Source organism: Streptomyces sp. NPDC047072, assembly GCF_040643855.1.
In the GTDB taxonomy this organism is placed as follows: domain Bacteria; phylum Actinomycetota; class Actinomycetes; order Streptomycetales; family Streptomycetaceae; genus Streptomyces.
Genome location: NZ_JBEYVC010000065.1, coordinates 1 through 53,402, shown reverse-complemented (window position 1 = coordinate 53,402; position 53,402 = coordinate 1). Strand labels below are relative to the sequence as shown.

Genomic DNA, 53,402 nt, shown 5'->3' with positions numbered 1-53,402 from the left:
CGGGCGGGGGTTGGGTCCCGCCCCGGGGGGGGGTGCGCGGGCCCGGGGGGGCGCGCCGCGGCCCGGCGGGACGCCCGTCATCACCGGGGGCCCTTCATGCGCCCTTGACCAGGGCCCGCGCGATGACGTTCCGCTGGATCTCGTTGGTGCCCTCGCCGATCTCCAGGATCTTGGCGTCGGCGTAGAAGCGGGAGATCTCCGACTCCCGCACATACCCGTAGCCGCCGTGGATCTGCACCGCCTCGGACGCGGCCCGGTTGGCGACCTCCGAGGCGTACAGCTTCGCCATGGCGGCCTCCGTGCTGTGCGGGCGCCCCCGGTCGGCGAGCCAGGCCGCGCGGTAGACCATCCAGCGGGCGGCCTCCACCTCGGTGCCGATGTCGGCGAGCTTGTGCGCGACCGCCTGGAACTCCGAGAGCGGGCGCCCGAACTGCTGCCGTTCCGTTGCGTGCTTCAGGGCCAGCGCGAGCGCCGCCTTGGCCAGCGACAAACCGAGCGCGGCCACGCTGATGCGGCCCTTGTCGAGCACCGACAGGAACTGGCGCAGCCCGCCGCCCTCCTCGCCGACCAGGTGGTCCTCGGGGATCCAGCAGTCGTCGAAGACCAGTTCCCGGGTGTCCATGGCGTGCCAGCCGAGCTTCTTCAGCTTGGGCCCGCAGGTGTAGCCGGGGGTGCCGGTCGGGACGTAGAAGGTCGCGTACTGCTTACGGCCGTCCGCGTCCCGGCCCGTGACGGCGAGCAGGGTGACGCCCTGGCTGATCTCGGTGCCGGCGTTGGTGATGAACATCTTGGTGCCGTTCAGCAGCCACCCGCCGTCCGCGCGGCGGGCGGTCGTGGCGATGCCGGCGGCGTCGGACCCGGCGTCCGGCTCGGTCAGTCCGAAGGCGCCGATCGCCTCACCGCGCGCCAGAGGGGCGAGCCAGCGCTGCTTCTGCGCCTCGGTGCCGTAGGCGAGCAGCGGGAGGGTCGCGATGGTCGAGTGGGCGTTCCACGAGGAGGCGACGGACTGGTCGGCGGCGCCGAGTTCCTCCATGACCGCGACGTAGGAGACCGTGTCGGAGCCCGCGCCGCCGTACTCCTCGGGCACGAGCATGCCCATCAGGCCGAGGTCACCGAGCTTGGTGAAGACGTGGGCCGGGAAGTGCTCCTTCTCCGACCACTCGGCCGCGTGCGGGGAGATCTCCTTGGCCGCGAACTCGCGGACCATGTCCTGGAGGTCCCGGGTCTCCTCCGGCAGGTCGAAATCCATGTCACAGTCCCTTCGGGGTCAGCAGAACCTTCAGATGGCGGGCCCGGTCGGCGGCCAGGTCCGCGAAGACCGCGGGTCCCTCCGAGAGCGGGAAACTTCCGGTGATCAGGGGTGAGGCATCCAGGCGTCCGGTGCTCATGAGGTCGATCACGCGCGGGATGTCGTGGTGGTAGCCCAGGGTGCCGACGACCGAGCGCTCGTAGAAGACGAGTTGGCCCATGTCGAACTCGACGCTTCCGTGGCCGACGCCGGCGAGGACGATCTTGCCGCCGCGGCGGACGGTGGCGATCGCCTGGGCGGCCAGCGCGGGTACGCCGGTCGCGTCGATGACGACGTCCGGTCCGATGCGGTTGGTCTTGACGAAGACCTCTCGGCGTACGTCGGTCTCGCGCGGGTCGAACGCCTCGGTGACGCCCAGGTCGAGCAGGCGGTCCCGGCGTTCCTTCAGGGGTTCGCTGATATAGAGGCCCGCGGCGCCGGCCAGTTTCGCCGCGATCACCACGGCGAAGCCGATGGGGCCGCCGCCGACTACGAGGACGTTGTCGCCGGGGCGCACGCCTCCTCGGGTCACGGCGTGCAGGCCCACGGCGAGGGGTTCGGCGACCGCGGCGATCTCGTCGGTGACGTTGTCGGGCAGCTTGGTCAGGCCCGCGATCGGGACGGTGACGCGGTCGGCGAAGGCGCCGGGGGACGCGAGTCCGACCGAGCCGCTCTTCGGGCAGATGTGGTACTCGCCCCGGACGCACCAGTAGCAGGCGCCGCAGCGCCAGACGGGGTCGGCGGTGACGCGGTCTCCGACGGTGATGCCGGGGGCGTCCGCACCGAGGGCGACGACCGTGCCGCTTAGTTCGTGGCCGAGGGCCAGGGGTGGGCTGGCGCCGGTGAGTGGGTGCGGGGTCGTACGGATCATGTGGGGGCCCTCTAGGTACTCGTGCAGGTCTGTGCCGCAGACTCCGCACCAGCTCACCGCTATGACCGCCTCGTGGGGGCGGGGTGGGGGTGGGTCCGGGAGCTCCTCGAGTCGTAGATCTTGTGCGCCGTGCCAGCGCAATGCCTTCATGTCTCCACCCCTTTGCTATCGAGTGCGGCGCCGTCGTGGCTGGTCGCGCAGTTCCCCGCGCCCCTAAAACCCCTCATCGGTGCCCTGGAAGCGAGCCTTGCCCGGTCCCTGTTCCAGGAAGGAGCGGATGCCCCGTGCTGCGTCCGCCGTGCCGAACACCCCGGTGAACAAAGAGCGTTCGAGGGCCAGGCCTGCCGAGAGAGCCGCATCCCCGCCGTGGTCCACCGCTTCCTTGATCGCCTCCAGGGCGGCGGGAGGTCCCTCCGCGAGCCTGTGCGCGTACGTCAGGGCCGTTTCCAGGACCTTCTCCGGGGCTACGACCTCGTCGACCAGGCCGAGCCTCAGCGACTCCTCCGCGCTCACCCGGCGGCCGGTCATCAGCAGGTTCTTCGCGCGCGCGGGGCCCACCAGCCGGACCAACCGCTGGGTGCCGCCCGAGCCCGGCATGATGCCGAGTTGGACCTCGGGCTGGCCGAGGGTCGCGTCGGTGGCCGCCACGCGGTAGTCCGCCGCGAGGGCCAGCTCCATGCCGCCGCCCAGGGCGTAGCCGGTGATCGCCGCGACCACCGGCATGGGCAGGCGGGCGATGTCGTCGAAGGTCCGCTGGAGGGCGCGGTTCCAGCCGCGCACCTCCTCGGGGTCCATCGCGGCGAGCGCCTTGATGTCGGCGCCGGCCGCGAAGAGCCGGTCCCCGCCGTGGATCACCACGGCCCGCACACCGCGCGCGTCCGCCAGCTCACGCGCGCACGCGGACAACTCGTCCCGCTGTACGTCGTCGAAGGCGTTCATGGGCGGGTTGTCGAGGCGGACCGTGACGACAGGTCCGTCCTTGTCGACACGGATACGTGGCACGAGCCCCTCCTCGTCCGCGGTGGCCACAGCGCCGTCCGCCGGACGGGTTGTCGCCTGCCGCGTGTCGTCGTAGAGTGCGATCAGGTTTTATAGACCAAGAGGTACACTAAATCTTGGGAGCGAGCAACCGACCGGTCGGGACATTCCTGACCGCTGAGCCGAGAGAGTTGCCGTGCACAATTTCGCGAGCATCCTCGATTACCACCTGTCCCAGCGTCCGGACGCGGTGGCGGTCGTACAGGAAGACCGCCGGCTGACCGTGCGGGAGCTGCACGAGAGGGTGAACCGGCTGGCCGCCGGACTGGCCGAGCTGGGGGTCCGGCGCGGTGACGTGATCGGGCTGCTGCTCTACAACCAGCCGGAATTCCTGGAACTGGTGTACGCGGCGGGCCGGCTCGGCGCGGTTTTCCTGCCGCTGAACTACCGGCTCTCCGAGGAGGAATGGCAGTACATCCTCGGCCATGCCGAGACAAAGGTCCTCGTGACGGAACCGGAGTTCGTGCGCGCCGCGGACCGGATGGCCGAGCGGCTGCCGGGACTGAGCCACCGGATCCAGGTCGGCGGGGAGACCGCATCCGAGCCGTGGCTCGGCTACGAGGAGCTGCTCGCCCGGCATCCGGGCGCCCGGGTCGAGCCCGTCGAGGTCGAGGCGTCCGAGCTGCAGCGGCTGATGTACACCTCCGGGACCACCGCGCGGCCGAAGGGGGTGTGCATCACCCACGGCAACGTGCAGGCGAAGAACCTGGCCCACATCGTGCACTTCGGGCTGTCGGCGGCGGACACCACGCTGGTGTGCGGCCCGCTCTACCACGTCGGCGGGCTGGACATGCCCGCGCTCGGCGTCCTGTACGCGGGCGGACGGGTGGTGCTGCAACGGAAGTTCGACGCGGCCGGGGCGCTGCGGGCGATCGAGGAGCACGGTGTCACCAACGTGTGGCTGGGGCCCGCGCTGGTGAACGCGGTGCTGGAGGTGCCGGACCGCGAGAAGTACGACACCTCGTCGGTGCGGTTCATCCTGGGCGGCGGGGAGAAGACGCCCGAGCCGATGCTGCGGCGGATCATGGAGGCGTTCCCCAACGCCTGGTTCGCCGACGCGTACGGGCTCACCGAGACGGTGTCGGGCGACACCTTCCTCGACCGGGCGCACGCGCTCACCAAGCTGGGCTCGGTCGGGCGGCCCGTGCCGCACACGCGCGTGCGGATCGTCGACGACGCCGGCAAGGAGGTCCCGGCGGGCGAGCTGGGCGAGATCGCGCTGCGCGGGCCGAAGGTCTTCGCGGGCTACTGGCGGGACGAGAAGGCGACCGCCGCCGCGCTGCGGGACGGCTGGTTCCACACCGGGGACATCGGGCACGTCGACGAGGAGGGTTTCCTCTACATCGACGACCGCAAGAAGGACATGATCGTCTCCGGTGGCGAGAACATCGCGACCCCGGAGGTCGAGCGGGTGCTGTACGAGCACCCGGCGGTGCTGGAGGCGGCGGTGGTGGGGCTCACCCATCCGCGGTGGGGTGAAGTGCCGCGCGCGTTCGTCGTGTTGCGGCGGGACGCGGAGGCGGGGGCGGAGGACCTGCGGGAGTTCTGCCGGGCCCGGCTCGCCAAGTTCAAGGTGCCGGCCCGCTTCGACTTCGTCGACGAGCTGCCCCGTACGCCCTCGGGGAAGGTCCTCAAGCGGACCCTGCGCGACGTGCCGACGCAGGAGACGGAGGAGGGGAAGTGAACGATCTGCGGCTGGACCGCAGGACCGCGTGGGTGACCGGCGCCGGAAAGGGCCTGGGCCGGGCGATCGCCGTCGCGCTGGCGCAGGCCGGCGCGACCGTGGCGGTGACCTCGCGCACCGCGACGGACCTGGAGCGGCTGGAGTCCGAACTCGCCGCGGACGGCGGCAAGGTGCTGGTGGTGCCCGGGGCGGTGGACGACTCCGACGCCGTACGGGACATGGTCGAGCGGATCACGCAGTGGACGGGCCGGCTGGACGTGGTCGTCAACTGCGCCGGGATCAGCCCGCACTTCACCCGCAGCGAGAGGGTCACCGACCGGGACTGGCGGCAGGTGGTCGACGTCAACCTGAACGGCACCTTCTACTGCTGCCGGGAGGCGGGCCGGGTGATGCTGGAGCAGCGCTCCGGCTCGATCGTCAACGTCTCCTCCGTGCACGCCCGTACCGGCTTCGAGCGGATCGCCGCCTATGCGGCCAGCAAGGGCGGGGTCGAGGCGCTCACCCGGGCGCTGGCCGTGGAGTGGGCGGACCGCGGGGTGCGGGTCAACACGCTCGCCCCCGGCTACTTCCACACCGACCTCAGCTCCGGGCTGCTGGACAGCCGCTGGGGCGAGCGGATCGTGGCGAACACGCCGATGGGGCGGGTGGGCGACACCGACGAGCTGGGCGGGGCGGCGGTCTTCCTGGCGTCGGACGCGTCCCGGTTCGTCACGGGGACGACGCTCACCGTGGACGGGGGCTGGACGGCCCGCTGAGGACATCTCCGGTGTGCCGGAGGTAGAGGTCGCGCAGCAGGGAGATCTCGCCGCCGTGATGGATCAGTTCCCTGTTGACGTGCAGGATCCTGTTCTCCATGGGAAACCGCTCGGGGCCCGCCCCGGGCGGTTTCTCCAGGTCGGCGTCCGAGAGTTCGCGGACCCCCGCGTTCCATCTGCCGTACATCTCGTCGAGCTGTTTCAGCGCCTCGTCGGCGGTCCCCGCGTAGGGGAACGTCTCGGAGTCGACCTCCCGGCCGCCGAAGTACCAGCCGACCCGGTAGCCCAGGCACGAGACGATGATGTGCGCGAGGCGCCAGGCGATCGTGGTCACCGGCGCCGGCACCGGTTCGGGGGACGCGAAGTCCATCGTCCACTCCCTCGGGCCCGCCGACGTGTCCCGTCGCCGGATGCTCCAGCAGTCGCGCACCGGCTCCCAGAAGTACTCCTCGTCGGTGAGACCCTCCAGCCGCGGCCGCAGGTTCTTGCACCAGTACCAGTCCAACTGCTCCGCGAGCCGCTCGCTTCTCGTCATTTCCGCAGACTACCTACGGGGATGGCGAGCCCTCTCAGCTCCAGGACCCGGGGTGTAGCGGACTACACCCTGGGTTCGGGTGTGCGCTCCCTCGTTGCGGCCCGGCGTTTCCGGAAGAGTCGGTCCCGTAAGCACCCGCCCGGTCTCTGAGTGAGGAATCCCCGTGAAGAAGCTGCTCTCCGCCCCGCCCGTCCTGTGGTTCCTGTTCCTGTTCAACCTGGTCGTCGCCGTGGCCGCGCCCTTCGTCGTCGAGGGCGCGCAGGGCGTCGTGACCTCCGCGGGCATGGCCGTCGTCTCGCTCGGCGCCGCGGTCAATCTCCTGAAGCTCAACGGCAGGGCCGTACGGTCCGAGGCCTGAGCACCCGATGGGCGTGCTCAGCGCAGCCCGCCGACCACCATCGCCTGGCCGTGTCGGGGCGCCCTGCGCACCGCCTCCGCCACCTCGCGGTCGCACTCCTGCGCACCGCCGAACAGCTCCTCCGAGACGGACCGTACGGCGTTCACGACGAGCGGCGCGATCCGCTCCACCGCCGAACCGCCCTCCCCCACCGCCGAGATGGCGGCGACGGGCCCGTCCGGGCCGCGTACCGCGAGGCCGACGCAGGCGATGTCCGGGAAGCACTCCCCCCGGTCGATGGCGAGCCCGTTGCGCCGGCGCACGGCGCCCAACTCCCGGTGCAGCGCGTCGAGTCGGCAGATGCTGTGCGCGGTACGGCGCTCCATGACCTGCTCGTACCGCGCGTCGATCTCCTCGGGGCTCAGCCAGGCCAGCATCGCCTTGCCGAGCCCCGTACAGTGCGCGACCTCCCGCCCGCCGACCCGCGAGGGGATGTCGACGGCGGCCCGGCCGCCCACCTTGTCGAGGTAGTAGACCTCGGGCCCGTCGAGCACCGCGAGATGCACCACCATCCGGGTGCGGACTGCCAGTTCGAGCAGTTGGGGCGCGGCGGCGGCACGCAGCGTGCTGTGCCCGATCTCGCGGCCGCCGAGTCCCAGGGCGCGAGGGCCCAGCAGATAACCGGTCAGGGTGTGGTGGAGCCAGTCCAGCCGCACCAGTTGGTCGAGGATCCGGTGGGTCGTCGACCGGGGCAGCCCGGTACGACGGGAGACCGTCTCGAGCGTGAGACGGGTCTGCGGCCGCTCGAAGAGATCCATGATCAACGTCACACGCTCCATCATCGACGGGGGGAGCGCGGGGGATTCGGCCTCGGGCCGCGGGTCAAGACGAAGGGCAGACGTCATCGTCGTCGCCTCTCTGTTAAAACTGAAATACATTTCAGTTCGGCGCCGACGCCAAGGTACCAACGCCCCGCCCGCGGACCAAGAGGCGTGCACGGATCAGTCGGTGGAACCCCCCGCGGTGTCCTCGGCCGAACCCCCCACGATGTCGAGGACGGCGAGATAGCCGAAGGCGAGGCTGGACCCGATCGGGGTGCCCGCACCGGGGTAGACCCTCCCGGACATGGCGGCCGCGGTGTTGCCGGTCGCATACAGTCCGGCGATCGGCCGCCCGTCGGGGCGCAGCACGCGCGCGTGCTCGTCGATCCGCAGGCCCCCCTTGGTGCCGATGTCGGACGGCACGATGGTCGCCGCGTAGTACGGCGGGGTGTCGATCGGCACGAGCAGCTGGTTGGGGAAGCCGGCGACGGGCTCGCCGGGGAAGTTCTGGCGGGGGTCGGCCGGGAAGCCGACGATGTGCTGGAACATCTGGTCCCAGGGCTTCTCCCCGCGGTGGAACCGCTCGTCCACGCCGGTGGGCGCGTAGCCGTTGAACTCCTTGACCGTGCGGTCAAGGGCCTCGAAGGGCACGTCGATCAACCGGGCCAGTTCTTCCAGGGTGTCGGCCTTCTTCAGCGCCCCCGACGCCAGCCACTCCTCGACCGGCGGCTCGGCGGGCGGGAAGCCGATGCCGTCCCGGTCGAGCTGGCGCTGGTCGAAGACCCAGTGGCAGGGGATGTGCCGGACGCCCGTACTCGCGTGCCGGCGGACGATCTCATGACCCACCTGGTCGTACGGGGCCGTCTCGTTGACGAAGCGTTCGCCCTCGCCGTTGACCCAGATCCCGCCGCGGGTGCCGGAGTGGAAGACGGGCAGTCCGTCCGGCCTGACCAGTCCGGGCACGAACCACGCCTCGTCGAGCAGGTCGGTGTCCGCGCCGACCGCGATACCGGCCCGCAGCGCGTCACCGGTGTTGGCGGGGGCGCCGTTGGACCACTCGCCGGTCAACTGCTGGTGTTCCTCACGCAGTTCACGGTCGCGTTCGAAGCCGCCGGCCGCGAGCAGCACCCCGCGTTCCGCGCGCAGCCGCACGGGCTCGCCGTCGCTGACGACGTCCACGCCGACCACCCTGCCGTCCTCGACGACCAGGCCCTCAAGGGCGGTGTTGAGCCGCAGCATGCCGTTGCCCGTCTCCAGGAACGCGGCGAGCGCCCGGCCGATCAGGGCGCGGCCACCGCTGACCACAGGGCCCTCGTCGAAGCCCCAGCGCTCGGCGGGCAGGGAGCGGCGGACGAGGTCGAACCGCTCCCCCAGCGCGGAGACTTCGAGCGGCGGCGGGAAGACGGTCCGGCCCGTGGGCGTCGCGCCGGGACGCGAGGAGAAGTAGTCCGGGACGGGCGCGTGGACGAAGGACTGGAACCAGGCGTTCTGTTCCAGCTCGTCGATCAGCTGCGCCCCGGCCCGCAGATAGGCGTCCTGGAGCCGTTCCCGGCCCTCGTCGGCGACCACGTCCCGCAGATAGGTGCGGGCCCGCTCGACGTCGTCGTCCAGGCCCGCCCGGCGCAGCGGCGCGGACCCCGGGAACCACAGTCCGGCCCCGGAGTAGGCGACGGTCCCGCCGACCGCGCCGGTCTTCTCGACGACGAGTGTGCGCAGCCCGCGCGAGGCCGCCACATAGGCCCCGACCAGGCCCCCGCCCGATCCGACGACGATGACGTCATAGGTGTCCTCATTGCTGGTCATCATTGACCTCCTCGTGGTCCCCCGACGGTCCCAGCAGGGCGTACGGCACCTTCCGGCCAAGTCCCGCTCACCGGAACGGCACATGGCTGTGATCCAGGTGGGACGCCCACGCTGGTCCCATCACGAGGTGAGGATGCGGATGACAGACGTTTCGAAACCGGCGGCCGTCGCGGACCGTGGGAGCGCGGTGGCCGGCGCGGCCGGCAGACTCTCCCGGGCCCTGCGCGACCGGCGGCCCTGTTCTCCCGTGCGGGACCTGCTCGGCGCCACCGACATCGGCCTCGCCTACGCCGTCCAGCGACGGCTGATCGACGACCGCATCGCCCTCGGGGCGCGGGTCGTGGGCCGCAAGATCGGACTGACCTCGGCGGCCGTGCAGCGCCAAGTGGGCGTCGACCGGCCGGACTTCGGCGTGCTCCTCGACGACATGGACGCCACCGGACTGCCGGCCGTGCCCAGCGAGCGGCTGCTCCAGCCCCGCGCCGAGGCGGAGATCGCGTTCGTGCTCGCGGACGATCTCGACGGCGACGGCCTCGACCTGCCGAGGGTGCGGGCGGCGGTCGGCCATGCCGTGGCCGCGCTGGAGATCGTGGACAGCCGGGTGGCCGACTGGGACATCGCGATCACCGACACGGTCGCCGACAACGCCTCCAGCGGCATGTTCGTACTCGGTGAACAGCGGGTCTCCCTGAGGGACTTCGAGCCGAAGGACGTGACGATGCGGCTGTACGCCGACGGCGTGCTCGCCTCCGAGGGCGACGGCTCGGCCTGTCTGGGCGATCCGCTGGAGGCGCTGCTGTGGCTGGCGCGGACCGCGCGGGAGTACGGCGATCCGCTGCGCGCCGGGCAGGTCGTGCTCTCCGGCGCGCTGGGGCCGCTGGTGCCGACGCCGCCGGGGACGGCCGTACGGGCGGAGATCTCGGGGCTGGGGACGGTCGCCGCGCGCTTCTCCGCGCTCAAGGAATCCGAGGACCAGGAATGACGAAGACGAAAGTGGCCGTGATCGGTTCCGGCAACATCGGGACCGACCTGATGATCAAGATCCTGCGGCTCTCCGACACCCTGGAGATGGCCGCGATGGTGGGCATCGACCCGGACTCCGACGGCCTGGCCCGCGCGGCCCGCCTGAAGGTGCCGGTCACGCACGAGGGCGTGGACGGTCTGATCCGGATGCCGGACTTCGACGACATCCGGATCGTCTTCGACGCCACCTCCGCCAAGGCGCACGTCGAGAACGCCAAGCGGCTCGCGCCGTACGGCAAGCGGCTGGTGGACCTCACGCCCGCCGCCATCGGGCCGTACGTCGTGCCGCCGGTGAACCTCGACGAGCACCTGAGCAACGCCGTCGACAACCTCAACCTGGTCACCTGCGGCGGCCAGGCCACCATCCCGATCGTGCACGCGGTCAGCCGGGTGACGCCCGTGCCGTACGCCGAGATCGTCGCCTCCATCGCCTCGAAGTCGGCGGGTCCCGGCACCCGGGCCAACATCGACGAGTTCACCGAGACCACGTCCGGGGCGATCGAGAAGGTCGGCGGCGCGTCGCGCGGCAAGGCGATCATCGTGCTCAACCCGGCCGAACCGCCGCTGATCATGCGGGACACGGTGTTCTGTCTGATCGGCGACGCGGACCAGGACGCGGTGCGGGCCTCCGTCGAGGAGATGGTCGCGGCGGTGGCCGAGTACGTGCCGGGCTACCGGCTCAAGCAGAAGGTGCAGTTCACCCCTCTCGCCCCCGACGAGCCGGTGCACACCCTGCTGGACGCCGGCGCTCCCCCGGTGACCACCAAGGTCTCGGTGTTCCTGGAGGTGGAGGGCGCCGCCCACTACCTGCCCGCCTACGCCGGCAATCTCGACATCATGACCTCGGCCGCCCTCCGGGTCGCCGAGCGCGTGGCCGAGCGGCTCCCGAACGAGGTGACCTCCCGATGACGAAGCTGTACGTACAGGACGTGACCCTGCGGGACGGCATGCACGCCATCCGGCACCGGATCACGCCGGAGTTCGTCTCCAAGATCTCGGCGGCCCTCGACCAGGCCGGCGTGGACGCCATCGAGGTGGCGCACGGCGACGGGCTGACCGGCGGCAGCCTCAACTACGGGCCGGGCAGCAACACCGACTGGGAGTGGATCGAGGCGGCCGCGTCCGCCGTCGACCGGGCCGTGCTGACGTCCCTGCTGCTGCCGGGCATCGGCACCATCGCCGAGCTCAAGCAGGCGTACACGCTCGGGATCCGCTCGATCCGGATCGCCACGCACTGCACCGAGGCGGACGTGGCGGCCCAGCACATCGCCACCGCCCGCGAGATCGGCATGGACGTCTCGGGCTTCCTGATGATGGCCCACATGGCCGAACCGGCGCAGCTGGCCGAGCAGGCGAAGCTGATGGAGTCGTACGGCGCCCATTGCGTGTACGTCACCGACTCGGGCGGCCGGCTCACCATGGACGGCGTCCGGGACCGCATCCGCGCCTACCGGGACGTCCTCGACCCGGCGACGCAGATCGGCATCCACGCGCACGAGAACCTCTCCCTGTCGGTGGCGAACTCGGTGATCGCCGTGGAGGAGGGCGTGACCCGGGTGGACGCCTCGCTGGCCGGACAGGGCGCCGGGGCGGGCAACTGCCCGATCGAGCCGTTCATCGCGGTCGCGACCCTGAACGGCTGGGAGCACGGGTGCGACGTGTTCGCGCTCCAGGACGCCGCCGACGACCTGGTCCGCCCGCTCCAGGACCGGCCGGTGCGGGTGGACCGGGAGACCCTCACCCTCGGCTACGCGGGCGCCTATTCGAGCTTCCTGCGGCACGCGGAGACGGCGGCCCGGCAGTACGGCCTCGACGCGCGGACCATCCTCCTTGAGGTCGGCCGACGCGGACTGGTCGGCGGGCAGGAGGACATGATCGTGGACATCGCGCTGGACCTCCTGGCCGCGGCGGCCTAGCGGGTCGTACGACGTGAAAGGGCCTCCCGGTGTTCCGGGAGGCCCTTCTCAGATGTAGGGCGCGAGGATCAGCCGGACCGCCAGCCGTAGGTCCGCCTCGACCCGGTGGACGGAGATCTCCTCGGTCTGCGCGGCGACGAACAGGCCCCACCAGCAGTAGATGAGCAGCCGCACGGTGCTGCGGTCCTCCTCCTGCGGCTCGCGGACGCCGAGCAGGCGCAGCAGGGTGCGCCCGAGGTAGCTGGCGGCGATGTCGTAGCGGGTCGGGGCGGTGCCCGCGTACTCGGTGAAGGAGGACATCGCCACCGCCGAGGCGAGCAGCGGGCTGTCCAGGAGCTTCACCGTGAGGGCGATGAGCGTCTCGGCGACCTCCTCGACCCGGTCGCCGCCGTCGACGTCCTGGTGGCCCTCCAGGAACATCTCGATGTGCCATTCGAGGACCGCGGTGAACAGGTGGGTCTTGGACGGGAAGTAGCGGTAGAGCGTGGCGATCGCGACGCCCGCCTCCTTGGCCACGTCCAGCATCTGCACGCCCGCCAGGCCCTCGCGGGCGGCGAGTTCGCTGGCGGCGCGGAGGATGGCCACCCGGCGGGCGAGCTGTCGGCGCGACACCGGAGCGGCCGGCTGTCGCGGCTCAGCGGTCTTCGGCACACCGTCCCCCAGGTCGTCGGCGGCTCCCACAGGCGCTCAGGAGGCCTCCGGGCGGGTCAGGAACGCCAGGACCGCGCTCTCCCAGGCCGCCTTCTGCTCGATCATCGCCCAGTGCCCGCAGTCCGGAAGCACGTGCAGCTCCGCCTTCGGGATGGTGCGCATCGCCAGCAGCGCGTTCTCCAGGGGTGTGACCCGGTCGTCCCGTCCCCACGTTAGCAGCGTGGGCGCGGCGATCTTGTGGAGAAGGGCCCAGATCGGCTGGTCCGAGGCGGCCTGGGCGGCGGTCATCGCGGCCATCGCCCGACGGCCGTAGATCCGCCGGGAGGCCTCCAGGGTGGCGGGTTCGGTGGCGCTCGCCCAGCGCTGCTCGATCAGTTCCTCGGTGAGCAGCTTCGGGTCGTGGACCATCGAGCGCAGCCACTGGACGAGATTGTCGCGGGTGGGGTCCTCGGCGAACTCCACGAGGAGGTTGAGGCCCTCGCTGGGGGCGGGCGAGAGGATGTTGCGGCCGACGCCGCCGACGGTGACGATCCGGCGGAACAGGGTCGGGTTGCCGACGGCCAGGCCCGCCGCGACGAAGCCGCCCATCGAGTTGCCGATGACGTCGACCCGGTCGAGGCCGAGGCCCTCCAGGAAGCGCAGGACCGCCTTGGGGGCGGCCGCCATGGGGTTCTCGTCGGTGGGGTCGCTGACGCCGAAGCCGGGGAACTCCAGGGCGAGGCAGCGGAAGTGCTCGGCGAACACGGGCAGGTTGTCGCCGTAGTTGCGCCACCCGGTCACGCCCGGCCCCGATCCGTGCAGCATCAGCAACGGCGGTCCGTCGCCCGCCTCGTGGTAGCGCAGGGTGCCCTCGTCGGTCTTCAGCTCGCGCAGGGTGTCGTCGTGGGTGAGTGTCATGGGTGTGCCCCTCCGGTCGACAGGTGGGGTCCAGGTTTCCGTGCGCCGGGCCGCCCCCGGGGTCCGGCTCCCGATCAGTGGGACGGGTCCGGGCGGTGGCCGTGACCGGCTCATTACCGTCGCCAGCAGGCGCCGGGCACGGGGGATCCGCGCCGGTCATCTGACCACTGTGAAGGAGAGACGGATGGGCGTTCGCTCGCTCGGATACCTGCGGCTGGAATCCACCGACCTGGAGAAATGGAAGCGCTTCGGCGGGGAGTTCCTAGGGCTGATGCCCGTGGAGGGCCCGACGCCCGACGCGTTGCACTACCGGATGGACAGCTACCCGGCCCGGATCGTGGTCGCGCCGGGCGCGCAGGACAGGATGACGGCGCTCGGCTTCGAGGTCCTGGACGAGCGCGAACTCGCGGGCCTGGTCGCGGCGGTGGAGAAGGCGGGCGTCAAGGTGACCGCCGGCACCGAGGCCGAGGCGCAGGAGCGCCGGGTGGGCGGGTTCGTCCGCTTCAACGACCCCGGCGGCAACCCGGTCGAGCTGTTCTACGGCCCGATCCTGGACCATGTGCCGGTCAGCACCCCGCTGGTGTCGAAGTTCGTCACCGGTGACATGGGCTTCGGGCACGCGATCGTCTCGGCCGAGGACGCGCGCGGGACGTTCGACTTCTATGTGAACGTCCTCGGGTTCATCGAGCGCAACACGATGCGTTCGCCGGGCGGCACGACCTGGTTCATGGGCTGCAACCCCCGCCACCACACCCTGGGCGTCACGCCGATGCCGGGTCCCGGGCGGCTCCTGCACTTCATGGTCGAGGGCGCCACGCTGGACGACGTGGGGCTCGCGCTCGACCGGGCGGGCAGGCTGGAGGTCCCGATGATGCACTCGCTCGGCAAGCACACCAACGACCACATGGTGTCCTTCTACGTGTGGTCGCCGGAGAACTACGCCGTCGAGTTCGGCTGGAACGGACTGAAGGTGCCCGAGCCGGTGCCGGTGTACGAGATCACCGACGGCGCGTTCTGGGGCCACCACTTCACTCCCCCGCCGATGCCGCCCGGCGCCTGAGCGCTCACTCCACGGTGATCGCCCGCTCCGGGCACGCCCGTTCACCGTCGCGGGCCGCGTCCCACAGCTCTTCCGGCACCTCCTGGTCGAGGGGTACGGCGTATCCGTCGTCGTCGAGCCGGAAGAGCTGGGGCGCGGTCGCGGCGCAGCGGGCGTGCCCGGAGCACATGGACGTGTCGAGGGTGATCTTCATGTGACGCTCCGTCATATCCGAAGGTTTCAGGGCTTGTTCGTCGAGCCCGCGTCCACGGTGAACTGGAGCCCCGTGACGTACCGGGACTCGTCCGAGGCGAGGAACAGCACGGCGTTGGAGACGTCCCGCGGTTCGACGTGCGTGGCGAGGGGGTTCATCGCGGCGAGCCCGAACAGCGGTTCCCGCGCGGCGAGTTCCTCGATCGGCACGCCGACGGTGATGCCGGTGTCGCTGACCCCGGTGGGGTGGACGGTGTTCACCCGGATGCGGTGCGGGGCGAGTTCGTTGGAGAGGGCCTTCATCAGCCCGACCACGCCGTGCTTGCTGGCCACGTAGTGGGCGTACGGCACATGGCCGCGGATCCCGGCGGCGGAGCTGGTGATCACGATCGAGCCGCCCTCCCCCGCCTCGATCATCCCGGGGACGGCGGCCCGTACGGTGTTCCAGGCGCCCTTGAGGTTGACGTCCACGGTGACGTCCCAGGCCTCCTCGGACAGCTCCCAGGCGGCCCCGATGCTCATCACGCCGGCGTTGGCGACGACCGTGTCGATCCGCCCGAACTCCTCATGTGCGGCGTCGACGGCGGCCCGCAGCTCGGTGATCGAGCGGACGTCGGCCCGGACCGCGAGACACCGCCGCCCGGTCGCCCGCACCAACTCGGCGGTCTCTTCGAGCTGTTCCTTGGTCGCGAGCGAGTACGGCAGCGCGTCGCTGATGTCGTGGCACACGTCGGTGACGACGACGTCCGCGCCCTCCTCCGCCAGCCGTACGGCATGGGAGCGGCCCTGTCCCCGCGCCGCTCCCGTGATGAGGGCGACCTGGCCCTGAACACGCCCCATGAGCACCTCAGTTCGTCGGTTGGTCGATCAGGTCGTCGGCGGCCTCTTTGAGCGCGCGCAGCCGTGCGGTGAGCAGGTCGCGCTCGGCCGCCTCGGACTCCGCGAGCCGAGCCAGTCGTACGTCGGTCTCGGCGATCTCCGCGACGAGCCGGCCGTGGGCCTCCTCGCGGGTGAGCAGGTCCTGTTCGGTCCAGTCGGACCGCTCGGACTCGGGCCGCCGGGTCATGCGGGGAGGTTGTACAGGCGGCGAGTGTTGAGCTCCACGATCTTGTGGACCTCGTCGTCCGGCACGTCCGCGAGCACTTCGGCGGCGTAGGCGCGGCTCTTGGGCCAGTAGGAGTCGGAGTGCGGGTAGTCGCACTCCCAGGTGATCCTGTCGATGCCCACGTGGTGGCGGACCTCCACGCCGAAGCGGTCGTCGATGAAGCAGCCGTGGAAGTGCCGGTGGAACAGCTCCGAGGGGCGCACGCTCTGGTTGACGTTCTGGTAGAAGCGGTGCCGCTCCCAGGTGCCGTCGCTGCGCTCCAGCAGATAGGGGATCCAGCCGATGCCGCCCTCGGAGAGGCCGATCTTCAGCTTGGGGTGCTTGTGGAGCACCGAGGAGAAGAGGAGGTCGGCGGTGGCGAACATGGCGTTGCAGCCGAAGAGGGCGATCGTCACCGCGAAGGGGGCCTCCTCGGCGGTCTTCGGCGGCTTGCCCGAGGTGCCGAAGTGCAGGCACAGGGGCAGGTCGGTCTCCTCCAGGGCGGAGAAGAACGGGTCCCAGTGGTCGGTGTGGAAGGAGGGCAGGCCGCGCGGGGCCGGGTTCTCCGGGAAGGAGACCGCCTTCGCACCCTTGGCGGCGGTGCGGTGGACCTCGGCGACGCAGGCGTCCACGTCCCACAGCGGCATGATCACCAGCGGGATGAGCCGTCCCGGCGCGGTGGCGCACCACTCGTCCAGGACGAAGTCGTTCCATGCCCGCACGCACAGCAGCGCCAGTTCGCGGTCCACGCCGTCCAGGAAGACGGTGCCGGCGAACCCGGGGAACGACGGGAAGCACAGGGCGCCCCACACGCCGTCCAGGTCCATGTCCCGGATGCGCGCCTTGGGGTCGTAGCAGCCCGGGATCATCTCGTCGTAGCGGGTCGGTTCGAGGCCGAACTCCTCGGGCTTCTTGCCCGCCACGGCGTTGAGGCCGATGTACGGGTAGATGCGGTCCTCGTACCGCCACACCTCGGCGGGCGCCTCGCCGTCCCCGCGCGCCTGCTCGACGATCCGTGGTCCCGCCTCCCGGTACCGGGCCGGCAGACGGTCCGACCACAACCTGGGCGGCTCGATGAGATGGTCGTCGGTCGACAGCAGTTTCATCCACGGCTGCAACGGCATCGTGGCGCTCCCTCGTCCGCTCGGCTCTGGCAGTCGGACTCTAGGACCGGTACCGCATTGCGTGCCCTGATCAGGTCCCGGTGAGCGGGATCAAGGGCGGACGGGGCGGGTATTCAGGCTACTTTTTACGGCGCCTGGCGAACACCGCGCCGACGGGCACCGCGCCGACGGAAGGAGTCCTCACGATGGGCCGAGTGGACGGCAAGGTCGTCTTCATCACGGGAGCCGCGCGGGGGCAGGGGCGCGCGCACGCGCTGCGGCTCGCCGCGGAGGGCGCCGACATCATCGCCGTGGACCTCTGCGAGGACATCGACACCAACGGCTATCCGCTGGCCACCCGGGACGACCTCGACGAGACCGTGCGTCTGGTGGAGAAGCTGGGGCGCCGGATCGTGGCCCGCACGGCGGACGTACGGGACTCCGCGGCCCTCAAGTCCGCGGTGGCGGACGGGATCGCGGAGCTGGGCCGGCTGGACGCCGTGGTCGCGCAGGCGGGCATCGCACCGCTCGGGCCCGACCGGGGTGCGGAGGCGTTCATCGACGCCATCACGGTCGACTTCCACGGGGTCGTGCACGCGGTGGAGGCTGCGCTGCCCCATCTGCCCGACGGTGCCTCGATCGTGGCGACCGGTTCGATCGCGGGGCTGATCCCGGCGACCGTGGACAACCCGGCCAACGGGCCCGGCGGGCTGGGCTATTCGTTCGCCAAGCGCCAAGTCGCTTCGTTCGTGCACGACTTGGCGACCGTACTCGCCACGCGTCGGATCCGGGTCAACGCCGTGCATCCGACGAACGTCAACACCGGGATGCTCAACTCCGACCTCATGTACCGGTCGTTCCGGCCCGACCTGGAGAATCCGACGCGCGAGGACGCGCTGCCGTCGTTCCCGGCGACGACCGGGTTCGGGATTCCTTACGTCGAGCCGGAGGACGTCGCCGAGACGGTGCTGTTCCTCGTCTCGGACGAGTCGCGGTACGTCACGGGCATGCAGATGCGGGTGGACGCCGCCGGGTATGTGAAGCGGCGTCCTCAACTACCCACGTTCTAGGTCGAGTACGACCTTCCCGGTGGTCCGTCGCTCGGCCACGTCGGTCAGGGCGGCGGCCACGTCGTCGAGGGGGTGCACGCGGGAGACCAGCGGGCGCATCCCCTCGCGGACCAGCCGGGCGAGGGTGCGGTCGGCCTCGGCCACCGCGTCCGGGGCGTACTGGCGCACGGTGCGGATCTCGAAGCCCCGGACGACGAGGTCCTTGAGGAGCACGAGGTTGAGCGGGATCCGCGGGATCTCCCCGTCGGCGTATCCCACCGTGACGAACCGGCCGCCCCGGCGCAGTCCGCGCAGGGCGGCCTCGGCGTACCGGCCGCCGACCGGGTCGATCGCCAAGTGCGCGCCCTCGCCGCTGAGTTCACGGATCCGCGCCTTGAGGTCCTCGCGGACGTAGTCGACCCCGCCCGCCGCGCCGAGCTTGCGGGCGACGGTGAGCCGTTCCTCGCTCGACGCGGCGGCGATCACGCGCAGGCCGAGCCGGGTGCCGATGTCCACGGCCGCGGTCCCGACACCCCCGGCGGCCCCGAGGACGACGGCCCACTCCCCCTCCGTGCCTCCGGCGACGGTCACCAGGGAGTGGTAGGCGGTCGCGTACGTCACGTGGAACGCGGCGGCGTGCACCATGTCGAGACCCTCGGGGATCCCGCGCAGGCTCGCCGCGGGGACGACGACCTGTTCGGCGAAGGCACCGGTGAGCACCGCGCCGGCGACGGGCGTGCCGACGGGCGGTCCGGTGACACCGGGGCCGAGCGCGGCGACCGTACCGGCGAACTCGCTGCCGGGGGTGAAAGGCAGGGGCGCCGGGACCTGGTAGCGGTTCGCGACGATCAGTACGTCCGGGAAGTTGACGGCGGCCGCGTGGACACGGACCAGGACCTCGCCGGGGCCGGGCTCCGGATCGTCGAGGTGCGCGACCGTGAGGTCGCCGGGCGGTCCGTACGTCGTACAGCGTGCGGCTCTCACGAGGTCCTCCCCGTCGTCGGCATCGCCGGGTCCCGGGGCAGGCCCAGCACCTGCTCGGCGATGGTGTTGCGCTGGATCTCGGCCGTGCCGGCGCCGATGGTCGAGGCCCGGGTGCGCAGGAACCCCCAGACCCAGCGCCCCCGTTGGACCGCGTGGGGGTCACGGCGGCCGAGGATGCCGTACGGTCCGAGCAGGTCGACGGCGAACTCGTGCAGGTCCTGCTCGAACGTCACGATGAACAGCCGCGCGGTCGAGGAGGCCGGTCCCGGCTCGCCCTTGGCCAGGATGTCGGCGATGGTGCGCATCCCGGTGAGCCGCATGATCTGCACCCGGATCTCGAAGTCCGCGAGCCTGTCGCGCACCAACGGGTCGGCGGTCAGGCCGCGTTCGCGGGCCAGCTCGATCAGCTCGTCCAGCACCCGGCGGTACAGCGCGGCCTGGTTCATCGCGCCGGCCGCGCGTTCGTGGCCGAGGCTCGTGCGGACCAGCGGCCAGCCGCCGTTCTCCTCGCCGACCCGGTCGGCGACCGGCACGCGCACGTCGTCGAAGAAGATCTCGCAGAAGACGGCGTCGCCGGTGAGGTCGCGCAGGGGCCGTACGGTGACGCCCGGGGCGTGCGCGTCGATCAGGAGGTAGCTGATCCCGTCCTGGCGGGATCCGGGCGGGCCGGTGCGGACGAGCGTGAAGACGATATCGGCGATGTCGGCCGAACTGTTCCACACCTTCTGGCCGTTGACCACGTAGACGTCGCCCTCGCGGCGGGCCGTGGTGCGCAGCGCGGGGAGGTCCGAGCCCGCCTCCGGTTCGGAGTAGCCCTGGGCCCAGACCATGTCACCGCGCAGCATGGGCCGCAGGAAACGCTCCTTCTGTTCCGTCGTCCCGTACTTGATGAGCGTCGGCGCGGCGATGCCGAGACCGGTGCCGAGCGGGCCCGGGACCCTGGCCCGCGCGTACTCCTCCTGGTAGATCACCTGGCGGGCGAAGGGCAGGTCCATGCCGCCGTACGCGCGGGGCCAGCCGGGTCCCGCGTATCCGGCGTCGTACAGGGTGGCCAGCCACTTCCTCTGCCAACTCAGGTGCTCGGCGCGGTCCTTGGGCCGGCGCCCCGGATGATGGTCCGTCAGGAAGGCGCGCAGGTCGGCCCGGAACTCGTCGTCGGTCATCGGGGCGCCATGCGGATGGCGCCGTCGAGGCGGACGGTCTGGCCGTTGAGGTAGGGGTTCTCCAGCATCTCGACGGCCAGGCGGCCGAAGTCGTCCGGTTCGCCCAGGCGTTTGGGGTGCGGGACGGAGGCGGCGAGACCGTCGCGGATGTCCTCGCGCAGCCGGCCCAGCATGGGGGTGTCCATGATGCCGGGGGCGATGGTGTTCACGCGGATCTGCCAGCTGGCCAGGTCGCGGGCGGCGACCAGGGTCATGCCGTGCACACCGGCCTTGGCGGCGGTGTAGGAGGTCTGGCCTATCTGGCCGTCGAAGGCGGCGACGGACGCGGTGAGGACGATCGCGCCGCGGTCGCCGTCGACGACTTCGTTGCCGGAGAGCCGGGCCGCCGCCAGGCGCAGCACGTTGTAGGTGCCGACGAGGTTGACGCGGACGACCTCCGCGAAGGTGGCGAGGTCGCCGGGGGCGCGCTCGCGGTCGATGATGCGGGTGCGGTCGCCGCCGCGGCCCGCGCAGTGCACGACGAAGCGCAACGGGCCCTGTTGTTCGGCCGCGTCGAGGGCTTCGGCGACCGCGCTCTCGTCGGTGACGTCGGCCCGGACGAACCGAGCGGCCTCACCGAGGTCGGCGACCGCCTTGACGCCCTGTTCCTCGGAGATGTCGGCGAGGACGACGCGTCCGCCGCGGTCGATGATCCGGCGGGCGGTGGCCAGGCCGAGGCCGGAGGCGCCGCCGGTGACCAGCGCCGAAGAACCGTCGATGTGCATGAACTCTCCTCACAGTCCGAGGGACTTGCTGATGATGGTCTTCATGACCTCGCTGGTGCCGCCGTAGATGCGGGTCACGCGGGCGTCGCCGTAGAGCCGGGCGATCGGGGATTCGAGGATGTAGCCGTAGCCGCCGTGGAGTTGGAGGCAGCGGTCGACCACGCGGCCCTGCGTCTCGGTGCAGAACAGTTTGGTGCGGGCCGCGTCGACGGGGGTGAGGTCCCTTTTGACGTGTGCGGAGACCGCCGTGTCGAGCAGGCACTGGGCCGCTTCCAACTCGGCGGACATGGCGGCGAGTTCGAACTTGGTGTTCTGGAAGTCGGACAGATGCTTGCCGAACAGCTCCCGGTCGCGGACGTAGGCCACGGTCAGGTCGATCGCCGCCCTCGTCTGGGCGACCGCGCCGACCGCGATCGCGAGGCGTTCCTGTGCGAGGTTGCGGCTCAAGTGGGAGAAGGCGGCGCCTTCTTCGCCGAGCAGGTTGGCCGCGGGGACGCGGACGCCATCGAAGGACAGCTCCACCGTGTCCTGGGTCGCGAGGCCGATCTTCTCCAGCTTCCGGCCCACCGTGAAACCGGGTGTCCCCTTCTCCACGACGAGCAGGGAGAGTCCGGCCCGCCGGTTGCCGGGGTCGGTCGCGGTGCGGGCCACGACGATCACGAGGTCGGCGTGGTGGCCGCCGGTGATGAAGGTCTTGGCGCCGTCGAGGACGAAGTGGTGGCCGTCGCGGACCGCGCGGGTGGTGATGCCGGCCAGGTCGGAGCCGGTGCCCGGCTCGCTCATCGCGATCGCGGTGTACAGCTCGCCCGAGGCGATGCCCGGCAGCCAGCGGGCCCGCTGCTCGGTGTTCGCCAGGCCGGTGAAGTACGGGACGACGACGTCCAGATGGGTGCGCAGTCCGCCCAGGGTCACGACCGCGCGGGCGCACTCCTCCTGGATGACGACGTTGAAGCGGTAGTCGTCCTGGCCGCCTCCGCCGTACTCCTCGGGGATCGCGGTGCCGATGATGCCCAGCTTGCCCAGCGAGGTGAACAGGTCCCGGGGGACGAGTCCGTCCCTGCGCCATTCCTCGTACACCGGGACCACTTCGCGGGCGAGGAAGTCACGGACCAGGAGGCGGAAGTCCTCGTGGGTCTCTTCGAACAGGGTCCGGTGCATCGGATCTCCTTCGACTCGACCCTATTGAGTATACGTAATTACTCCTCAGGGCACACCGAGTCGCCAGAGTGATCAGTGCCACCATGGAATGAGTGCATCCAAATGCCGCCGCATACGGTGGCGGGCCAGTCCGGCGTCGCCTTCCAGGACCGCGTCGAGGATGCGCTGGTGGACGTGCTGGACCTCTTCGGCGGCGGTGTCGCCGGGCAGGGGCTGGTCGTGGCCGGCGGCGTGGCGGCGGAACAGCTCGGTGATGATGGCGAGGAAGAGGGACAGGACGGGGTTGTGGGCCAGGTCGGCGAGTTCGGTGTGGAAGAGGTCGGCCTTGCGGGGGTCCTCGGCGGGGCCTTCGGTGGGGCGGCGGACGGCTTTGGCGAGGCGGTCGGCGATCTCGGCACGGTCGTTGTCCCTGTCGCCGGTGTCCGTGTCGGCGCTCTCGCCGTATCGGGCGGTCACGCGGGCGACGGCGCCCAGCTCGACGGCGTTGCGGACGATCCGCAGATCATCGGCGGTGACCTTCTGGTACTCGAGGAACAGCGCCATGGTGTCGACGCTGGCCTGCGGTTCGGGTGCGGCGACGACCAGGCCGCCGCCGGGTCCGCGCCGCATCCGCGCCACCGAGTGGTACTCCAGGAGCCGGACGGCCTCGCGCAGCACGGCCCGGCTGATGCCGTAGCGGGCGAGCAGGTCGGCCTCCGAGCCGAGCACCATGCCCACCTGCCAGCCGCGCGCCGCGATGTCGTCGTGGATGCGGGCGGCGACCACCTCGGCGAGCTTGGCCCGCGGGCCCTCGGCCAGTTCGGGCTCGACGACGTTGCCCGCGATCCGCGGGCCGCGCCGCACCCGGTGCTTCTCGATCCAGGCGGCCACCGACTCCAGGTGCGCGGCGAGCGCGGTCTGCGCGCGGGCGCCGTCCCCGGCGATCACGGCGTCGACGACCGCGCGGTGCGCCTCGTGCGAGACGTCCTTCGCGGTGCGCATCTCGGCCTTGGAGATCCGGCGGGAGGTGTTCGCGTAGCGGGCGGTCAGCCGGGTGAGCACGTCGATGAACAGGTGCAGCACGGGATTTCCGGAGAGCTGCCCGAGCACCGGGTGCAGCGGGTCCTGCGAGTGGACCCCAGGCGCGTCCTGGTGGGCGATCTCCTCGACGAGGGTGGCACGCAGGGTGTCGATGCCGTCCTCGGTGATGCGGTCGGCGGCCAGGCCCGCGGCGATCGGCTCCAGGAGCAGGCGGGCATGCAGCAGGTCGGCGACGCTGGTGCCGACGTACTCCAGGTAGATCACCATGGCGCGGGTCGCCGGGCCCGCGTCGGGAGCGGCCACGAACAGACCGCCGTTCGGGCCCCGGCGCATCTTGGCGACCTGGTGGTGCTCGACCAGCCGTACGGCCTCCCGCAGCACCGCCCGGCTCACCCCGAAGTGCTCACGCAGGTCCACCTCCGAGCCCAGGGAGGCGCCCACCGGCCAGCCCCGGCGGATCACGTCCGCCTCGATGCGCTGGGCGATCTGCGCGGCCAGGGTGCCGACCGGGGTACCGGCCGGGTCGAGGTCGGCGGCGGTCGCCATGGGCCAACTCCTTGGGACGGGGGACTGCGGGGTGCTCAGTCTAATTGCCCAGGGGTCGGTCGGTGGGGACTTGAGAGTGCACTCATTTCTCGTCCCGGGCGCTCTTCACACGGGAAGACCTCTGGATCGTTCACGGATCTCACCTTTACAGTGACCTCATAGTGGCAGATGATCTCCGACGATCTGAGGGGCGGGCAGCGATGCGGCTGGAGTCCACTCCGGAACTCGACGCGTTCCGGCACAAGGTACGGGCCTTCGTCGCCGAGCACGCTCCGGGCCGCAAGCGGCACGCGGGTGTGCGGGCGCCGGAACCGGAGCTGATGCCGGCGATCCGGGAGTGGACGGCGAAGCTGTACGAGGCCGGGTTCCTCGGTATCGACTGGCCGGCGCGGTACGGCGGCCGCCCCGACGCGCACCCGCTCGAACCGTCCGTCGTCGCGGAGGAGATCGCCCGCGCGCGTACGTGGCCGCCGGTCGGCGCGGCGTCGTTGGCCTCGTCCGCGCTGATCGAGTACGGCACGGACGCGCAGCGGGACTTCTTCCTCCCCCGCATCCGGTCGTGCGCGGACGTGTGGTGCCAGTTGTTCAGCGAGCCGGAGGCGGGGAGCGACCTCGCGTCGCTGCGGACGCGGGCCCGGCGCGAGGGTGACGTCTTCGTCGTCGACGGACAGAAGGTGTGGACGACCAACGGGCAGCACGCGGACATGGGTTACCTGCTCGCCCGCACCGATCCGGACGCGCCGCGGCACAAGGGGATCACCGCGTTCGCCCTGGACATGCGCAGTCCCGGGGTGGAGGTGCGGCCACTGCGGGAGATCACCGGGACGACCGACTTCAACGAGGTGTTCCTCGACGGCGTGCGGGTGCCGGTCGGGAACGTGATCGGGGAGGTCGGGGGCGGCTGGCGGGTGGCGATGAGCAGCCTCGGGCACGAGCGGTCGGGGGTGGCGGCGCGGGGCGTCGAGCTGATCGCCGTACTCGATGATCTGCTACGGCTTTCCGGGGGCCGATCATCCGAGGAGCTGGGTGAGTTGGCGACCCGGGTGCAGGTGAACGCGGCGATGATCGGGCTCGCGCAGTCGCGGATGCTGGCGGGGACCGAGGGGGCGGCCGACGCGCTGCTGGGGAAGATCTTCTTCAGTGAACTCAACCATGATCTGGTGGAGTTCGGACTGCGGACGCAGGGGACGGACGGGCTGTTGGTGGGGGGAGACCCCTCCGCGGTGGCGGAGGGGTGGTGGCAGGACGCGCATCTGTACGCGCGGGCCTACACGATCGCGGGCGGGGCCAACGAGATCCTGCGGACGCAGGTTGCCGAGCGCGGCTTGGGGATGCCGCGCGGGTGAGTGTGCGGGTGCGGCTCTACGGGGTCGGAGGGTTCAGAGAGTTCAGAGGGTCAGGACGAGCTTGCCCTGGAGGTGACCGGCGTCGAGCAACCGGTGTGCGTCGGCGACCCGTTCGAACGGGAACGTCTCCTGCACATGGACGCGGAGCCTGCCCTGATCTGCGAGATCGACGAGACCACGCAGGGCGACCTGGTCGGGGTCGACCGCGATGCCACTGAAGCGCATGCCGGCCGCCTCGTACGCGGCGATGAGTTCCGCGTCCTCCTCGGCGACCGCCGTGACCAAGTGACCGCCGGGCCGCAGCACTTGGAGCGAGCGCGCCACGGTATCGCCGCCGATCGTGTCGAGCACGACGTCGATGTCGCGGACCGCCTCGGTGAAGTCGACGGCCGTGTAGTCGATCACCTCGTCGGCGCCGAACTCCTCGACGAACTTCCGCTTGTTCTCGCCGGCGGTCGTGATCACGTACGCGCCGAGCGCTTTCGCGATCTGGATCGCGACGTGGCCGACCCCGCCGCCACCGCCGTGGATCAGGACGCGGTCGCCCTCGGTCACGCCGGCGAGGTCGACGAGGCCCTGCCAGGCCGTGAGTCCGACGATCGGCAAGGCGGCCGCCTCGATGTGCGAGAGCGAGGCGGGCTTGCGGACCAGGTGGACCGCGGGCGCCGCCACGAGTTCGGCGTACCCGTTCGCCGCCCGCGGGAACAGGGGCATCCCGAACACCTCGTCACCGGGCCGGAACCGCCAGGTACCCGACGCCTCCTCGACGACGCCGCTGATGTCCCAGCCGAGGACGAACGGTGGCCGGCCGATCAGGGGGAACTCGCCCGCGCGCAGGCGTGCTTCCAACGGGTTGAGCCCGATCGCCTTGACGCGGACGAGGACTTCGGTGGGCAGGGACTGGGGCTCGGGCGCGTCCACGAGGGTGAGCACCTCGGGACCGCCGAGCGACTGCTGGGTGATGACGCGCATGACTCTCCTGGCTCGGGGTGGTGGGGAGATCACCCAGGCTAGGTTTCCGACAGGAACCACCAGGTAACCGCGGCACGGGTACCGTTGACGCCATGAGCCGTTTCGGTCCCGGCGATCCCTTCCTCGCCGACTGTCCTGCGCGTCTGGCGGTCGAGCTCATCGCCGACAAGTGGACGGTGGTCGTGCTCTACGGCCTCAGCAGGGGCCCGGTGCGCCATGGCGAGCTGGTCGAGCTGATCGGCGGCATCTCCCGCAAGGTGCTCACGCAGACACTCCGCCGCCTGGAGTCCCACGGCCTCGTCCACCGCCACGCCTACGCCGAGGCACCGCCCCGCGTCGAGTACGAACTCACCCCGCTCGGGGCGACGTTGATCGATCCGATCCACGTACTGACGGAGTGGGCGAGGGCGAACGGCGAGGCAGTGCTCGACGCACTCGACACCGACGCCGAGCCGGTCGCCTCCGGCGGCTGAGCACCCCTCTGGGCACCGAGCAGGAGAAGAACCGTGGCCGAGGGTGCTTCGCGCGGGCGCCCACCGCATCCCGCTCCACCGCCCCCTGCCGACGGCAGCCTCCCCAGATTCGAGCTCACCGCAGCGGAACATACCGAACTGGGTCACCAACTCTACGAACTGCTCGCGCAGTTCGACGGTTATGTCGCCGCCATGGTCGGCTGGGATCCGGAATCATTCGTCGACCTCGCCGAGCTCAGAAGCGAGTGGTCGGATGAACTCGACGAGGGCGGCATCCACGGCCTCGTGCTCTGCGAGGAGTGTTGTATCGCGGTGAGGAGCGGACGTGAGGCCCGCTGAGGGGATGGTGGAGTGGGAGGGGTGTCTCAATGGCCGTGACGTGGGTGGGTTGCCCTCGGTCGAGGGTTCACGGATTCGCTTCGGCGCGCTGTTCAGGTCGGACAGTCACAGCCGGTTGAGCGCCGGGGGAATCTGGCGGAGCAAGGCACCACCATGCCGGACGCCTACCGCACCATGGTCGACGACAACCAGCGCCAAATCACCGACGTCCTCGTCCAGTTGGGTGACGCGCCGCCCGGCCCGCTCGCCGTGCACTGCAGCGCAGGGCGAGACCGGACGGGGGTACTTGTCGCGCTCGCGCTGAGCGTCGCCGGCGTACCGCCCGATGCGATCGCCGCGGACTACGCGCTCACGGCCGGCTGCAGCGGCGACACCATCCTCCGGACGCTGGCCCACCTGGACACCCAACACGGCGGTGTACGCGCCTACTTGGTGAAGGGCGGAGCGAGCCACGCCCAGCTCGGGCGAGTGAGGGGCCGCCTGCTTTCCTAGAAGGCCGCCGCAAGTGCCCGTCGGTCCGGGAAGCGGGGCCCGGAGACCATCTCCCGGGTGGTCTCGCCGTTGAGCCAGCACACTTCCTCGGGGCCGCCGTCTCCGGTGTCGAAGAGGCAGCACACTCCATCGGCGGCGGCGGTGAGGTCGGTGAACGTCTTCCTGATGTTGGGCGAGCACGCGAACAGGCGGCTCATGTCCGACGTCGCCGCGCAGCAGTCCACCGACGCGTAACCGGGGTGCAGGGGGGACTCGAACCGGATCGTCGCGTAGATGTACCCGATCTGGATGCGCCCGTCCACTGCGGGTTCACGGGGGTTCCTCTGCGCGTACTCGTGCAGGGCATCATCGACGTCGAACATGATCGCCGTGTCGAGTTCGAACGTGTCGGCGGTGGAGCAGTCGACCGGCTCACTCTTGAAACGGGACGTGAACGGGAGGAGCAGTCGATCCCCGCCGGGCAGGGTGATCTCGATCGGCGGCACGTGAGGGGTAGGCGGCGCCAACTCGGCCATCCTGGTGAGCAGCTTGCCGACGTTTCGAGGAGGCACGTAGATGTCGTAGCTGTAGATCAATCCCATGATTCATCCTAAAGCAGCTCGATCACCGTCGCGTTGGCCGTTCCGCCTCCCTCGCACATCGTCTGGAGGCCGTAGCGGAGGTTGCGGCGGCGCATCTGGGCCAGGAGGCGGGTCATCAGGATGGCTCCGGAGCCGCCCAGGGGGTGGCCCACGGCTATCGCTCCGCCCAGTGGGTTCACGCGCTCCGGGTCCGCTCCCGTCTCCGCGATCCATGCCAACGGCACCGGTGCGAACGCCTCGTTGACCTCGAAGACACCTATGTCGTCGATCTTCAGGCCCGTCTTGCGCAACACCTTCTCCGTCGCCGGGATCGGTCCCGTGAGCATCATGATCGGGTCCGCGCCGCTCACCGCGCCCCCGTGGTAGCGGGCGATCGGGGTGAGCCCCAACTCGGCGGCCCGCTCAGGGGTTGTGATGAGCAGCGCCGCCGCCCCGTCGGAGATCTGGGAGGAGTTGCCCGCGTGGATCACCCCGTCCTCCTTGAAGGACGGTTTGAGGGCGGACAGTTTCTCGGGGGACGTGCCGCGTCGCAGGCCCTCGTCGACCGCGAACTTCGTACCGTCCACCTCCACCGGCACCAGATGGTCGTCGAAGACGCCCTCGTCGATCGCGGCCGCCGCCTTCGCGTGCGAGGCGGAGGCGTACTCGTCCAGCTGATGGCGAGTCAGGCCCCAGCGCTCGGCGATGAGTTCGGCGCCGAGGCCCTGGCTGAACTCGACGTTGCCGTAACGGGCGAGCGCCGCGTGGCCGTACGGCATGCCCGTGGTGCGGTGGGAGCCGAGCGGGACCCTGCTCATGGTCTCGACTCCGCCCGCGACGACCATGTCGTACTGTCCGGCCATCACGGCGTGCGCGGCCGAGTCGACGGCCTGCTGGCTGGAGCCGCACGCGCGGTTGATCGTCACGCCGGGCACGTGCTCGGGCCAGCCCGCGGCGAGCACGGCGAAGCGGGCGACGTTGCTGGACTGGTCGCCGATCTGGGTCACGCACCCCCACATGACGTCGTCCACGGTCCCGGGGTCGATACCGGTGCGCTCCGCGAGCGCGGTGAGCACCTTGCCGGACAGGTCGGCCGCGTGGACCGGCGCCAGCGTGCCGTTGCGCTTGCCGATGGGGGTGCGTACGGCGTCGACGATGACGGCGTCCCTCATGTGCGGATCCTCTCGTTGGGGTGGGCTTGTTGTACGGCCGCTCCGGCATCGAGCAGGTCATCGAGGCCGGGTATCTCCCAGTCCCGGAACACGGCACGGGTGTCGGCGCCCACGGCGGGAGCCACGGCGCCCGGCGCCGACGGTGTCGCCGAGAAGCGGGGGGCCGCGGCGGGCTGGACTACTCCCTCGCGGGTGAACAGGCTTGCGCGGGACGCCAGTTGGGGGTGGGCCGCCGCTTCGGTCAGGCTCAGGACGGGGGCGACGCAGGCGTCGGTGCCTTCGAACAGGGCCGCCCATTCGTCGCGGGTGCGTTCGGCGAAGCGGTCCGTGAGGCGGCGGCGCAGCTCGGGCCAGGTGGCGGGGTCGTGCTGGCGGTCCGGGTCGACGTCGAGGGCGAGCAGCTCGATCAACTGCCGGTAGAACTTGGGCTCCAGCGCGCCAACCGCCACGTGGCCGCCGTCCCGGGTGCCGTAGACGGCGTAGAACGGCCAGCCCCCGTCGAAGCGGTTGACGCCCCGCTCGTCGGTCCACTCGCCGCGCCCGAGCTTGGCGAAGGTGCTGGCGAGGAGGTGGGCGGTGCCGTCGACGATGGCCGCGTCGACGACCTGGCCGCGGCCGGTGCGTCCCACGGCGTGCAGCGCGGCCAGGACGCCGATGACGAGGTAGCAGCCTCCGCCGCCGTAGTCTCCGACGAGGTTGAGGGGGATCCTCGGCGGGCCGCCCGCCTCGCCGATGGCGCCGAGCGCGCCGGTCACCGCGATGTAGGTGAGGTCGTGTCCGGCCGTGGCGGCCAGCGGCCCGTCCTGGCCCCAGCCGGTCATCCGGCCGTAGACCAGGCGGGGGTTGCGGGCCAGGCACTCGTGCGGGCCGATGCCGAGGCGCTCGGTGACGCCGGGACGGAACCCCTCGATGAGGATGTCGGCGCGCTCGACGAGACCGAGGAGGGCGGTCCGGGCGGCGGGGCGCTTCAGGTCCAGCGCGACCGAGCGCTTGCCCCGGTCGAGCACGGCGGCCGGCCCACCGGCATCGGAGTCACCGGCGCGACGCGGGTGATCCACCCGAACAACCTCGGCACCGAGATCGGCGAGAAACATCCCGGCGAACGGCCCGGGCCCGATCCCCCCAAGCTCGACAACCCGGCAACCGGCCAGCGGCCCGCCTCCGGCCACCGCGTCCCCGGTCGCCGGACCACTGCCCAAAGCCCGTCCACCCGGCGAGCCACCCCCGGCAACCGCTCCTGCCACCAACGGGCCTCCTTCGGCAACCGCCCCTCCGGCCACCGGGCCACCCTCGGCAACCGACCCTCCGCTCACCGGGCCATCCCCAGCACCTGCACCCGCCCCTCCGCTCGGCGGGCCTCCCCTACCAACCGCGCCCGCGCCCGCGCCCGGCGAGCCACCCCCGCTCACCACCCCGCTGTCCGGCAGGCCGCCCCCGCTCACCTCCCCTTCCACACCGGCGCCCGCTTCTCCGCGAACGCCGCCGCGCCCTCCTTCGCGTCGGCCGACTGGAAGACCGGCTCGGCTATCTCGAACTGCTTGGCCCAGCCCTCCTCCAGGGTCCAGTCGGCGGTGGAGCGGGCGATCTGCTTGGTGGCGGCGACGGCGAGCGGACCGTTCGCCGCGATCACCGAGGCGAGTTGGAGCGCGCCTTCCAGCGCACCGCCCTTCTCCGTGAGCCGGTTGACCAGGCCGACCTCGGCGGCGCGGACCGCGGAGATCGCCTCACCGGTCAGGAGCAGTTCGAGCGCGATGGCGAAGGGCACCTTGCGGGGCAACTGGAGGGCCGCGCCCGCGCGGGCGACAAGGGACCTCGTCACCTCGGGGACACCGAGCCGGGCGGTGCGCGCGGCGACGACGAGGTCGCAGGCCAGCAGCAGTTCGAACCCGCCCGCCAGGGCCCACCCCTCGACGGCCGCGACGAGCGGCTTGCGCGGCGGCGTGATGCTGATACCGCACAGCCCCCGGCCGGGAATCGCGGGCGTCTCCCCCTTCAGCCACGCCTTGAGGTCCATCCCGGCCGAGAACGTGTCGCCCGCGCCGGTGAGCACACCGACCCGCAGCTCGTCCGACTCGTCGAGTTCGTCGACGGCGGCCGCCACTCCCCTGGCCACCGCCGCGTCGAGCGCGTTCTTGACCGCCGGGCGGTTGATGGTGATGACCTGGACCGCGCCCCGGCGCTCCACGAGTACCTCGTCCGACACCTTGCCTCCTCGATGCTGTTCTCAGTGGCCGGTCACGGCGTACCGGGCCAGTTCGTGGGCGACCATGCCCTCCAGGTCCGCGGCGGGCGGCGCGGGCGGTGCCACGGGCCGGTCGCGGGTCGGCAGGAGGACGACGGCCGTACCGGGGGTGGTGATCTCGCCCCGCTGGTTCTCGCAGCGCACCTCGATGTGCACCTCGCTGCGCCCGTCCTGTTGCCGCTTGTCGACGACTGTGCCGTGCACCCAGGTGGTGTCGCCGAGGTAGTTGAACTTCCGGTGCTCACAGCGCAGGCGCCACAGCCAGCCGCCGTCGCCGATCCAGTCGGTGAGCAGATGGCAGAGCCAGGTCTCGCGCATGCCGCCGTAGTCGTAGGGGTTCGGCAGGCCCAACTCCCGTGCCCGCTCGGGCTCCCAGTGCAGTCGCTGCACGGTGTCCGGGATGTTCAGCGGGTTCGGCGGGTAGAGCCCCGGCGCCTTGCGGCGGACGCGCGCGGCGATGCCGAACACTCCGGGCGGGGTGAGCTGCATGCCCCAGCCCGCGTGCCAGACGACCACGTCCGTGGTGGTGAGCGGCCCCTTCACCCGCGGCTGGAGCCGCTCGCCGATCTCGACGTCCTCCCAGTAACGGGGCTCGGCACCACGCCGGGTCTCGGCCGCGTAGGCTGCGTCGATCTCCGCCAACTGATCTGCCGTATACGGCTGTTGCTCCAGCCGTTCCTTGGCCCGCCGTTTCGAGGTGTGCCGTTCGGTGTTGATCCAGGTGCCTCGCCGTACGGCGTGCAGCTCACCGTCCCCGTTGGCGTACAGGTAGTCCTTGACGACGTGCGCGGAGCGGCCGCCGAACTTGCTGGCTCTGGGCCGCACTCCCACCTGGGTCTCCAACACCCGGCAGCGGTCGCCCAGTTGCAGGGGTCGCCACCACTCGAACTCCATCACCGCCTGGTAGGAGCCCAGTCCGGCGAAGGGGTCGCCCTTGAGCAGCGCCTTCGTCTCCGGGTCGGGCTGCGGGGCGGCGTCCTCGCCCATCGTGTAGAGGAAGGTGGGCGGTGCGAGGAGGGCGCCCCAGCGGGTGCCGGCCGCGTAACCGGGGTCGCAGTACAGGGGGTTGTCGTCGCCGTAGCCGTACGCGAAGTGCCGTACGCCGTCCCAGGTCACCTCGTGGTTATGGGGCGGGTTGCGCTGCGGGATCGGGATGCCGAGGCGGCGCCGGGAGCGCTCGATCGCCTCGTCGGTGAGGACGCCGAAGGTCTCGGCGCGTTCCGTCCCGGTACTGGTCATCGAGGGGACTCCTCCAACGCTGGGGCGGCCGTGGGGACTTCGAGCCGGGCGCGCACCAGGTCCAGCAGCTCCACGCGGCTCACCTTGCTCGACGGGGTGCGCGGGAGGGCGTCGAGGACGACGATGTGCGCCGGCACCTCGTACGGCAGGAGCCGTTCGCGGCACAGGGCGACGAGGTCGGCGACGGCGGGGGCCGCCTGACCGGGCGCGGTCTCGACCGCGGCCACCGGCACCTCGCCGAGGCGTGGTTCGGGGAGTCCCGCCACGGCCGCCTCCCGCACAGCCGGGTGGGACTCCAACACCCGCTGGACGGTCTCGGGTTGCACCTTGAAGCCGCCGCGGATGATGGCGTCGTCGGCGCGGCCCTCGATCCAGACGAAGCGGTCGGCGTCGATCCGGGCCAGGTCGCTGGTGTGTGTCCAGGTCCGGCCGCCCTCGGTGCTCTGCTCGGTACGCACCTCCAGCCGTCCGGTCCGGCCGGGCGGGAGTTCGGTGCCGTCGTCGCCGGTGATCCGCACCTCGACTCCGGGCAGGGCGCGCCCGGCACTGCCCGCCTTGCGGTCCCACCACGTGCGGTGCAGCGGAAGCGTCCAGCCGACGACCGCTCCGGCGAACTCCGTGGCGCCGTAGGTGAGCAGGACCGGGATGTCGTAGCGCCGGTAGAAGGCGTCGGCGAGTTCGGCCGGGCAGGGCGCGGTGCCGGAGGTGATGACCTGGAGGCTGGCGAGGCGCTCGCGGGGGACGTCGGCGTCGAGGACGGCCCGGATGGCGGCGGGGACCAGGCTGGCGGCGCGAAGTCGGTGCCGCTCCACGGCGTCGGTCCAGGGGTCGACGGCGAACTTCGGCAGCAGGAGCATGCGTCGGCCGGTGGCCAGGCAGGCGAGGGCCCGCCAGAGTCCGCCGATGTGCACGAGCGGGGTGGCGACCAGCGACGCCGAGTCCGACAGCAGGCGGCCGGGCTTGGAGGTCTGTCCGCCGGAGAGGAGCGCCTGGTCGAGCTGCTCGTCGCGCAGATGGACGCGCTTGGGCGGGCCGGTGGTGCCGGAGGTGAGCATCTCGACGGCGACACCGGGATTGGCGGCCGGGTCGACGGGGGCCGTGCCGCTGAGGCTTGTCGTTCCGTCGGCGCCCAGCTCCAGGACCGCTCCATGGCTGGTCGCCGCGACCAACACCCCTTCTCGCACCAGGGGTTCACTCCCCGAGACGACAACAGGCACCCGGCACTTCTCGATGTCCTCCGCGAGCCGCACAGGCGGCTGCAGCGGGCTGAGCATCACCAGGCAGCGCCCCGAGGCGATCACCGCGGCGACGACGGCGACATGCTCGGGCCGGTTCTCCAGTACGACGCCCACGCGCGCTCCGGTCGGCAGCCCCAGCGCGTCCAACGCGGCGACGACACCGCGTGCGGTCTCCTGGACCTGGCCCCAGGTCCAGGAGTCCCCGTCGTGCTCGATCGCCAAGGCGTCGGGGGGTGCTTCGGTCAGCAGCCGGGACAGGCGGTCGCGAATTCCCACGTGATCGGCCTCTCGGCTCGCTGGATCACCTGCATGCATCAACAGAGTACACTTAATTGCTCCACAGAAGGCACCGATTGGCCATCTGGCCACATTTAAGGGCACTTAATTAGAACTCTCAGATGCCGACCAGGTCGGCCAGCCGCGCCCGGTGCGCCGCTGGACTGCCCAGCAGGTGCTCGGACGACTTCGCGCGCTTGAGGTAGAGGTGCGCGTCGTGCTCCCACGTGTAGCCGATGCCTCCGTGGATCTGGAGGCTCTCCTTGGCCACGCGGGTGAAGGCCTCCGAGCAGTACGACGCCGCCAGCGCGGCCGGCGCGGAGAGGCCCGCCGGGTTCCGCGCCGCGACCGACACCGCGTGGTGGGCCGCGGAGCGAGCCCCTTCCACGGCCAGCAACATGTCGGCGCACTTGTGCTTGATCGCTTGGAAGGACCCGATCGGCCGCCCGAACTGCACGCGCGTCCTGGCGTACTCCACCGCCGAGTCGAGGCACGCCTGTGCCCCGCCGACCTGCTCGGCGGCCAGTGCCACGAGGGCGAGGTCGGTCACGGTGCGCAGATACGTCGAGGCATCACCGTCCGGCCCGACCCGCAGCGCGGGAGCACTGCCGAAGTCGATCCGGGCCAGCCGCCGCGTGGGATCGAGGGTGTCGAGCCGGGTGCGTGTCACGCCGGGCGCGGTTCCCTCCACCGCGAAGAGTCCGGCCCCGGTGTGCGCACGGGCCGTGACGAGGACGAGGTCGGCGCTGTGCCCGTCCACGACGAACATCTTGGTGCCGGACACGGTCCAGGTGCCGTCACTGCGCCGGACAGCCGTGGCGGCGATGTCCTCCGGCCGCGAGGATCCGTTCTCCTCGGCCAAGGCCAGGGTGCCGGTCACCGTGCCCTCGGCGATCGCGGGCAGCCAACGCGTCTTGGCCTTCTCGTCACCGGACGCGGCGAGGGCCTGACCCGCGAGGGCCACGGTCGCGAAGTAGGGAGACGGCAGGAGGGCGCGGCCCAACTCTTCGAGTACGATGGCCAGTTCGGCCGCCGATCCGCCGGAGCCGCCGTACTCCTCGGGCAGGGCCAGGCCCTGGAGCCCGAGTTGACCGGCCATCCGTGTCCAGAGCGCCGGGTCGTGGCCCTCGTCGGACTCGCTCCAGCGGCGCACCGCCTCGCTGGGCGACTTGTCCGCCAGGAACCGCCGTACCGTCGTACGGAGTTCATCCTGTTCCTCGGTGAGCGTGACGGCCACCTGGTGTTCCTCCGGGGGCGGGACGGGGATCGGGACGGGCGTCGGGACGGAGCTCAACTCGCCGCCCGCGACCGCAGATAGGCCGCGAGGTCCGGGATCCGGGAGCGTTCGACGATCTCGATGCGGACGCCCGACGGGTCGAGGAGGTAGGCGAAGACCGAGGGGGCGACGCCGTCGATCACCGCGGCGGCCTCCATGGTGAACCCGGCTTCCTGGAGCCGTTTGGCCGTCATCGGGACGTCGTCGCAGAAGTAGCCCAGGTGGTGTGCGGCCCTGTGGGGCGTCGCCGTCCAGGGGGTGCCCGGGATCTCCTGGACGAGTTCGAGGTGCGGGGCGTCCAGGGAGTAGGCGTAGCGCAGGGGCAGGACGCGGTCGCCGTCGGCGAGCCGGACCGTCATGTCCGCCGCGAGCGTCTCGGTCCAGGTGTATCCGGCGATCTCGGTGAGCGCGGCCTTCGACGCCTCCAGGTCGGGGACGACGATACCCGTGTGGTAGAGGTCGGCGGCGCGCAGGGCGGGGCCGGTCACCAGGTGAGCCGCAGGGACTTGAGGCCGTACATGTTGCCGTGTTCCTCCAACTCCTGGTCCGGCGCGAGCCGGTACTCGGGGATGCGCTTGTGCCATTCCTCGACGGCCACGTTGAGTTCGAGGCGGGCGAGGTGCGAGCCGAGGCAGCGGTGGGGGCCGGAGCCGAAGGCGACGTGGTTGGTGGTCGTGCGGTGCGGGTCGACCGTCAGCGGGTCCTCGTAGCGGTCGGGGTCGCGGTTGGTGACGGAGAGCGGGAGCATCACCATCTCCCCCGCCTTTACCGGGCAGCCGCCGATCTCCACGTCCCTGGTCGCCTTGCGGGCCGGGATGACGAAGGAGTAGACGCGCAGGATCTCCTCGACGCCGGTCGCGATGAGCGAGGGGTCGGCGACGATCGCGCGGCGCAGCTCCGGGTGGGTGGCGAAGTGGTAGAGGGCCCAGCCGACGGAGATGGGGACGGTGTCGAAGCCGGCCTGGAACATGAGGATGCAGAAAGCGTGCAGGTCGCGGTCGTTGATCCGCTCGCCGTCGATCTCCCAGGACATCGCGCGGGAGAGCAGGTCGTCCCGGGGCGCCTCGCGGCGCAGGGCGATCTGCTCCTCGAAGTACGCCGACACGGCCTTCATGGCGGTCATCTGCCGTACGGCGTCGGGGTCTTCGCGGTGCGAGAGGTGCAGGAGTTCGTGGATCCAGTCCAGGAAGGTGGGCAGGTCCTCCTCGGGCAGGCCCATCAGCCGCATGAAGATCACGGTGGGGAAGCGGCGGGCGAACGCGTCGAGGACGTCGGCGGTGCCGTCGCCCTTGATCAAGTCGATGGTCTCTCCGGCGACTTGGCGGACCTCCGCCTCCCGCGCGGCGACGGCGCCCGGTGAGAAGTCCTTGCCCAAAAGGCGCCGCCACTTGTTGTGCAGGGGCGGGTCCAGCATCTCGGGGATCCACAGGAACCGCGGGTCGGGTTCCAGGACGGTCACCGACTTGTTGGAGAAGGTGCGCCAGTCCTGGAGCGCCTCCTGCACGGCGGGGCCGTCGGTGACGACCCAGAAGCCGCGAGCCACGGTGGAGCGGAAGCCGGAGTGGGAGCGGGCCATCTCGTCCCACCGCTCCTGGTGGCTGAGGACCGGGCCGCCGAGGCGGTTGTCGAAGTGGTAGGCGGGCACGCCTTCGTGGGTGCCGTCGGGTTCGAGGCTGGTGCTCATGGCGGGTCCTCCCGTTCGTACGACTGACAGGCGCGCGCAGCTGACAGGTGCGCTCGGCCGACCGGCGCGCTCAGCTGACAGCGCCGTCGATCTTGAGTGCGAGGAGCTGCTCCTCGGTGAGGCCGAGCGACAGCAGGACCTCGTCCGTGTGCTCGGCGAACTGCGGCGCGCGGGTCAGCTCGACCGGCGTCTCGTCGAACTGGACGGGATTGGCGACCAGTTCACGGTCCACGCCCTCGGCGTCCACGACCTGCGCGATGAGCCCGTTGGCCCGCAGCGCCGGATCCTGCCCCACGTCCCACGGGTTCTGTACGGCGGCCCACTGGCCCTCGCCGCGGGCGAGGATCTCCGTCCACTCCGCTAGGGTCCGGCCCGCGATGATCCCGGCGACGATGCCGGCCGCCTCGGCCGCGTTGCCCATGAGCTTGGCGGTGCTGTCGAAGCGCTCGTCCGCGGCGAGGTCCTCGCGTCCGGCGAGCTTGCAGAACTCCCCCCAGTACCGGCCGGGTTGGAGCATCGACAGCTCGATCCACCGGTCGTCGGCGGTGCGGTACGCGCCGACGAGGGGGTTGGTGGCGGAGCCGTACCGGGGCGGTGTCCTCACCGGCAGCGGTCCGCCGTTCATGAGGGCGAGGTTGACGGTGAACTGCGTCGCCCAGGCGCCGACGCCGAGCAACGACACGTCCACGACCGATGGTTGGCCGGTCATCGCGCGCGAGTAGAGGGCGGCCGCGATGCCTCCGGCGATGGTCATACCGCCCACGTTGTCGCCGTAGGCCCCGGCCGGCATGCGGGTCATGCGGTCCGCGGCGGGAGGGGTGACTCCGGCGGCGCTGCCGCCGCGCGCCCAGTAGGCCGTGCTGTCGTAACCGCCCTTGCCGGCCTCGGCGCCGCGGACGCCGAAGCCACTGCCGCGGACGTAGATGATGTCCGGGTTGACGGCGCGCACGTCCTCCAGGTCGATGCGGAGCTTGGCCCGGGCCTCGGGCAGGAAGTTGGTGAGGAAGACGTCGCTGGAGCGGATCAGGTCGTCGAGTACCCTGCGGGCGCCCGGGCGTTCCAGGGCGAGGCCGACGCTGCGCTTGCCGCGGTTGGGGCCCTCCATGATGGGGGCGAACGACGAGCCCTCGCTGACGGCGTCGTAGCCGAGCACCTTGACCAACCCGCGCTGGCCGTCGCCCCGTTCGGCGTGCTCGACCTTGATCACGTCGGCTCCCCAGTCGGCGAGCACGGCGCCCGCGGCGGGGACGAACGTGAACTGGGCGACCTCGAGAACGCGCACGCCCTGCATCGGGTTCCGCATCGGCCTTGTTCCTCCTGGCGTCGACTCGTCGAGCAAAAGTCGCTCCAGCCTGACCGGGGGCGCGGCCCGGCCGCGTGGCCGCGCCCGCTGAGTGGGACTCGGCCGCCGGGCGCCGCCGGGCAGCGGCGATGGTCGGACCGAACCCTCGCTCTCTCCCGGAGGACAGATGCTGGACTTCTCAGTCGACCCCGAGTTCCAGGCCAAGCTCGACTGGGCGGCGGCCTTCGTGCGGGAGGAGGTCGAGCCGCTCGACCTGCTCTTCCCGCACGGCGGCGACCCGTACGACACCCGCAACGAGAAGGCCCGCGCGATCCTCCGCCCGCTCCAGGACCAGGTACGCGAACAGGGCCTGTGGGCCTGCCACTTGGGCCCCGAACTCGGCGGCCCCGGCTACGGCCAGGTGAAGCTGGCCCTGCTCAACGAGATCCTCGGCCGCTCCTACTGGGCCCCCACGGTGTTCGGCACCGCGGCCCCCGACACCGGCAACGCGGAGATCCTCGCGATGTTCGGCACCGAGGACCAGAAGAAGCGCTATCTCCAGCCGCTGCTCGACGGCGAGATCGTCTCCACCTTCTCGATGACCGAGCCCCAGGCGGGCGCGGATCCCAAGGAGTTCGTGTGCTCCGCACGCCGTGACGGGGACGAGTGGGTGATCGACGGGGAGAAGTGGTTCTCGTCCAACGCCCGTTACGCCGCCTTCCTCATCGTCATGGCGGTCACCGACCCGGAGGCGGCCCCGCACGCCCGGATGTCGATGTTCATCGTCCCCTCCGAGACCCCGGGCATCGAGATCAAGCGCAATGTCGGCACGATGGACGAGCGCGACTCCCTGGACGAGGGCATCCACGCCTACATCCGCTACCACGAGGTCCGCGTCCCCCTCGACGCCATGCTCGGCGGCCCCGGCGAGGGCTTCAAGGTCGCGCAGGCCCGTCTCGGCGGCGGCCGCGTGCACCACGCCATGCGTACGGTGGGCAAGTGCACCCGCGCCTTCGACATGATGTGCGAGCGCGCGCTGTCGAGGCGTACCCAGGGCACCCTCCTCGCGGAGAAGCAGGCGGCGCAGCAGTTCATCGCCGACTCCTGGCTGGAGTTGCAGCAGTTCCGGCTGCTCGTCCTCCACACCGCCTGGATCATCGACACCCAGCCGCACGGCGCCGCCCGCACCCAGATCGCCATGTGCAAGGTCGCCACCGCCAAGGTGCTGCACGACATCATCCAGCGGGCCGTCCATCTGCACGGCTCGCTCGGCACGACCAACGAACTCCCGCTCGCCAAATGGTGGATGGCGGCCCCGAACCTCGCCCTGGCCGACGGCCCGACGGAAGTCCACCGCACCACCATCGCCAAGCAGCTGCTGCGCAACTACCGCCCCGCAGAAGGCGTGTTCCCCAGTGAACACCTCCCGCCGAAGCTGGAAGCGGCACGCAAGCGGTACGCGCACATCGTCGACGACGACCGCCTCTCGGGCCGGGTGGAGGCGTGAAGTCCTCGCTCGCGCCCGCCGACCTCTTCGACCTGTCCGGAAAGGTCGCCCTGGTCACCGGCGGCAGCAGAGGGCTGGGCCGGGAGATGGTGCGTGCCTTCGCGACCGCGGGCGCCGACGTGGTGATCGCCAGCCGCAAGGCGGAGGCCTGCGAGACGACCGCCGAGGAGGTCCGCGCCCTCGGCCGCCGCGCCCTGCCGGTCGCCGCCCACGTCGGCCGGTGGGACGACCTGACCCGGCTCGCGGACGCGGCCTACGAGGAGTTCGGGAAGGTCGACGTACTGGTGAACAACGCCGGCATGTCCCCGCTGGCACCGTCGTCGGCGGAAACCAGCGAGGAGCTCTTCGACAAGGTGATCGGCGTCAACTTCAAGGGCCCGTTCCGGCTGGCCTCGCTGATCGGGCAGCGCATGGTGGAGGCGGGCGGCGGCTCGATCATCAACGTGTCGTCGTCGGGGGCGCTGATGCCGCAGCCCCGCTTCGGCCCGTACGCCGGTGCCAAGGCCGCCCTCAACGCGCTCACCACCGTCTTCGCCCTGGAGTACGGCCCGACGGTGCGGGTGAACACCCTCTCCGCGGGGCCGTTCCTCACGGACATCTCCAAGTCCTGGACGGAGGAGAAACGGCAGCGCACCCGCAGCGCGGTCGGCAGGCCCGGGCGGCCGGAGGAGATCGTCAGCACGGCGCTGTATCTCGCGAGCGACGCCTCCAGCTATACGACGGGGGCGCTGATCCGGGTGGACGGCGGGTTGTACTAGCCCTGAGCGACCAACTCGTCCACCAGCCCCCACCGGAGAGCCTCCGACGCCGTCAACTCCTCACCGGACAGCGCGAGATACGCCGTACGCTCGCGTCCGATCCGCACCGGAAGACTCGCCGTACCGCCCGCCCCCGGGATGAGCCCCATCCCGACCTCGGGCAGGCGGATCACGGTGTCCGGTGCGGCGAGGACGCGGCCCGCGAACGCGGAGAGTTCGATGCCGGCGCCGACGCACGCACCGTGCAGGTGGGCCGTCACCTTCGCGGCGCACCGCTGGAGCAGGGCGGCGGGGCTGCGTTCGACGCGTATCAGGTGGGCCCGCGCGGGGTCCTGCGACGTACCGAACTCGGCGAGGTCGCCCCCGCTGCAGAAGGCGGGGCCCTCGCCGCGCAGGTCGACCCGGGTGACCGTGGGGTCGGCCACGGCGATGTGCAGCGCCTCGCACAGGGCGTCGCGGGTCGCGGCGTCGAAGGCGTTGCGCACCTGCGGCCGGTCCAGGGTGACGGTCAGCCGGTCCCCGTCCCGGGACAGGCGGACGGGCTCGGCGGCGGGGCGTGGGGTACGGCGGCGGGCGGTGGCCAGCCAAGTGCGGAAGCCGGTGCCGCCCTTGAGGGTCGAGTACGCGAGGGACTCGACGACCAGCCGCTCGGGGCCGGTGAGCCGGGCGCCCATGCGGAGCACCTGGACGAGGGCGAGCGCGGCGGCGGGCTGGGCCGCTACGACCTTCTCCAGCTCGCGGGCGGTGCTGTGCGGGGCAACGCAGGCCACCCAGGGGCGGGGCGGGTCGGAGGCGCCGGTGAGGAGGACGTCGAACCCCTCCGGCGGCGGGCCGGTGCGCGAGGCCGCCACGCCCACCACCACCCGGCCCAGGGCCTCTTCCAGGCTAGGCGGTGCTGTGCGGTCCAGGTCGATCACGAGGAACGGCGGCTCCATGAACACCGGAGTGTAAGGTGAAGCCGCCTCGGCGGAGAAGGGCGTTCACATGCTCAAGAATGCTGCTCTCGACCAGTGGGCGGGACCGCTGGAGCCGTTCCTCGACCCGCTCACCGGCGTGGCACGGGACTTCACCCGGCTGACCGGCGTCCCGGTCGACCTGCCCACGGTCCTGTTCCTCCGCGCGCGACTGGCCGAGCACCCCCTACCCGGCCGGACCTCGGCCGGCGGTTCCTGCCACCTCCTCCCCACGGCCGACGGCTGGACGGCGGTCAATCTCGCCCGCCCGGACGACACGGCCGCCGTCCCCGCGCTCGTCGCGCTGCTGGGCGCGCCGGGGGCGGAGCTTCGGGAGGCGGTACGAGGGGCCACGGCGAGCGAGGTCGTACGGCAGGCGCAACTGCTGGGCATCCCGGCGGCCTCGCTCGGAACGGCGCGCGGATTCCGGGGGCCGGTGCGGGTGCAGCACCTGGGGCGCCCTGGAAGACTCCGGTCCGCCCCCAAGGTCGTGGATCTCTCGGCCCTGTGGGCGGGGCCGCTGTGCGCACGGCTGCTGGGGCTCGCGGGGGCGCGGATCGTCAAGGTGGAGAGCACGACCCGGCCGGACGGGGCGCGGTTCGGATCGCCGGAGTTCTACGACTGGCTGCACGACGGGCACGAGAGCCTGGTCCTGGACTTCGCCTCCGACGCGCTCGCCGAGGTCGTCGCGGACGCGGACGTCGTCATCGAGGCGTCCCGGCCCCGGGCGCTGCGCCGGCTCGGCATCCACGCGGGGCGCTTCTTGGCCGCGCGGCCCGGTCGGGTCTGGATCAGCATCACGGGGTACGGCCGCGACGACGACCGTGTCGCCTTCGGTGACGACGCCGCGGTCGCCGGGGGCCTGGCGGGCCGGGACGCCGACGGCCACCCGTTCTTCCTCGGTGACGCCCTCGCCGACCCCGTCACCGGCGTCTACGCGGCCCACGCGGCGGCCCGCTCCCTCGCCCGGGGCGGCGGAGAACTGCTGTGCGTCTCCATGTCCGCCTGCGCGGCGGCCCTCACGGACGCGGGAGCACCCCGACCGTGCTGATCAGGAACGTCGAGGTCGAGGGACGCGGCCGGGTGGACGTCCGGATCGAGGGCGGACGGGTCACGGAGATCGGCGAACGGCTCACGGAGTACGGCGGGTTGGGCGGGCGCGGCGGTGTACGCCCCCCAGGACGCGACGGGCCGGGCGGCACCGGAGACACCCCCGCGCACGACGAGTCGGACGGCCGGGGCGACACGTCCGCCGACGAGGCGTCGGACGGCCAGGGGGGCGCCTCCGCCCACGACGAGCTGGACGGTCACGGCGGTGCCCTCGTCCCCGGGCTCCACGACCACCACATCCACCTCGCCGCCCTCGCCGCCGCATCCGCCTCCGTCCCCGTCGGCCCCCAAGACGTCCACGGCGTCGAGGAGTTGGCCGCCGCCCTGCGCACCGGTCCGCCCGGCGCATGGGTCCGGGCCGTCGGCTACCACGAGAGCGTCGCCGGGGAGCTGGACCGATTCGTCCTGGACCGCATCGCCCCCGACCGCCCGGTCCGCGTCCAACACCGCACGGGCGCGCTGTGGGTGTGGAACAGCGCGGCGCTCCAAGCGGCCGGCCTCGACTCGAACGGCGACGGACGGTTCTGGCGGGAGGACGAGCGACTGCGAGGCCATGTGCCGCCCGTTCGGCTGGACTTGGAGGGCGTGGGACGGCGGGCGGCCGCCGCCGGCGTCACCGGGTTCACCAACGCGGACCCCCATCCCGCCCCGGGACTCGCCCAGTTGCTCTCGGTCCTCCCTCAACGCCTGGTCGTGATGGGCGTCGACCCGCCCGTGAAGATGCTCCTGGACGACACGACTCTGCCCACCCCAGGCGAACTCGCCTCCGCCGTCGCGGCCGTACGCCCCCGCCCGGTCGCCGTGCACTGCGTGACCCGGGTCCAGCTGCTGGTCACCCTGCTCGCCCTCGACGAGACGGGCTCCGTCCCCGGCGACCGTGTCGAGCACGGCTCCGTGATCCCCGCCGAGACGATCCCGTGGATCCGGCGGCTCGGGCTGACGGTCGTGACGCAGCCGCACTTCCCCGTGGAGCGGAAGGCCGCGTACGCCACGGACACCGACCCCGACGACCGCCCCCACCTGTACCGCTGCCGCACCCTGACGGAGGCGGGCGTCCCGGTCGCCGCCGGGACGGACGCACCGTACGGGACGGCCGACCCCTGGGCCGTCATGCGCGCGGCGGCCGAGCGGGACGACGGCGAGGCGATCGACCGCCGCCGGGCACTGGGCCTGTTCCTCGGCGAGCCCCAACACCCCGCCATGGAACGGAGGTTGACGGTCGGTACCACCGCCGACCTGTGCCTGCTGCATGTCCCCCTGCGCGCAGCCCTCGACGCCCTCTCCGCCGACACGGTCCGCGCCACGCTCGTCGACGGGCGCCCTGCGCATTCTCTTGACTAACGCAATCAACGGGAGTACATCTGACGGAAACAATCGTAGAACGACCGGTCGGTACTCCAAATCTGCGTGAAGAGAGGTACGGCTCGTGTTCAAGGAATTCGTCGTGTCGGGGGACTCGCACATCATCGAGCCGGTGGATCTGTTCAAGACCCGGCTCCCCAAGAACCTGCGTGAACGGGCCCTCTGGGAAGAGGAGTTCACTCTGGACGAGCCGATCGTCGAGGGTGGGCACACCGAGTTCAAGAAGCTGCACACCATCGGTTACGACGGCTGGACCATCTCCAAGTACCGGCAGTTCGGCGGCGAGACCCCGGACGGCGTGCCCGAGCACATCCTGCGGGACATGGACCTCGACGGCGTCGACGCCTCGGTGATGTTCCCGAACCTCTCGTTGTTCGTGCTCTTCACCGACGACCACGAGCTGTCGATGGCGCACGCGCGGGTGTGGAACGACTACATCGCCGAGCGCTTCCTCACGCACAAGGACCGGCTGCGGCCGACGGCGGCCATCCCGGTCACGGACATCCCGGAGGCGGTCGCCGAGGTGGAGCGCTGCGCCCGCCTGGGCCTGGGCGCGATCCTGGTCCCGGAGACCCCGCCGGTGCCGTACGCCTCCCGGATGTACGACCCGCTGTGGGCGGCCGCGCAGTCGCACGGCATGCCGGTGTTCATCCATGTCGCGACCGGTGGGGTGAAGACCAGGGAGAGCACGTCGGAGACGGCGACGACCGTCCGTCAGATGATGATGGCCGTCAACATGGGCAAGGGGCAGCTGACCGACGACATGGTGTCGGGCCGCCTTCAGAGCGCGGCGACCACGTTCGCCAGCCCGCAGAAGATCATCGCCGACCTCGTCGGCGGCGGGGTCTGCGAGCGCTTCCCCGAACTGCACTTCAACCTCATCGAGTTCACCGCCGGCTGGCTGGTCTCGTACATGGGCTCCATGGACAAGTCCTTCCGGACCGGCATCGGCCAGGACCCGGACTGGTGGCTCGGCTTCTGGGACGACAGCCGCCCGCCGAAGGACCAGCCGGCGATGGGACGGCTCTTCACCATCAACGAGCGGTGGCCGTACCCGCTCAAGCCCAGCGAGTACATCCAGCGCCAGATCCATGTGCAGTTCGCGGACGACCCGACGGCCGTGAAGGCCCGTCACATCACCGGTCTCTCGACGGTCGTGTGGGGCAACGACTACCCGCACGCCGAGGGCACCTTCCGCAACAGCGCCGACTGCATCGCCTTCAACTTCGACAGCACGGTCTCCGACGAGGACCGCGCGGCGATCCTGGGCGGCACGCTGGCCGACGTCGTGCACTTCGACAAGTCGAAGAAGCTGGCGCCGGTCTCCGAGAACGCCTGAGCATGCGAAAGGGGTGACCGCAACAACTGCGGTCACCCCTTTGGTGGTTCAGCCCAGCAGTTCCAGTGCCTCGTCGAGCAGAACCGGCAGCGCGGGTCGCATACGCCGGTGCATGTCCGTCAACTCCCCCGCCTTACGGCCGCGTTTGATGAGCAGCGCGGTCGCGGCGGACTCCTTGTACTTCGTCAGCGCCTCGAACCACTCCAGATCGGCGAGGCGTTCACCGCGCGCCTCCTGGTAGGCGTCGAGGAGTTCGGCACGGGTGGGCATCCCGGTGGGTTCGTCGGAGACGGACGCGGGGTGCCGGGCCTCGTCGGTGAAGAAGGTCAGCCAGGTCACGTCGACCCTCGGGTCGCCCAGCGCCCAGATCTCCCAGTCGATGACCGCCGTCACCGAGCCCGCCGCGCACAGGGTGTTGCCGAGCCGGTAGTCGCCGTGGACGAACACCGGCGCCATGGCGGGCGGCACGATGGCGTGCAGCCGGTCGGCGACCTTCTCGTGCCCGGTGCGCAGGTCCTCGGGGACGGTCGTGAACGCCCGGGTCCAGCGGTCGATCTCGTCGGCGAGGGAGACGGGAGGTTCCTCGACGCCCACGGGGTCCACGCGGTGCAGGGCGGCGAGCATCCGTGCCGCGTCCAGCGCGCGGGCGTGCACATCCGCGGCGGGCACGGCACCGCGTGGGACGAGCACCGGCTCCACGCACTCCCCCGGCACCAACTCCATGGCGAGGAACGGCGGTTCGCCCGCGTCCTGGAACAGCACCTTCGGCACCCGAACGCCGGGACGACCGCTCAGCGCCCGCATGATCCGGCCCTGCCGCAGCACGTCCCGGTTGCGCACCGGCGGCAGACCGGGCGGCGCCACCTTGAGGACGACCCGCTCGTGTCCCGCCGGGACACCGGACAGCGCGGCCACATAGGTCAGGCTGGAGGTGCCGCCCGTGAGCGGCTCAATGCCGTCCACCACGGCGTCCGGAGCCCAGCGCCGGGCGGCAACCGCAGTACGTTCGGTCAGGTCGCGCAGGAGTTCAGGGCTGTTCAAGTGGCTCCGCCTCAAGGGTCAGCGCGGCGACGATGTCCCGCCGGATCAGCTTGCCGGTGGGGGTGCGCGGCAGTTCGGGCCAGTACGTGATGCGGTCCGGCGTCCGCGATCCGCGCAGGGTGTCGCGTACGGCGGTCCGCAGGTCCCGGGGATCGACCTCGGCCCCGGTGCGCGGGACGACGACGGCCTCGATGCGCTGGCCCCACTCCTCGTCGGGGACGCCGACCACGACCGCGTCGAGCACACCGGGGTGGCGCAGCAGCACGTCCTCGATCTCGGCGGGGGCGATGTTCTCGGCACCCCGGATGATGGTGTCGTCGGCCCGGCCCTCGATGTGGAGGTAGCCGTCGGCGTCGAGACGGCCGCGGTCACGGGTGTGGAAGAAGCCGCGCGAGTCGGTCGCGGAGCCCTGCCCCGCGTACTCCCCCGAGACCTGTTCGCCGCGCACCCAGATCTGGCCGGTCTCCCCCGCCGCGAGCACCTCGCCGATCTCGTCGCGCACCTCCAACTCGACGCCGGGCACGGGCAGTCCGGCCGAGCCGAGCCGGGCGCGCACCGCCGGGTCGTCGCTCGCGAGGGCGGCCCGGTGGTCGTCGGGGCCCAGGACGGAGATCGTGGAGGAGGTCTCGGTGAGGCCGTAGGCGTTCACGAAGTCGACGTGCGGCCACGCGGCGAGCGCGGTCTCGATGACCCGGACCGGCATCCGCGCTCCGCCGTACGCGAGCGCCCGCAGGGACGGCACCGAGCGGTCGAGGCCGTCGGAGTCCATGATCCGGGCGAGCATCGTCGGCACGACCATGGCGTTGGTGACGCCCTGTTCGCGCACGAGGTCGAGCCAGCCCCGCGCGGTGAACTGTTCGAGGGTGAGGGTGCGGCGCCCGGCGTAGAGGTTGCTCAGCACGTTCGACACGGCGGCTATGTGGTACGGCGGGACGCTCACCAGGGCCGCCTCGTCGGGGCCCGCGCCCGCGAACTCCACGGTGCCCAGCACGTAGGAGGCCAGGTTGTGGTGGCGCAGGATGACGCCCTTGGGGGCCGAGGTCGTCCCGCTGGTGTAGATCAGGACGGCCGGGGCGTCCGACAACACCGGTTCGTCGGACTCCCGTTCACCGGCGGCCGCGGTGTCGAGCCACTCCGCCGGAGTCAGGGTCTTCAGTCCGGCTCGGTGCAGGGCCTCGGACTGCTCGGGGTCGGCGATGCCCAGGGCGCGGGGGTGGTTGGCCAGCAGGGCGTCCAACTGGGCCGCGCCCAGGCGGTAGTTGACCGGGACCAGGGGCACCCCGGCACGGGCGGCGGCGAACAGGGCGACCGGGAAGGCGGGGCCGTTCACCGCGAGGTACACGATCGCGTCGGCGTCCGCCGCACGGACGGCCCGGGCTCCGCCGGCGGCGAGTTCGCGCAGCCGTATCGGAGTCAGCCCCTCCTCGGTACGACCCACCACGGTCCGGTCGCCGAACCCGTCGGCGGCCATGTCCAACAGCATCGTCACGTTCATCGGCCGGGCTCCGCCCCTCAGTCCGAGGCCGGCAGCGGCTTGGGGCCCTTGAGGGAGAGCGGGACGCCGTTCACCGCGAGGGTCCCGTCGCCCGCCTTCGTGCAGAGCAGCTCCACGCCGAAGTCCTCGTTCGCGTACCGCTTGCCGAGCAGCGTGCCGTCCATCTGGCCGGGGTCTGGGGTGCCGGTGTCCGCCCCGGCCCGTTCCGGTTCGGCCATCACCGCTCCTCCGCAGGTGATCTCCACCTCGCCCTCCGGGGCGCGGACGACGACGACCGCCGTCGTGTCGACCGTACTGGCGAGCATCTGCCCCACCCGTGGCTTCATCGCAACGTCCTCCGCGGCTCTCGGGGTGCCCTCACGGCGTGAAAAGAGTAAACGGATTATCGCGATCACGTCGAGGGGGCGAGGCGGGAGTCCCGGTGAGTGGGCCGCGGCGGCACCCCCGCCCGGAAGCCTGCCTACGGTGGCCGGATGGACCTCAAGACCGTCCTCTACGAGGTGACGGATCACGTCGCCACCCTCACCCTGAACCGGCCGCGGGCGCTGAACAGCTTCACGCAGGAGACGCTGGACGACTTCGCGCTGATCTGGCACACCGTCAAGGAGGACGACGACGTGCACGTCGTCGTGTTGCGCGGGGCCGGCGAGCGGGCCTTCTCCACCGGCATGGACGTCAAGGAGGGGATCCACCGCCATCCCAACGTCTGGACGCAGACGGACCCTGGGGAGTTCCTGTCGCCGAAGCTCAACCAGGTGTGGAAACCGCTGGTCTGCGCGGTGCACGGGATGGCGGCGGGCGGCGCGTTCTACTGGCTCAACGAGGCCGACATCCTGATCTGCTCCGAGGACGCGACCTTCTTCGACCCGCATGTCAGCTACGGCCTCACCGCGGCCCTGGAGCCCATCGGCCTGGCCCGGCGCATCCCCCTCGGGGAGACCCTGCGGATCGCGCTGCTCGGCCTGGACGAACGGGTCTCGGCGGCCCGCGCGCTCCAGATCGGCCTGGTCAGCGAGGTGCTGGAGCGGGAGCGGCTGTGGCAGCGGGCGGACGAGATCGCCCGGACCATCGCGGCCAAGCCGCCCGCCGCAATCCAGGGCACGGTCCGCGCGATCTGGGAGTCCCTGGACTCCGGCCGCACCCAGGCCCTGCGCACCGGACTGTCGTACACCCAGATCGGCAACCCCATCGGGAAGGCCGAGGTGGACCGCGCCGCGGTGCCCCGGGGCCACTGGACGCTACGCTGACCCGCTCACAAAGAGTGCACCTTATTCATCCAGGAGATCCCATGCGGTTCGGCATGCCATGGCCCGGCCCCGAAGTGGCCCGCGAGGCCGAGGACGCCGGTGTGAACGCCTTCTGCGCCTCGGAGTTCGCCGACCACGACGCCTACATCACCCTGGCGGAGATCGTCGCGAACACCCGCGAGGCGCTCGTCGGCCCGGCCATCGCCTACGCCTTCGCGCGCACTCCCTACGCCCATGCCACCGCCCTGCGCCAACTGCACGGGGCGGCTCCGGGGCGGCTGTTCCTCGGGCTCGGCTCCGCCGCGTTCCGCATCAACCGCGACTGGCTGGGCGTGCCTCCCGAGCGGCCGGTGGCCCGGATCGCCGAGACCGTGGCGGCCGTCCGGGCCTGGCTGCACGCGGAGAACGGCGAGAAGGTGCGGCACTCCGGGGAGTTCTACGCCATCGACGCCGACGTCCGCGCTCCTGTGCTGGGCCGGCTCGACATCCCGGTGCTGCTCGCCGCGTTCAACTCCGGGATGGCCAGGACCGCGGGCCGGGTGGCCGACGGGGTCATCGGGCACGGGCTGTTCACCCGGTCCTGGTGGAACGAGGTCGTACGGCCCGCGGTGGTCGAGGGTACGGGCGGGGACGCGGCCTCAGCAGCACCTTGCCTCGAACACGGCTGGATCATCACGGCAGTTGACGACACCGCCCCGGAACGCGCCATCGCCGACGCCCGCCGCATGATCGCCTTCTATCTCACGGTGAGGACCTACGACCCGTTCGTCGCCCACCACGGCTGGGAGAGCCCGGTCGAGCAGCTGCGCGCGGCCTTCCGTGCCGGGGACACCGACGCGATGGCCAAGGCGGTCACCGACGAGATGCTCACCGAGATCGCCGTCTGCGGCACCACCGCCGAGGCCCGCGCGACCCTCGCCGCCCGCGCCGACGCACTGCCGCGCGACGTCGGCTACTTCGCCCCGCCCACGTATCTGGTCGGCCGCAGACGCCGGGCGGCATACGCCCGTTCGAGCCTCGCACTGCTCGAAGCCCTGCCGACGACACCCGCACCCTGAGGAGACGGACATGACGACTCCGTACGCGTTCGACACCCGGCTCTACATCGACGGGCGGCGCATCGACAGCGAGTCGGACGCACGGATCGTCGTCCGCAACCCCGCGACGGAGGAGACCGTCGCGGAGGTCCCGGAGGCCTCGGTCGCAGACGTGCGCCGGGCGGTCGCCGCTGCTCGCCGGGCCTTCGACGAGGGCCCGTGGCCGCGGCTGAAGCCGGCCGAGCGGGCGGCCGTACTGTTGCGGCTGGCCGAGGAGTTGGAGCGTCGGCTGCCGGAGCTGGTCGAGCTGAACATCGCCGAGGCCGGTTCGGTGCGGTGGCTCGCGGAGAGCCTGCAGACCCGGCTGCCGGTCGCGCATCTGCGGGACATGGCCGAGCGGGTGATGCCGGCCTTCGGCTGGGAGCGGCCGATGGACCCCACCGTCGTCCCGGGCACGGCGATCTTCCAAGGGGTCGTCCGGCGCGAGGCGTTCGGGGTGTGCGCGCTGATCCCCGCGTACAACTTCCCCTTCTTCCTGAGCATGATGAAGCTGATCCCGGCGCTCGCGGCGGGCTGCACGGTGATCCTGAAACCGGCGCCCGCGACCCCGCTGGAGTCCCTGCTGCTCGGTGACTTCGCCGAGGCGGCCGGTCTGCCGCCGGGGGTGCTGAACGTCGTGACCGGTGACGCCGAGTCCGGGCGGGAGCTGACCACGCATCCGATGGTGGACCTGGTCAGCTTCACCGGGTCGGACGCGGTCGGGCGGATGGTGCACGCGCAGGCGGCGGCCTCGACGAAGAAGGTGATCCTCGAACTGGGCGGGAAGTCCGCCTGTGTGGTGCGTGCCGACGCCGATCTCGACGGGGCGGTCCGCGCGGCCTTCTCCGGCATCACCACCCATGCGGGGCAGGGCTGTTCCCTGCTGACCCGCTCGATCGTGCACGCTTCCGTCCACGACGAGTTCGTCGAGCGGCTGCGCACCGCCCTCGCCGGGGTCCGGGTCGGTGATCCGGCCGACGGCGACACCACGATGGGCCCGGTGATCAGCGAGGCTCAACGCGCCAAGGTGGAGAAGCTGATCCGCGTCGGCGAGGAGGAGGGGGCCCGTCTGGTCTGCGGCGGCGGTCGCCCTGCGGGGCTCGACCGGGGCTACTTCGTGGAGCCGACGCTCTTCGTCGACGTCGACAACGACATGACGATCGCGCGGACGGAGTTCTTCGGGCCGGTGGGTGTGGTGATCCCGTTCGACACCGACGAGGAGGCGGTGCGGATCGCCAACGACAGCCCGTACGGCCTCTCCGGCGGCGTCTGGAGCGCGGACACCGTGACGGCGTACGAGATCGCGACGCGGCTGCGCACGGGCACGGTCACGCTCAACGGCGGGAGTGCCGGGGTGAGTTCGCGCACCCCCTTCGGCGGCTACAAGCAGAGCGGGCTGGGCCGGGAGTGGGGCGAGTTCGGCCTCGACGAGTACCTCCAGACCAAGAGCGTGAACTGGGCGGCGCGTTGATCGACGCGCTCAGGGTTGTTCCCCGGAGGGTTCCCCCAGCAGTCGCAGGCCCAGCGGGGTCGCGCTGTGCAGGACGTACTTGCCGTCCCGGCGGCTCGTGACGAGGCCCGCCTCGCGCAGGACGCCGAGTTGCTGGCTCGCGGAGGGCAGGGACACCACGACGGTGCCGGCCAGCTCCGAGGTCGAGGCGCAGCCGCGGGCGGCCACCTCGTACAGCAGGGCCGCACGGGTGGGGCCGAGCAGCCGGGCCAGTTGGCCGGGGGCTCCGGTCCCGTCCGGGAGGACGGTCGTGTCGACCGGGTAGACCAGCACCGGCGGCAGGGCGTCGTCGTACAACGCGATGGGTCTGCGCCAGCAGAAGTAGGAGGGCAACAGCAGCAGCCCGCGTCCGTCGAGCCGCAGGTCGCGGTCGACCGGGTAGTCCACCTCCAGGACGGGCGGCCGCCAGCCGATCATCGGGCGGAAGGTCTCGACCAGCGCCCTGACACCGCCCGAGGCCATCGCCCGCGAGCGCCGGGCGACGTCGGACGCCACGGCCGTCTCGACGCGCTGCCACACGGGCCCGAGGAACAGCTCGTGGTACGTGAGCAGTGAGCCGCCCAGCCACTTCAGGGCCGCGACCTCGCCGCGGCCGAGCGCGTCCGCCTCGGCGGGTGGCCGGGAGTGGTCGACCAGCAGCCCGAGTTCGTCGCGCAGTCGGCCGCGCGGGGTGCTCAGCACCCGGTCGACGCCCGCCCGCAGCCCCCCGGTGTCCGGGGCGGGGGCGGGGGTGAGGAAGTCCGGGAAGTAGGAGCAGCGCGGCGGCACGAGGTCGCACAGCAGGCGTACGGCGTCCCGCGGTGCGCCGCCGCCGCGGATCCGCCCGACGGCCTCCTGCCGCCAGGCGCCGAAGGGGACACGTCCCTCGCGGTCCTGGAGCCGGCACAGGCTGCACACGATCTCCCACAGCGGGTCGGGGCGCTGGGCGATCCGGATGGTCTCCAGGTCCCGGGTGGTGCAGTGGATGCGCAACAAGGCTCCTCCTCCGCCGAAGGGCCGTGTGCACGGCTCCCCGCCCCGTTCCACGGTCTGGCGTGCGGCGGAGTTGCGCGGGGGCGGTGTTTTGGCGCAAAGAGCCTCCTGTGTCGTTTCGGGCTCGGCCAAAGTGTCGTGACGGCCACGGAGCGGGTGGCGAGAGTGGTGCCCGCGGCCCGGCGCACCACAAGGGCGCCGCCGGGCCCTGTCCACTCCACCGACCGTCTGGGGGAACACCATGACCTTCCGCAGCAGAGCCACCGCCGTCACGCTCGCCGCCCTGTGCACCGTCGCGGGTCTCGCCGGCACCGCCTCCGCGTCGACGTCCGGCGCGACCGCGTGCGCCGGGAACAACTCCTGCGCCACCGTGAGCGGGGTGGCCGGCCATGCCTCGGCGAACAACGGCGGTGCCGACTGCGCCTACAAGAACCTGTGCCTGTACACCGGCGCGAACTTCACGGGGACCAGGTTCGACCTGTACACCTGCAAGACGTACTCCCTGTCGCAGTGGAACGGCGTCGGCTCCGACTACAACAACCAGACGCCCAGCGCCGTGGCCGTCTACTACGGCCAGACCGGCAACCGGCTCTACTCGCTGGACCCGGGCTGGACCTTCCCGTCGCACAACTTCTCGCCGGTCTGGTCGGTGAAGAACTGCTGACGCCCGTCCACCGGACCGACCGTGCGGCCGCGCCC

54 protein-coding genes and 1 pseudogene are annotated in these 53,402 nt (G+C 71.5%); 22 read left to right on the top strand and 33 right to left on the bottom strand.

From position 1 onward, the window contains the following. Window positions 1–94: 94 nt before the first annotated feature. The 3 genes from ABZ896_RS26050 to ABZ896_RS26040 form a co-directional block, all read right to left on the bottom strand. Window positions 95–1,249, bottom strand: coding sequence for an acyl-CoA dehydrogenase family protein (locus ABZ896_RS26050; RefSeq protein WP_360933746.1), 1,155 nt, complete (start codon window positions 1,247–1,249; stop codon window positions 95–97). 1 nt (window position 1,250) lies between these two features. Further along, window positions 1,251–2,309, bottom strand: coding sequence for an alcohol dehydrogenase catalytic domain-containing protein (locus tag ABZ896_RS26045; protein ID WP_360933744.1), 1,059 nt, complete (start codon window positions 2,307–2,309; stop codon window positions 1,251–1,253). A gap of 63 nt (window positions 2,310–2,372) precedes the next feature. Then, window positions 2,373–3,161, bottom strand: a complete 789-nt coding sequence (locus ABZ896_RS26040) for an enoyl-CoA hydratase-related protein (protein WP_360933741.1) — start codon at window positions 3,159–3,161, stop codon at window positions 2,373–2,375. Window positions 3,162–3,333: 172 nt separating this feature from the next. Between ABZ896_RS26040 and ABZ896_RS26035 the strand changes: the two genes are divergently transcribed. Beyond that, window positions 3,334–4,881 carry a long-chain fatty acid--CoA ligase gene (locus tag ABZ896_RS26035; protein ID WP_360933738.1) on the top strand — a complete coding sequence of 516 codons (1,548 nt, stop codon included), beginning with the start codon at window positions 3,334–3,336 and terminating at the stop codon, window positions 4,879–4,881. Next, the gene (locus ABZ896_RS26030; RefSeq protein ID WP_360933735.1) at window positions 4,878–5,636 is read left to right on the top strand and encodes a 3-oxoacyl-ACP reductase family protein; all 759 of its coding nucleotides are present in this window, start codon (window positions 4,878–4,880) and stop codon (window positions 5,634–5,636) included. Before ABZ896_RS26035 ends, ABZ896_RS26030 begins: the two co-directional genes overlap by 4 nt. Here ABZ896_RS26030 and ABZ896_RS26025 read toward each other — a convergent pair. Beyond that, window positions 5,605–6,171, bottom strand: coding sequence for a DinB family protein (locus ABZ896_RS26025; protein WP_360933732.1), 567 nt, complete (start codon window positions 6,169–6,171; stop codon window positions 5,605–5,607). The two genes, ABZ896_RS26030 and ABZ896_RS26025, sit on opposite strands and share 32 nt — an antisense overlap. A 163-nt stretch (window positions 6,172–6,334) precedes the next feature. On the opposite strand from ABZ896_RS26025, the gene ABZ896_RS26020 reads away from it, so the two are divergent. Further along, entirely contained in the window at window positions 6,335–6,529 is a 195-nt protein-coding gene (locus tag ABZ896_RS26020) for a hypothetical protein (protein ID WP_360933729.1), read from the top strand. A gap of 17 nt (window positions 6,530–6,546) precedes the next feature. On the opposite strand, the gene ABZ896_RS26015 is transcribed toward ABZ896_RS26020, so the two are convergent. Then, window positions 6,547–7,347, bottom strand: a complete 801-nt coding sequence (locus ABZ896_RS26015) for an IclR family transcriptional regulator (RefSeq protein ID WP_360933751.1) — start codon at window positions 7,345–7,347, stop codon at window positions 6,547–6,549. Between the two features lie 162 nt (window positions 7,348–7,509). Beyond that, window positions 7,510–9,132 carry an FAD-binding protein gene (locus tag ABZ896_RS26010; protein WP_360933726.1) on the bottom strand — a complete coding sequence of 541 codons (1,623 nt, stop codon included), beginning with the start codon at window positions 9,130–9,132 and terminating at the stop codon, window positions 7,510–7,512. 139 nt (window positions 9,133–9,271) lie between these two features. On the opposite strand from ABZ896_RS26010, the gene ABZ896_RS26005 reads away from it, so the two are divergent. Genes ABZ896_RS26005 through dmpG form a run of 3 tightly spaced genes read left to right on the top strand, consistent with a single transcriptional unit; the run spans window position 9,272 to window position 12,071 of the window. Beyond that, window positions 9,272–10,114 carry a fumarylacetoacetate hydrolase family protein gene (locus ABZ896_RS26005; protein WP_360933723.1) on the top strand — a complete coding sequence of 281 codons (843 nt, stop codon included), beginning with the start codon at window positions 9,272–9,274 and terminating at the stop codon, window positions 10,112–10,114. After that, window positions 10,111–11,064, top strand: coding sequence for an acetaldehyde dehydrogenase (acetylating) (locus ABZ896_RS26000; RefSeq protein ID WP_360933720.1), 954 nt, complete (start codon window positions 10,111–10,113; stop codon window positions 11,062–11,064). Before ABZ896_RS26005 ends, ABZ896_RS26000 begins: the two co-directional genes overlap by 4 nt. Next, entirely contained in the window at window positions 11,061–12,071 is a 1,011-nt protein-coding gene (gene dmpG, locus ABZ896_RS25995) for a 4-hydroxy-2-oxovalerate aldolase (RefSeq protein WP_360933717.1), read from the top strand. Before ABZ896_RS26000 ends, dmpG begins: the two co-directional genes overlap by 4 nt. Before the next feature lie 48 nt (window positions 12,072–12,119). On the opposite strand, the gene ABZ896_RS25990 is transcribed toward dmpG, so the two are convergent. Together ABZ896_RS25990 and ABZ896_RS25985 are read right to left on the bottom strand one after the other, a co-directional pair. After that, complete coding sequence (locus ABZ896_RS25990) at window positions 12,120–12,722, bottom strand: TetR family transcriptional regulator (RefSeq protein WP_360933714.1); 603 nt, start codon at window positions 12,720–12,722, stop codon at window positions 12,120–12,122. A 36-nt stretch (window positions 12,723–12,758) separates the two neighbouring features. After that, complete coding sequence (locus tag ABZ896_RS25985) at window positions 12,759–13,619, bottom strand: alpha/beta fold hydrolase (RefSeq protein ID WP_360933710.1); 861 nt, start codon at window positions 13,617–13,619, stop codon at window positions 12,759–12,761. A 184-nt stretch (window positions 13,620–13,803) separates the two neighbouring features. On the opposite strand from ABZ896_RS25985, the gene ABZ896_RS25980 reads away from it, so the two are divergent. Further along, window positions 13,804–14,679, top strand: a complete 876-nt coding sequence (locus ABZ896_RS25980; protein ID WP_360933707.1) for a VOC family protein — start codon at window positions 13,804–13,806, stop codon at window positions 14,677–14,679. A gap of 4 nt (window positions 14,680–14,683) precedes the next feature. Here ABZ896_RS25980 and ABZ896_RS25975 read toward each other — a convergent pair whose 3' ends face one another. The 4 genes from ABZ896_RS25975 to ABZ896_RS25960 are packed head-to-tail and all read right to left on the bottom strand — an operon-like array spanning window position 14,684 to window position 17,079. Then, window positions 14,684–14,872: a ferredoxin gene (locus ABZ896_RS25975; protein WP_360933704.1), complete on the bottom strand. Its 189-nt coding sequence runs from the start codon at window positions 14,870–14,872 to the stop codon at window positions 14,684–14,686. Window positions 14,873–14,898: 26 nt separating this feature from the next. After that, window positions 14,899–15,711: a mycofactocin-coupled SDR family oxidoreductase gene (locus ABZ896_RS25970; RefSeq protein WP_360933701.1), complete on the bottom strand. Its 813-nt coding sequence runs from the start codon at window positions 15,709–15,711 to the stop codon at window positions 14,899–14,901. A gap of 7 nt (window positions 15,712–15,718) precedes the next feature. Further along, window positions 15,719–15,937, bottom strand: coding sequence for a hypothetical protein (locus ABZ896_RS25965; protein ID WP_360933698.1), 219 nt, complete (start codon window positions 15,935–15,937; stop codon window positions 15,719–15,721). Next, window positions 15,934–17,079: an amidohydrolase family protein gene (locus ABZ896_RS25960; RefSeq protein ID WP_360933695.1), complete on the bottom strand. Its 1,146-nt coding sequence runs from the start codon at window positions 17,077–17,079 to the stop codon at window positions 15,934–15,936. The genes ABZ896_RS25965 and ABZ896_RS25960 overlap by 4 nt, the downstream gene beginning before the upstream one ends. 185 nt (window positions 17,080–17,264) lie before the next feature. On the opposite strand from ABZ896_RS25960, the gene ABZ896_RS25955 reads away from it, so the two are divergent. Further along, complete coding sequence (locus tag ABZ896_RS25955; RefSeq protein WP_360933692.1) at window positions 17,265–18,128, top strand: mycofactocin-coupled SDR family oxidoreductase; 864 nt, start codon at window positions 17,265–17,267, stop codon at window positions 18,126–18,128. Here ABZ896_RS25955 and ABZ896_RS25950 read toward each other — a convergent pair. The 5 genes from ABZ896_RS25950 to ABZ896_RS25930 form a co-directional block, all read right to left on the bottom strand. Then, entirely contained in the window at window positions 18,114–19,091 is a 978-nt protein-coding gene (locus tag ABZ896_RS25950) for an NADPH:quinone oxidoreductase family protein (protein WP_360933690.1), read from the bottom strand. The genes ABZ896_RS25955 and ABZ896_RS25950 overlap by 15 nt on opposite strands. Further along, window positions 19,088–20,254: an acyl-CoA dehydrogenase family protein gene (locus ABZ896_RS25945; RefSeq protein ID WP_360933687.1), complete on the bottom strand. Its 1,167-nt coding sequence runs from the start codon at window positions 20,252–20,254 to the stop codon at window positions 19,088–19,090. The genes ABZ896_RS25950 and ABZ896_RS25945 overlap by 4 nt, the downstream gene beginning before the upstream one ends. Continuing rightward, a complete protein-coding gene (locus ABZ896_RS25940) occupies window positions 20,251–21,018 on the bottom strand; it encodes an SDR family NAD(P)-dependent oxidoreductase (RefSeq protein ID WP_360933684.1) in 768 nt (255 codons plus the stop codon). The genes ABZ896_RS25945 and ABZ896_RS25940 overlap by 4 nt, the downstream gene beginning before the upstream one ends. A 9-nt stretch (window positions 21,019–21,027) precedes the next feature. Continuing rightward, window positions 21,028–22,176 carry an acyl-CoA dehydrogenase family protein gene (locus ABZ896_RS25935; RefSeq protein ID WP_360933681.1) on the bottom strand — a complete coding sequence of 383 codons (1,149 nt, stop codon included), beginning with the start codon at window positions 22,174–22,176 and terminating at the stop codon, window positions 21,028–21,030. A 72-nt stretch (window positions 22,177–22,248) separates the two neighbouring features. Then, a complete protein-coding gene (locus ABZ896_RS25930) occupies window positions 22,249–23,742 on the bottom strand; it encodes an FCD domain-containing protein (RefSeq protein ID WP_360933678.1) in 1,494 nt (497 codons plus the stop codon). A gap of 200 nt (window positions 23,743–23,942) precedes the next feature. Here ABZ896_RS25930 and ABZ896_RS25925 point away from each other — a divergent pair, with 200 nt between their 5' ends. Then, the gene (locus ABZ896_RS25925) at window positions 23,943–25,088 is read left to right on the top strand and encodes an acyl-CoA dehydrogenase family protein (protein WP_360933675.1); all 1,146 of its coding nucleotides are present in this window, start codon (window positions 23,943–23,945) and stop codon (window positions 25,086–25,088) included. A gap of 42 nt (window positions 25,089–25,130) precedes the next feature. On the opposite strand, the gene ABZ896_RS25920 is transcribed toward ABZ896_RS25925, so the two are convergent. Then, complete coding sequence (locus ABZ896_RS25920) at window positions 25,131–26,060, bottom strand: NADP-dependent oxidoreductase (protein ID WP_360933673.1); 930 nt, start codon at window positions 26,058–26,060, stop codon at window positions 25,131–25,133. A 92-nt stretch (window positions 26,061–26,152) separates the two neighbouring features. Here ABZ896_RS25920 and ABZ896_RS25915 point away from each other — a divergent pair, with 92 nt between their 5' ends. The 4 genes and pseudogenes from ABZ896_RS25915 (at window position 26,153) to ABZ896_RS25900 (ending at window position 27,364) form a co-directional block, all read left to right on the top strand. Continuing rightward, complete coding sequence (locus ABZ896_RS25915; RefSeq protein ID WP_360933670.1) at window positions 26,153–26,533, top strand: helix-turn-helix domain-containing protein; 381 nt, start codon at window positions 26,153–26,155, stop codon at window positions 26,531–26,533. A 33-nt stretch (window positions 26,534–26,566) separates the two neighbouring features. Further along, window positions 26,567–26,872, top strand: coding sequence for a hypothetical protein (locus tag ABZ896_RS25910; RefSeq protein WP_360933668.1), 306 nt, complete (start codon window positions 26,567–26,569; stop codon window positions 26,870–26,872). Between the two features lie 4 nt (window positions 26,873–26,876). Beyond that, a pseudogene (locus tag ABZ896_RS25905) lies at window positions 26,877–26,987 on the top strand (tyrosine-protein phosphatase); the annotation flags it as partial. Window positions 26,988–27,025: 38 nt separating this feature from the next. Continuing rightward, window positions 27,026–27,364 (top strand): tyrosine-protein phosphatase, encoded by a 339-nt coding sequence (locus ABZ896_RS25900; RefSeq protein ID WP_360933665.1) that lies wholly within the window; start codon window positions 27,026–27,028, stop codon window positions 27,362–27,364. On the opposite strand, the gene ABZ896_RS25895 is transcribed toward ABZ896_RS25900, so the two are convergent. From ABZ896_RS25895 to ABZ896_RS25850, 10 genes are all read right to left on the bottom strand, one after another. Further along, window positions 27,361–27,945, bottom strand: coding sequence for a hypothetical protein (locus tag ABZ896_RS25895; RefSeq protein ID WP_360933663.1), 585 nt, complete (start codon window positions 27,943–27,945; stop codon window positions 27,361–27,363). The genes ABZ896_RS25900 and ABZ896_RS25895 overlap by 4 nt on opposite strands. Before the next feature lie 8 nt (window positions 27,946–27,953). Further along, a complete protein-coding gene (locus tag ABZ896_RS25890; RefSeq protein WP_360933660.1) occupies window positions 27,954–29,096 on the bottom strand; it encodes an acetyl-CoA C-acyltransferase in 1,143 nt (380 codons plus the stop codon). Further along, window positions 29,093–30,247 (bottom strand): CaiB/BaiF CoA-transferase family protein, encoded by a 1,155-nt coding sequence (locus tag ABZ896_RS25885; protein WP_360933748.1) that lies wholly within the window; start codon window positions 30,245–30,247, stop codon window positions 29,093–29,095. Before ABZ896_RS25885 ends, ABZ896_RS25890 begins: the two co-directional genes overlap by 4 nt. A gap of 287 nt (window positions 30,248–30,534) precedes the next feature. After that, window positions 30,535–31,299 (bottom strand): crotonase/enoyl-CoA hydratase family protein, encoded by a 765-nt coding sequence (locus tag ABZ896_RS25880; RefSeq protein ID WP_360933657.1) that lies wholly within the window; start codon window positions 31,297–31,299, stop codon window positions 30,535–30,537. 21 nt (window positions 31,300–31,320) lie between these two features. Continuing rightward, window positions 31,321–32,577 carry a MaoC family dehydratase N-terminal domain-containing protein gene (locus tag ABZ896_RS25875; RefSeq protein WP_360933654.1) on the bottom strand — a complete coding sequence of 419 codons (1,257 nt, stop codon included), beginning with the start codon at window positions 32,575–32,577 and terminating at the stop codon, window positions 31,321–31,323. Beyond that, window positions 32,574–34,091, bottom strand: a complete 1,518-nt coding sequence (locus tag ABZ896_RS25870; protein ID WP_360933651.1) for an AMP-binding protein — start codon at window positions 34,089–34,091, stop codon at window positions 32,574–32,576. The genes ABZ896_RS25875 and ABZ896_RS25870 overlap by 4 nt, the downstream gene beginning before the upstream one ends. Before the next feature lie 118 nt (window positions 34,092–34,209). Then, window positions 34,210–35,328 carry an acyl-CoA dehydrogenase family protein gene (locus ABZ896_RS25865; protein ID WP_360933648.1) on the bottom strand — a complete coding sequence of 373 codons (1,119 nt, stop codon included), beginning with the start codon at window positions 35,326–35,328 and terminating at the stop codon, window positions 34,210–34,212. 53 nt (window positions 35,329–35,381) lie between these two features. Further along, window positions 35,382–35,855 (bottom strand): VOC family protein, encoded by a 474-nt coding sequence (locus tag ABZ896_RS25860; protein ID WP_360933646.1) that lies wholly within the window; start codon window positions 35,853–35,855, stop codon window positions 35,382–35,384. Further along, entirely contained in the window at window positions 35,852–37,051 is a 1,200-nt protein-coding gene (locus ABZ896_RS25855) for a cytochrome P450 (RefSeq protein ID WP_360933643.1), read from the bottom strand. The genes ABZ896_RS25860 and ABZ896_RS25855 overlap by 4 nt, the downstream gene beginning before the upstream one ends. A 70-nt stretch (window positions 37,052–37,121) precedes the next feature. Continuing rightward, window positions 37,122–38,354 carry a CoA transferase gene (locus tag ABZ896_RS25850; RefSeq protein WP_360933640.1) on the bottom strand — a complete coding sequence of 411 codons (1,233 nt, stop codon included), beginning with the start codon at window positions 38,352–38,354 and terminating at the stop codon, window positions 37,122–37,124. Between the two features lie 166 nt (window positions 38,355–38,520). Here ABZ896_RS25850 and ABZ896_RS25845 point away from each other — a divergent pair, with 166 nt between their 5' ends. Together ABZ896_RS25845 and ABZ896_RS25840 are read left to right on the top strand one after the other, a co-directional pair. Further along, window positions 38,521–39,840, top strand: coding sequence for an acyl-CoA dehydrogenase family protein (locus tag ABZ896_RS25845; RefSeq protein WP_360933637.1), 1,320 nt, complete (start codon window positions 38,521–38,523; stop codon window positions 39,838–39,840). Then, window positions 39,837–40,598 (top strand): SDR family oxidoreductase, encoded by a 762-nt coding sequence (locus tag ABZ896_RS25840; protein ID WP_360933634.1) that lies wholly within the window; start codon window positions 39,837–39,839, stop codon window positions 40,596–40,598. The genes ABZ896_RS25845 and ABZ896_RS25840 overlap by 4 nt, the downstream gene beginning before the upstream one ends. Here the strand turns inward: ABZ896_RS25840 and ABZ896_RS25835 are convergent. Further along, window positions 40,595–41,533, bottom strand: coding sequence for an enoyl-CoA hydratase/isomerase family protein (locus ABZ896_RS25835; RefSeq protein ID WP_360933631.1), 939 nt, complete (start codon window positions 41,531–41,533; stop codon window positions 40,595–40,597). The genes ABZ896_RS25840 and ABZ896_RS25835 overlap by 4 nt on opposite strands. A 49-nt stretch (window positions 41,534–41,582) precedes the next feature. Between ABZ896_RS25835 and ABZ896_RS25830 the strand changes: the two genes are divergently transcribed. The 3 genes from ABZ896_RS25830 to ABZ896_RS25820 all read left to right on the top strand — a co-directional run bounded on the left by ABZ896_RS25830 (window position 41,583) and on the right by ABZ896_RS25820 (window position 45,362). Further along, entirely contained in the window at window positions 41,583–42,602 is a 1,020-nt protein-coding gene (locus ABZ896_RS25830; RefSeq protein ID WP_360933628.1) for a CoA transferase, read from the top strand. Next, complete coding sequence (locus ABZ896_RS25825; protein ID WP_360933625.1) at window positions 42,596–44,002, top strand: amidohydrolase family protein; 1,407 nt, start codon at window positions 42,596–42,598, stop codon at window positions 44,000–44,002. The genes ABZ896_RS25830 and ABZ896_RS25825 overlap by 7 nt, the downstream gene beginning before the upstream one ends. 85 nt (window positions 44,003–44,087) lie before the next feature. Next, window positions 44,088–45,362: an amidohydrolase family protein gene (locus ABZ896_RS25820; protein WP_360933622.1), complete on the top strand. Its 1,275-nt coding sequence runs from the start codon at window positions 44,088–44,090 to the stop codon at window positions 45,360–45,362. Between the two features lie 48 nt (window positions 45,363–45,410). Here the strand turns inward: ABZ896_RS25820 and ABZ896_RS25815 are convergent, their stop codons facing one another. The 3 genes from ABZ896_RS25815 to ABZ896_RS25805 are packed head-to-tail and all read right to left on the bottom strand — an operon-like array spanning window position 45,411 to window position 48,224. Continuing rightward, entirely contained in the window at window positions 45,411–46,403 is a 993-nt protein-coding gene (locus ABZ896_RS25815; RefSeq protein WP_360933619.1) for a phosphotransferase family protein, read from the bottom strand. Further along, entirely contained in the window at window positions 46,390–47,898 is a 1,509-nt protein-coding gene (locus ABZ896_RS25810) for a long-chain fatty acid--CoA ligase (RefSeq protein ID WP_360933616.1), read from the bottom strand. The genes ABZ896_RS25815 and ABZ896_RS25810 overlap by 14 nt, the downstream gene beginning before the upstream one ends. Window positions 47,899–47,915: 17 nt before the next feature. Next, window positions 47,916–48,224 carry a hypothetical protein gene (locus ABZ896_RS25805; protein ID WP_360933613.1) on the bottom strand — a complete coding sequence of 103 codons (309 nt, stop codon included), beginning with the start codon at window positions 48,222–48,224 and terminating at the stop codon, window positions 47,916–47,918. 147 nt (window positions 48,225–48,371) lie between these two features. Here ABZ896_RS25805 and ABZ896_RS25800 point away from each other — a divergent pair, with 147 nt between their 5' ends. From ABZ896_RS25800 to ABZ896_RS25790, 3 genes are read left to right on the top strand one after another with little or no spacing between them, the layout of a single operon-like run. Further along, a complete protein-coding gene (locus ABZ896_RS25800; RefSeq protein ID WP_360933610.1) occupies window positions 48,372–49,145 on the top strand; it encodes an enoyl-CoA hydratase/isomerase family protein in 774 nt (257 codons plus the stop codon). 41 nt (window positions 49,146–49,186) lie between these two features. Beyond that, window positions 49,187–50,203, top strand: a complete 1,017-nt coding sequence (locus ABZ896_RS25795; protein WP_360933608.1) for an LLM class flavin-dependent oxidoreductase — start codon at window positions 49,187–49,189, stop codon at window positions 50,201–50,203. 10 nt (window positions 50,204–50,213) lie between these two features. After that, window positions 50,214–51,692, top strand: a complete 1,479-nt coding sequence (locus ABZ896_RS25790; protein ID WP_360933605.1) for an aldehyde dehydrogenase family protein — start codon at window positions 50,214–50,216, stop codon at window positions 51,690–51,692. Window positions 51,693–51,701: 9 nt separating this feature from the next. Here ABZ896_RS25790 and ABZ896_RS25785 read toward each other — a convergent pair whose 3' ends face one another. Continuing rightward, window positions 51,702–52,706 (bottom strand): DUF5937 family protein, encoded by a 1,005-nt coding sequence (locus ABZ896_RS25785; protein ID WP_360933603.1) that lies wholly within the window; start codon window positions 52,704–52,706, stop codon window positions 51,702–51,704. Window positions 52,707–52,944: 238 nt separating this feature from the next. Here ABZ896_RS25785 and ABZ896_RS25780 point away from each other — a divergent pair, with 238 nt between their 5' ends. After that, window positions 52,945–53,367, top strand: coding sequence for a peptidase inhibitor family I36 protein (locus ABZ896_RS25780; RefSeq protein ID WP_360933600.1), 423 nt, complete (start codon window positions 52,945–52,947; stop codon window positions 53,365–53,367). Window positions 53,368–53,402: the final 35 nt, after the last annotated feature.

Coding starts and splice junctions, on each gene's coding strand:
- ABZ896_RS26050 (WP_360933746.1), bottom strand. CDS start 1,249: ATGGATTTCGACCTGCCGGAGGAGACCCGGGACCTCCAGGACATGGTC.
- ABZ896_RS26045 (WP_360933744.1), bottom strand. CDS start 2,309: ATGAAGGCATTGCGCTGGCACGGCGCACAAGATCTACGACTCGAGGAG.
- ABZ896_RS26025 (WP_360933732.1), bottom strand. CDS start 6,171: ATGACGAGAAGCGAGCGGCTCGCGGAGCAGTTGGACTGGTACTGGTGC.
- ABZ896_RS26015 (WP_360933751.1), bottom strand. CDS start 7,347: ATGGAGCGTGTGACGTTGATCATGGATCTCTTCGAGCGGCCGCAGACC.
- ABZ896_RS26010 (WP_360933726.1), bottom strand. CDS start 9,132: ATGACCAGCAATGAGGACACCTATGACGTCATCGTCGTCGGATCGGGC.
- ABZ896_RS26005 (WP_360933723.1), top strand. CDS start 9,272: ATGACAGACGTTTCGAAACCGGCGGCCGTCGCGGACCGTGGGAGCGCG.
- ABZ896_RS26000 (WP_360933720.1), top strand. CDS start 10,111: ATGACGAAGACGAAAGTGGCCGTGATCGGTTCCGGCAACATCGGGACC.
- dmpG (WP_360933717.1), top strand. CDS start 11,061: ATGACGAAGCTGTACGTACAGGACGTGACCCTGCGGGACGGCATGCAC.
- ABZ896_RS25985 (WP_360933710.1), bottom strand. CDS start 13,619: ATGACACTCACCCACGACGACACCCTGCGCGAGCTGAAGACCGACGAG.
- ABZ896_RS25980 (WP_360933707.1), top strand. CDS start 13,804: ATGGGCGTTCGCTCGCTCGGATACCTGCGGCTGGAATCCACCGACCTG.
- ABZ896_RS25975 (WP_360933704.1), bottom strand. CDS start 14,872: ATGAAGATCACCCTCGACACGTCCATGTGCTCCGGGCACGCCCGCTGC.
- ABZ896_RS25970 (WP_360933701.1), bottom strand. CDS start 15,711: ATGGGGCGTGTTCAGGGCCAGGTCGCCCTCATCACGGGAGCGGCGCGG.
- ABZ896_RS25965 (WP_360933698.1), bottom strand. CDS start 15,937: ATGACCCGGCGGCCCGAGTCCGAGCGGTCCGACTGGACCGAACAGGAC.
- ABZ896_RS25960 (WP_360933695.1), bottom strand. CDS start 17,079: ATGCCGTTGCAGCCGTGGATGAAACTGCTGTCGACCGACGACCATCTC.
- ABZ896_RS25955 (WP_360933692.1), top strand. CDS start 17,265: ATGGGCCGAGTGGACGGCAAGGTCGTCTTCATCACGGGAGCCGCGCGG.
- ABZ896_RS25945 (WP_360933687.1), bottom strand. CDS start 20,254: ATGACCGACGACGAGTTCCGGGCCGACCTGCGCGCCTTCCTGACGGAC.
- ABZ896_RS25940 (WP_360933684.1), bottom strand. CDS start 21,018: ATGCACATCGACGGTTCTTCGGCGCTGGTCACCGGCGGCGCCTCCGGC.
- ABZ896_RS25935 (WP_360933681.1), bottom strand. CDS start 22,176: ATGCACCGGACCCTGTTCGAAGAGACCCACGAGGACTTCCGCCTCCTG.
- ABZ896_RS25930 (WP_360933678.1), bottom strand. CDS start 23,742: ATGGCGACCGCCGCCGACCTCGACCCGGCCGGTACCCCGGTCGGCACC.
- ABZ896_RS25925 (WP_360933675.1), top strand. CDS start 23,943: ATGCGGCTGGAGTCCACTCCGGAACTCGACGCGTTCCGGCACAAGGTA.
- ABZ896_RS25920 (WP_360933673.1), bottom strand. CDS start 26,060: ATGCGCGTCATCACCCAGCAGTCGCTCGGCGGTCCCGAGGTGCTCACC.
- ABZ896_RS25915 (WP_360933670.1), top strand. CDS start 26,153: ATGAGCCGTTTCGGTCCCGGCGATCCCTTCCTCGCCGACTGTCCTGCG.
- ABZ896_RS25900 (WP_360933665.1), top strand. CDS start 27,026: ATGCCGGACGCCTACCGCACCATGGTCGACGACAACCAGCGCCAAATC.
- ABZ896_RS25895 (WP_360933663.1), bottom strand. CDS start 27,945: ATGGGATTGATCTACAGCTACGACATCTACGTGCCTCCTCGAAACGTC.
- ABZ896_RS25890 (WP_360933660.1), bottom strand. CDS start 29,096: ATGAGGGACGCCGTCATCGTCGACGCCGTACGCACCCCCATCGGCAAG.
- ABZ896_RS25875 (WP_360933654.1), bottom strand. CDS start 32,577: ATGACCAGTACCGGGACGGAACGCGCCGAGACCTTCGGCGTCCTCACC.
- ABZ896_RS25855 (WP_360933643.1), bottom strand. CDS start 37,051: ATGAGCACCAGCCTCGAACCCGACGGCACCCACGAAGGCGTGCCCGCC.
- ABZ896_RS25850 (WP_360933640.1), bottom strand. CDS start 38,354: ATGCGGAACCCGATGCAGGGCGTGCGCGTTCTCGAGGTCGCCCAGTTC.
- ABZ896_RS25845 (WP_360933637.1), top strand. CDS start 38,521: ATGCTGGACTTCTCAGTCGACCCCGAGTTCCAGGCCAAGCTCGACTGG.
- ABZ896_RS25835 (WP_360933631.1), bottom strand. CDS start 41,533: ATGGAGCCGCCGTTCCTCGTGATCGACCTGGACCGCACAGCACCGCCT.
- ABZ896_RS25830 (WP_360933628.1), top strand. CDS start 41,583: ATGCTCAAGAATGCTGCTCTCGACCAGTGGGCGGGACCGCTGGAGCCG.
- ABZ896_RS25810 (WP_360933616.1), bottom strand. CDS start 47,898: ATGAACGTGACGATGCTGTTGGACATGGCCGCCGACGGGTTCGGCGAC.
- ABZ896_RS25805 (WP_360933613.1), bottom strand. CDS start 48,224: ATGAAGCCACGGGTGGGGCAGATGCTCGCCAGTACGGTCGACACGACG.
- ABZ896_RS25800 (WP_360933610.1), top strand. CDS start 48,372: ATGGACCTCAAGACCGTCCTCTACGAGGTGACGGATCACGTCGCCACC.
- ABZ896_RS25795 (WP_360933608.1), top strand. CDS start 49,187: ATGCGGTTCGGCATGCCATGGCCCGGCCCCGAAGTGGCCCGCGAGGCC.
- ABZ896_RS25790 (WP_360933605.1), top strand. CDS start 50,214: ATGACGACTCCGTACGCGTTCGACACCCGGCTCTACATCGACGGGCGG.
- ABZ896_RS25780 (WP_360933600.1), top strand. CDS start 52,945: ATGACCTTCCGCAGCAGAGCCACCGCCGTCACGCTCGCCGCCCTGTGC.